At 59.1% G+C, this 49,657-nt stretch carries 41 protein-coding genes and 7 pseudogenes (2 of these 48 only partly in view); 20 read left to right on the plus strand and 28 right to left on the minus strand.

The features are described from left to right. Positions 1-105, minus strand: a pseudogene (locus tag JFV26_RS18935) (DUF1780 domain-containing protein); it reaches 520 nt to the left of the window's first position. Between the two features lie 190 nt (positions 106-295). On the opposite strand from JFV26_RS18935, the gene JFV26_RS18940 reads away from it, so the two are divergent. The 3 genes from JFV26_RS18940 (at position 296) to JFV26_RS18950 (ending at position 2,245) form a co-directional block, all read left to right on the plus strand. After that, on the plus strand, positions 296-1,117 hold the full coding sequence (locus JFV26_RS18940; protein ID WP_201194618.1) for a nitrilase-related carbon-nitrogen hydrolase: 822 nt from the start codon (positions 296-298) through the stop codon (positions 1,115-1,117). 159 nt (positions 1,118-1,276) lie between these two features. Beyond that, positions 1,277-1,966 carry an energy-coupling factor ABC transporter permease gene (locus JFV26_RS18945; RefSeq protein ID WP_201194619.1) on the plus strand — a complete coding sequence of 230 codons (690 nt, stop codon included), beginning with the start codon at positions 1,277-1,279 and terminating at the stop codon, positions 1,964-1,966. Between the two features lie 63 nt (positions 1,967-2,029). Continuing rightward, positions 2,030-2,245 (plus strand): hypothetical protein, encoded by a 216-nt coding sequence (locus JFV26_RS18950; protein WP_201194620.1) that lies wholly within the window; start codon positions 2,030-2,032, stop codon positions 2,243-2,245. 22 nt (positions 2,246-2,267) lie between these two features. Here JFV26_RS18950 and yacG read toward each other — a convergent pair whose 3' ends face one another. The 5 genes from yacG to pilB are packed head-to-tail and all read right to left on the minus strand — an operon-like array spanning position 2,268 to position 6,879. Continuing rightward, entirely contained in the window at positions 2,268-2,468 is a 201-nt protein-coding gene (gene yacG, locus JFV26_RS18955; protein ID WP_201194621.1) for a DNA gyrase inhibitor YacG, read from the minus strand. Further along, positions 2,465-3,088 carry a dephospho-CoA kinase gene (gene coaE / locus JFV26_RS18960; protein WP_201194622.1) on the minus strand — a complete coding sequence of 208 codons (624 nt, stop codon included), beginning with the start codon at positions 3,086-3,088 and terminating at the stop codon, positions 2,465-2,467. The genes yacG and coaE overlap by 4 nt, the downstream gene beginning before the upstream one ends. Beyond that, positions 3,085-3,957 (minus strand): prepilin peptidase, encoded by an 873-nt coding sequence (locus tag JFV26_RS18965; protein ID WP_201194623.1) that lies wholly within the window; start codon positions 3,955-3,957, stop codon positions 3,085-3,087. Before JFV26_RS18965 ends, coaE begins: the two co-directional genes overlap by 4 nt. 1 nt (position 3,958) lies before the next feature. After that, positions 3,959-5,176, minus strand: coding sequence for a type II secretion system F family protein (locus JFV26_RS18970; RefSeq protein ID WP_201194624.1), 1,218 nt, complete (start codon positions 5,174-5,176; stop codon positions 3,959-3,961). Positions 5,177-5,178: 2 nt separating this feature from the next. Next, positions 5,179-6,879: a type IV-A pilus assembly ATPase PilB gene (pilB, locus tag JFV26_RS18975; protein ID WP_201194625.1), complete on the minus strand. Its 1,701-nt coding sequence runs from the start codon at positions 6,877-6,879 to the stop codon at positions 5,179-5,181. 225 nt (positions 6,880-7,104) lie between these two features. Here pilB and JFV26_RS18980 point away from each other — a divergent pair, with 225 nt between their 5' ends. Then, entirely contained in the window at positions 7,105-7,524 is a 420-nt protein-coding gene (locus tag JFV26_RS18980; protein ID WP_201194627.1) for a pilin, read from the plus strand. 355 nt (positions 7,525-7,879) lie between these two features. Then, entirely contained in the window at positions 7,880-8,233 is a 354-nt protein-coding gene (locus JFV26_RS18985; protein WP_201194628.1) for a BON domain-containing protein, read from the plus strand. A gap of 282 nt (positions 8,234-8,515) precedes the next feature. On the opposite strand, the pseudogene JFV26_RS18990 reads toward JFV26_RS18985, so the two are convergent. The 16 genes and pseudogenes from JFV26_RS18990 to dksA all read right to left on the minus strand — a co-directional run bounded on the left by JFV26_RS18990 (position 8,516) and on the right by dksA (position 29,481). Beyond that, positions 8,516-8,811, minus strand: a pseudogene (locus JFV26_RS18990) (DUF2845 domain-containing protein). Next, positions 8,811-11,753, minus strand: a complete 2,943-nt coding sequence (locus tag JFV26_RS18995; RefSeq protein WP_201194629.1) for a DUF748 domain-containing protein — start codon at positions 11,751-11,753, stop codon at positions 8,811-8,813. The pseudogene JFV26_RS18990 and the gene JFV26_RS18995 overlap by 1 nt, the downstream one beginning before the upstream one ends. A 119-nt stretch (positions 11,754-11,872) precedes the next feature. Then, positions 11,873-12,889: a class I SAM-dependent rRNA methyltransferase gene (locus tag JFV26_RS19000; RefSeq protein WP_201194630.1), complete on the minus strand. Its 1,017-nt coding sequence runs from the start codon at positions 12,887-12,889 to the stop codon at positions 11,873-11,875. 139 nt (positions 12,890-13,028) lie between these two features. After that, positions 13,029-13,898, minus strand: a complete 870-nt coding sequence (locus JFV26_RS19005) for an oxygenase MpaB family protein (protein WP_201194631.1) — start codon at positions 13,896-13,898, stop codon at positions 13,029-13,031. Between the two features lie 149 nt (positions 13,899-14,047). After that, a pseudogene (gene acs / locus JFV26_RS19010) lies at positions 14,048-15,984 on the minus strand (acetate--CoA ligase). 159 nt (positions 15,985-16,143) lie between these two features. Beyond that, positions 16,144-17,808 carry a glucose-6-phosphate isomerase gene (gene pgi / locus JFV26_RS19015; RefSeq protein WP_201194632.1) on the minus strand — a complete coding sequence of 555 codons (1,665 nt, stop codon included), beginning with the start codon at positions 17,806-17,808 and terminating at the stop codon, positions 16,144-16,146. 246 nt (positions 17,809-18,054) lie between these two features. Continuing rightward, positions 18,055-18,435 (minus strand): aspartate 1-decarboxylase, encoded by a 381-nt coding sequence (panD, locus tag JFV26_RS19020; protein ID WP_201194633.1) that lies wholly within the window; start codon positions 18,433-18,435, stop codon positions 18,055-18,057. Positions 18,436-18,593: 158 nt separating this feature from the next. Further along, positions 18,594-19,454 carry a pantoate--beta-alanine ligase gene (gene panC, locus JFV26_RS19025; protein WP_201194635.1) on the minus strand — a complete coding sequence of 287 codons (861 nt, stop codon included), beginning with the start codon at positions 19,452-19,454 and terminating at the stop codon, positions 18,594-18,596. Continuing rightward, on the minus strand, positions 19,451-20,251 hold the full coding sequence (gene panB / locus JFV26_RS19030) for a 3-methyl-2-oxobutanoate hydroxymethyltransferase (RefSeq protein WP_201194637.1): 801 nt from the start codon (positions 20,249-20,251) through the stop codon (positions 19,451-19,453). The genes panC and panB overlap by 4 nt, the downstream gene beginning before the upstream one ends. Before the next feature lie 325 nt (positions 20,252-20,576). Next, positions 20,577-21,068, minus strand: coding sequence for a 2-amino-4-hydroxy-6-hydroxymethyldihydropteridine diphosphokinase (folK, locus tag JFV26_RS19035; RefSeq protein ID WP_201194639.1), 492 nt, complete (start codon positions 21,066-21,068; stop codon positions 20,577-20,579). A 3-nt stretch (positions 21,069-21,071) separates the two neighbouring features. After that, positions 21,072-22,472, minus strand: a complete 1,401-nt coding sequence (locus JFV26_RS19040) for a polynucleotide adenylyltransferase PcnB (protein WP_201194641.1) — start codon at positions 22,470-22,472, stop codon at positions 21,072-21,074. Positions 22,473-23,292: 820 nt separating this feature from the next. After that, positions 23,293-24,726: a sigma-54-dependent transcriptional regulator gene (locus JFV26_RS19045; protein ID WP_201194643.1), complete on the minus strand. Its 1,434-nt coding sequence runs from the start codon at positions 24,724-24,726 to the stop codon at positions 23,293-23,295. A 22-nt stretch (positions 24,727-24,748) separates the two neighbouring features. Further along, positions 24,749-27,701 (minus strand): annotated as a pseudogene (locus JFV26_RS19050) (sensor histidine kinase). Further along, the gene (locus JFV26_RS19055) at positions 27,685-27,861 is read right to left on the minus strand and encodes a hypothetical protein (protein ID WP_003176118.1); all 177 of its coding nucleotides are present in this window, start codon (positions 27,859-27,861) and stop codon (positions 27,685-27,687) included. The pseudogene JFV26_RS19050 and the gene JFV26_RS19055 overlap by 17 nt, the downstream one beginning before the upstream one ends. Before the next feature lie 77 nt (positions 27,862-27,938). Beyond that, positions 27,939-28,835, minus strand: a complete 897-nt coding sequence (gluQRS, locus tag JFV26_RS19060; protein WP_201194645.1) for a tRNA glutamyl-Q(34) synthetase GluQRS — start codon at positions 28,833-28,835, stop codon at positions 27,939-27,941. Between the two features lie 202 nt (positions 28,836-29,037). Beyond that, on the minus strand, positions 29,038-29,481 hold the full coding sequence (gene dksA, locus JFV26_RS19065) for an RNA polymerase-binding protein DksA (protein WP_008153293.1): 444 nt from the start codon (positions 29,479-29,481) through the stop codon (positions 29,038-29,040). Between the two features lie 383 nt (positions 29,482-29,864). On the opposite strand from dksA, the pseudogene JFV26_RS19070 reads away from it, so the two are divergent. Both JFV26_RS19070 and sfsA read left to right on the plus strand, forming a co-directional pair. Then, positions 29,865-30,985: pseudogene (locus JFV26_RS19070) on the plus strand (pyridoxal phosphate-dependent aminotransferase). Continuing rightward, complete coding sequence (gene sfsA / locus JFV26_RS19075; RefSeq protein ID WP_201194647.1) at positions 30,985-31,698, plus strand: DNA/RNA nuclease SfsA; 714 nt, start codon at positions 30,985-30,987, stop codon at positions 31,696-31,698. Before JFV26_RS19070 ends, sfsA begins: the two are co-directional and overlap by 1 nt. Here the strand turns inward: sfsA and JFV26_RS19080 are convergent. Continuing rightward, positions 31,695-32,012 carry a Rieske (2Fe-2S) protein gene (locus JFV26_RS19080; RefSeq protein WP_201194649.1) on the minus strand — a complete coding sequence of 106 codons (318 nt, stop codon included), beginning with the start codon at positions 32,010-32,012 and terminating at the stop codon, positions 31,695-31,697. The two genes, sfsA and JFV26_RS19080, sit on opposite strands and share 4 nt — an antisense overlap. Before the next feature lie 160 nt (positions 32,013-32,172). Here JFV26_RS19080 and JFV26_RS19085 point away from each other — a divergent pair, with 160 nt between their 5' ends. From JFV26_RS19085 to JFV26_RS19100, 4 genes are read left to right on the plus strand one after another with little or no spacing between them, the layout of a single operon-like run. Beyond that, entirely contained in the window at positions 32,173-33,045 is an 873-nt protein-coding gene (locus JFV26_RS19085) for a heme/hemin ABC transporter substrate-binding protein (RefSeq protein ID WP_201194652.1), read from the plus strand. 50 nt (positions 33,046-33,095) lie between these two features. Then, positions 33,096-34,079 (plus strand): FecCD family ABC transporter permease, encoded by a 984-nt coding sequence (locus JFV26_RS19090; protein WP_201194684.1) that lies wholly within the window; start codon positions 33,096-33,098, stop codon positions 34,077-34,079. Next, complete coding sequence (locus JFV26_RS19095) at positions 34,079-34,846, plus strand: heme ABC transporter ATP-binding protein (RefSeq protein ID WP_201194656.1); 768 nt, start codon at positions 34,079-34,081, stop codon at positions 34,844-34,846. The genes JFV26_RS19090 and JFV26_RS19095 overlap by 1 nt, the downstream gene beginning before the upstream one ends. Positions 34,847-34,867: 21 nt before the next feature. Continuing rightward, on the plus strand, positions 34,868-35,716 hold the full coding sequence (locus tag JFV26_RS19100; protein WP_201194659.1) for a ChaN family lipoprotein: 849 nt from the start codon (positions 34,868-34,870) through the stop codon (positions 35,714-35,716). Between the two features lie 225 nt (positions 35,717-35,941). Here JFV26_RS19100 and JFV26_RS19105 read toward each other — a convergent pair whose 3' ends face one another. From JFV26_RS19105 to JFV26_RS19120, 4 genes are all read right to left on the minus strand, one after another. Then, positions 35,942-36,742 (minus strand): Crp/Fnr family transcriptional regulator, encoded by an 801-nt coding sequence (locus tag JFV26_RS19105; RefSeq protein ID WP_201194660.1) that lies wholly within the window; start codon positions 36,740-36,742, stop codon positions 35,942-35,944. Positions 36,743-36,758: 16 nt separating this feature from the next. After that, complete coding sequence (locus tag JFV26_RS19110; protein ID WP_007971093.1) at positions 36,759-37,031, minus strand: TfoX/Sxy family protein; 273 nt, start codon at positions 37,029-37,031, stop codon at positions 36,759-36,761. A gap of 298 nt (positions 37,032-37,329) precedes the next feature. Next, a complete protein-coding gene (locus tag JFV26_RS19115) occupies positions 37,330-37,674 on the minus strand; it encodes a pentapeptide repeat-containing protein (RefSeq protein ID WP_201194661.1) in 345 nt (114 codons plus the stop codon). Positions 37,675-37,765: 91 nt separating this feature from the next. Continuing rightward, positions 37,766-39,322, minus strand: coding sequence for an AAA family ATPase (locus JFV26_RS19120; protein ID WP_201194662.1), 1,557 nt, complete (start codon positions 39,320-39,322; stop codon positions 37,766-37,768). A 117-nt stretch (positions 39,323-39,439) separates the two neighbouring features. On the opposite strand from JFV26_RS19120, the pseudogene mrcB reads away from it, so the two are divergent. From mrcB to JFV26_RS19135, 3 genes and pseudogenes are all read left to right on the plus strand, one after another. Continuing rightward, positions 39,440-41,762 (plus strand): annotated as a pseudogene (gene mrcB, locus JFV26_RS19125) (penicillin-binding protein 1B). 16 nt (positions 41,763-41,778) lie between these two features. Beyond that, positions 41,779-42,501 (plus strand): hypothetical protein, encoded by a 723-nt coding sequence (locus JFV26_RS19130; protein WP_201194663.1) that lies wholly within the window; start codon positions 41,779-41,781, stop codon positions 42,499-42,501. Further along, positions 42,501-42,836 carry a YqcC family protein gene (locus JFV26_RS19135; RefSeq protein WP_201194664.1) on the plus strand — a complete coding sequence of 112 codons (336 nt, stop codon included), beginning with the start codon at positions 42,501-42,503 and terminating at the stop codon, positions 42,834-42,836. Before JFV26_RS19130 ends, JFV26_RS19135 begins: the two co-directional genes overlap by 1 nt. A gap of 135 nt (positions 42,837-42,971) precedes the next feature. Here JFV26_RS19135 and JFV26_RS19140 read toward each other — a convergent pair whose 3' ends face one another. Next, positions 42,972-43,394 carry a DUF4124 domain-containing protein gene (locus JFV26_RS19140; protein WP_201194665.1) on the minus strand — a complete coding sequence of 141 codons (423 nt, stop codon included), beginning with the start codon at positions 43,392-43,394 and terminating at the stop codon, positions 42,972-42,974. 401 nt (positions 43,395-43,795) lie between these two features. On the opposite strand from JFV26_RS19140, the gene JFV26_RS19145 reads away from it, so the two are divergent. The 6 genes and pseudogenes from JFV26_RS19145 to msrQ all read left to right on the plus strand — a co-directional run. Continuing rightward, positions 43,796-45,520, plus strand: a complete 1,725-nt coding sequence (locus tag JFV26_RS19145; RefSeq protein WP_201194666.1) for an acetolactate synthase 3 large subunit — start codon at positions 43,796-43,798, stop codon at positions 45,518-45,520. Positions 45,521-45,522: 2 nt separating this feature from the next. After that, a complete protein-coding gene (gene ilvN / locus JFV26_RS19150) occupies positions 45,523-46,014 on the plus strand; it encodes an acetolactate synthase small subunit (RefSeq protein ID WP_048373333.1) in 492 nt (163 codons plus the stop codon). A 48-nt stretch (positions 46,015-46,062) separates the two neighbouring features. Next, positions 46,063-47,079: a ketol-acid reductoisomerase gene (ilvC, locus tag JFV26_RS19155; protein WP_201194668.1), complete on the plus strand. Its 1,017-nt coding sequence runs from the start codon at positions 46,063-46,065 to the stop codon at positions 47,077-47,079. Between the two features lie 145 nt (positions 47,080-47,224). After that, positions 47,225-48,079 carry a CDP-diacylglycerol--serine O-phosphatidyltransferase gene (pssA, locus tag JFV26_RS19160; RefSeq protein WP_201194670.1) on the plus strand — a complete coding sequence of 285 codons (855 nt, stop codon included), beginning with the start codon at positions 47,225-47,227 and terminating at the stop codon, positions 48,077-48,079. Between the two features lie 58 nt (positions 48,080-48,137). Next, entirely contained in the window at positions 48,138-49,151 is a 1,014-nt protein-coding gene (gene msrP / locus JFV26_RS19165) for a protein-methionine-sulfoxide reductase catalytic subunit MsrP (protein ID WP_201194672.1), read from the plus strand. Continuing rightward, positions 49,151-49,657: pseudogene (gene msrQ, locus JFV26_RS19170) on the plus strand (protein-methionine-sulfoxide reductase heme-binding subunit MsrQ); it runs 113 nt beyond the window's last position. The gene msrP and the pseudogene msrQ overlap by 1 nt, the downstream one beginning before the upstream one ends.

Below are 49,657 nucleotides of genomic sequence, written 5' to 3' on the forward strand. Positions count from 1 at the left end.
TTGGCAGACCCAACGCTCACGCTCCCATTTGCGGGCATTGGACAGGAACGCGTTGGCTTGCTCGGCCGCGATGGTCAGCAGGCGTAAATAATCTGAGTCATCCATAGGCCCAAGCTTAGCGTTCAAATGCGACAAGCAGAAAGCTTTGCATCGACAAAGGGTCGCAATGGTCGAGTAGCCTTCATTGGTGTCTGGCGCGTGAAGCTTTTTTTGACTTCGTCGCCTGATGTTTCCAGGTCGCTATCCGTTTGACCTTTTCTGTATCTTCTCCCAGGTGAATGGTCCTGGAGGCTTCATGAAAACAACAGAAACTACCGATATCATCGCGGGCTACCTGCAGTTTCCTGTGGCATTCAAAAGTCCCGACCTTAATCGCCAGACAATTGCCGACGCCGTAAGGGCGGCTTCTTTTGATCTGCTGGTTCTGCCTGAGATGTGTACGACGGGTTATCTTTTTGACTCTGAAGAAGAACTTCTCCCTTTTGCCGAGAACGCCGAAACGGGAGTCTTTGCCCGGTTTTTACAAGATTTGTCAGCGCAGAAACAGGCGACTTTGGTTGCCGGTATGGTCGAACGTGATGGCGACAATCTTTACAACACCGCGATTGTGGTCAGTCGAGGCAAGTGGCTGGGTAAACAACGTAAATGCCATCTCAGCGATCTGGAGAAGAAACTATTCGCGGAAGGTGATGATTGGCAGTGTTTTGATGATGGCAAGATTCGCTTCGGCGTCCTGATCTGTTTTGATCTCTGGGTTCCCGAAGCTGCTCGATTGCTCGCGCTGGACGGAGCGAAACTCCTTTGTTGCCCGGTCAACTACGGTGGTCCCTGGACGGGCGATATCATGCGCGTCCGAGCGATGGAAAATGGCGTGCCGCTTGTTTCCTGCAACAGGACAGGCGTCGAATCGGGGCTGCAAATGACGGCTCACTTTCGCGGTGAGAGCCAGGTCATAGACGTCACCGGAAACCGGCTAATTCAAGCCGGGCAAGAAGCCGGTCTAGATCTGACCCTGTTGTCTATCGGCTCCAAGGGGTCCATTCAAGGCAATGTCATGTGTAGCGACCTTTTGAAACACGCGCGACGATACTCGCTCTGCGGCCCCTTTAATCGGTAGCTTGCTTTGGGCCAGCGGACTGGGCATGCGAGGCGGCCGGTGTAGACTGGCAGTCGCTGCGTGTGCGCGCCTCAACTAAGGACATGACGTGAAATATTGGCCGGTGTTGCTGCTCAGTCTTCTGCCTCTTCTGGCCCAGGCGCTGGAGAAGATTCGGTCATGATCGGCGCCGAGCTGCTGTCACCGCAGAGCCTGACAGTCGGCTGGCTGATTTACGTGCCCGTGGTGATCTGGGCAATTTGCCGCGCACCGTGGGTCGAGTTGTTTACCGACAGACGTCGGCAGCATTTGCTGTTTGGCACGGTGTTCGCGTTGTTCATGCTGTGGTTGGTGCGACGGGATTTTGATACCGGTGTGTCGTATCATTTTATCGGCATGACGGCGGTGACGCTCTTGCTGGATTGGCCGCTGGCGATTGTCGGTGGATTGGCCGCGCAACTGGGGCTGGTGCTGCTAGGGCGACAGGATTTGGTGGCTGTCGGGGTGAATGGCTCGCTGCTGATTCTGCTTCCGGTTCTGGTCACCGAATGCTGTGCGATCCTGGTGGAGCGGGCGCAACCGCGTAATCCCTTTGTGTATATCTTCGTTTCCGGTTTCTTTGCGGCGGCGCTGTCGGCGTTGCTCTGTCTGTTGGTGGGGCTTTGGTTGCTGTGGTTCGACGAAATTTTTGCCATGCCGTACTGGCTGGAGGACTTTGTCGGTTACCTGTGGTTGATCATTTTTCCGGAAGCATTCATCAACGGCATGGTGATTAGCGCGCTGGTGGTGTTTTGCCCCGAATGGCTGGAGACGTTCAACCGTACCCGTTACCTTTCGGCGCCATGGAAAGACGACGACCCCAAGTCTTGATCCACATCAAATCCCTCGAACACTGACACTTCCATGCTTCGGGAAACCTTCAGGAGCATCGAAATGAGTGTCTACGAGTGGGCAAGGCAGGAGTTGCGTCACAGTCTGGATGTGGCGCAGGAAGTGGGGTTTGATCCGGGGTTGAGCCTGCGCGCCTTGCTCAGTGCGGTGGTGCAGCAGAGCAAAGCGGTGCGCAGTGTCGAGGATCTGGCCGATGAGTTGCAATTTCTCGCCGAGAACCTCGATGAAGGTCAGGATTACGGCTTTATGCGGCCCTGACTTTTGGGGATAAAGACTCGGTTCAGTGACGCGGCTCGAAGTCTTCGCTGAACAGGTCGTCCTCGGCATCCGGGCTGACCGGGATCTTGTGTTCTTCCGACGCCCAGGCACCCAGGTCAATCAGTTTGCAGCGGTCCGAACAGAAAGGCCGGAACGTGCTGGTGGCGCTCCATTCAACAGGGGCGCCGCAGGTTGGGCAAGTGACGACAGGGGGTTGGCTCATGACTGGCCTCCACGCAAAGTTAGGTAAAAGTGATGCAGGCGTTCGACCTCGCTGTGCAGCCAGGCGAGGTCGCGGTCATTGACCACCACATCGTCGGCATGGCTCACGCGATCCTGCCTGTTGGACTGGGCCTTGAGGATCGCCTGAACCTGTTGCTCGCTGGTCTGGTCACGCTGCAGCGTGCGTTCGATCTGCAGTTGTTCCGGGGCGTCGATCACCAGAACCCGTTGGGTCATGGCGTACTGCCCGGATTCGATCAACAGCGGCGACACCAGAATTGCGTAAGGCGATTGTGCCTTGGCCAGATGATTAGCGATTTCCTCGGCGATCAGCGGATGCAGCAGCGCTTCGAGCCAGCGGCGTTCTTCCGGGACTTCGAAGATCAGCTTGCGCAGGGCGCCGCGATCGAGTTGCCCGTCGGCTTGCAGCACGCCGGGGCCGAAGTGCTCGGCGATCTTCGCCAGTGCCGGGCGACCCGGTTCCACCACCCAGCGCGCGGCGTGATCGGCATCGATCACGTGCACGCCCAGGTCGATAAAGTGCTGGGCGGCCGCGCTTTTACCGCTGCCGATGCCGCCGGTCAGGCCGAGAATCCAGGGTTTTTCCACGGGGGTATTCATTTAAAACCGACAAACTGCCAATAGAAGTCGGTTATTTGACCACCCCAGAGCAAGGCAATCCAGCCGGCAATTGCCAGATAGGGACCAAAGGGGATCGGCGTCGAGGTTTTCGCGTCCCGCAGGCGCAACAAAATCACCCCGAGAATGGCGCCCACCAAGGACGACAACAGGATCGTCAGCGGCAGGATCTGCCAACCGCCCCAGGCCCCCAGCATCGCCAGCAACTTGAAGTCCCCGTGACCGATGCCGTCCTTGCCGGTGATCAGCTTGAACAGCCAGAACACCGACCACAGCGCCATGTAGCCGGCCACTGCGCCCCACAAGGCATCGTGCAGCGGCACAAACAGGTCGAAGCTGTTGACGATCAGCCCCAGCCACAACAGTGGCAGCACCAACACATCGGGCAACAGTTGATGCTCGGCATCGATCAGGCTCATGGCCAGCAGGCCCCACGTCAACACCAGCAGCAGACACGCCGGCCAGCCGAAACCGAAATGCCAGGCGATGAACGCCGAGAGCAGACCGCAGGCCAGTTCGGTCAGAGGGTAGCGCTTGCTGATGGGTGCGGCGCAGTTCGAGCAACGGCCGCGCAACAACAGATAACTGAGCACGGGGATGTTTTCCCATGCACGGATCCTGTGGGCGCAGTGCGGGCACTGAGAGTGGGGCAGCATCAGGTTGTAGGTCGGCAGGGGCGTTTCGCCGGGCAGGCCCAATACATCGTGGGCTTGCATTCGCCATTCCCGCTCAAGCATTTTCGGCAGGCGCCAGATCACCACGTTGAGAAAGCTGCCGATCACCAGGCCAAGTACCAGGGCGGTGATCACGAAGGCCGGCGGATAAAGAGTCAGGTATTCATTCAAAGGCATGTCAGACCGCTGAGCCGAGTTGGAAGATGGGCAGGTACATGGCAATCACCAGGCCGCCGACGATAACCCCCAGCAGCACCATGATGAACGGCTCCATCAGGCTGGTGAGGTTGTCGACCATGTTGTCCACTTCGTCCTCGTAAAAGCTGGCGACCTTGTCGAGCATGTCGTCCAGGGCGCCGGACTCTTCGCCAATGGCGGCCATCTGGATCGCCATGTTCGGGAAAACGCCGGAAGTGCGCATGGCGAAATTCAGCTGCATGCCGGTCGACACGTCCTGCTTGATGCGCAACACCGCGCGTTTGAACACGATATTGCCGGTCGCGCCAGCCACCGATTCCAGGGCATCTACCAGTGGCACACCGGCGGCGAACGTGGTCGACAGCGTGCGAGCGTAACGGGCTACGGCGGACTTGTACATCAGCGTGCCCACCAATGGCAGTTTCAACAGCCAAGTGTCCATCCGGTCGCGAAAAACCTGAGACTTTTTGAAAGCACGACGCAGGCCGTAGATCGCGACGATCAATGCGCCGAGGATCAGCCACCACCATTGCTGCATGAACTCCGACAGGCCGATCACCATCAAGGTGAAGGACGGCAGTTCGGCGCCAAACCCGGCGAACACCGTTTTGAATTGCGGCACCACTTTGACCAGCAGAATGCCGGTGACGATGATCGCGACGAACACCACGGCCAGTGGATAGGTCATGGCTTTCTTGATCTTGGCCTTGAGGCTTTCGCTTTTTTCCTTATAGGTGGCCACCCGGTCCAGCAATGTATCCAGGGCGCCGGCCTGTTCACCGGCGTCCACCAGGTTGCAGTACAACTCATCGAAATATTGCGGCTTCTTGCGTAGCGATGCCGCGAAGCTGTTGCCGGCCGCGACTTCCTGTTTCACCTCGTCCACCAGCTTGCGCATGGCCGGGTTGTCGAAGCCTTCGCCGATGATGTCGAAGGACTGCAGCAGCGGCACGCCGGCCTTCATCATGGTCGCCATCTGTCGGGTGAACAGTGAAATATCCTGGGCCTTGATGCGTTTGCCGAAATTGAAAATCGAGGCGGATTTTTTACGTACCTTGCCCGGGTTGATGCCTTGCTTGCGCAACTGCGCCTTGATCAGCGCCGGGTTCTGACCGCTCAGTTCACCGGTCATTTTCGTGCCTTTCTTGTCCGTGCCTTCCCAGGCGTACACGCTGATTTTTGCTGCCTTGACCGCCATGTTCAGTCCTTGGTGACCCGGTTGATTTCTTCCAGGCTGGTGATGCCTTGCATGGCCTTGATCAGGCCCGAAGTACGCAGGTCATTGAAGCCGTCCTTGCGCATCTGAATCTCGATTTCCAGGGAGTTGCCTTCGGCCATGATCAGCCGTTGCAGCTCTGGTGTGTTTTTCACCACTTCATAAATCCCGATCCGGCCTTTGTAGCCGTTGTTGCAGAGGTCACAACCGACCGGCTCATAGATCGTGAACGAGCCGATGCGTTCCTCGGGGAAGCCTTCCTTGAGCAGTGTCTCCCGGGGGATTTCGCTGGGGGTCTTGCAATGGCTGCACAGTTTGCGCGCCAGGCGCTGGGCGATGATCAGGCTGACCGAGGTCGCAATGTTGAAACCCGGAATGCCCATGTTATGCAGGCGGGTCAGGGTTTCCGCGGCGCTGTTGGTGTGCAGGGTCGACAGCACCAGGTGGCCGGTCTGGGCCGCCTTGATCGCTATTTCTGCAGTTTCCAGGTCGCGAATCTCGCCGACCATGATCACGTCCGGGTCCTGCCGCAGGAACGAGCGCAACGCCTGGGCGAAATCCAGTCCCTGCTTGGGATTGACGTTGACCTGGTTGATGCCTTCCATGTTGATCTCCACCGGGTCTTCGGCGGTGGAGATATTGATGTCGACGGTGTTGAGGATATTCAGCCCGGTGTAGAGCGACACGGTTTTGCCCGAGCCGGTGGGGCCGGTGACCAGGATCATCCCTTGGGGTTGCTTGAGCGCGGCCATGAACAGGGCTTTCTGGTCAGGTTCGTAGCCGAGCGCGTCGATGCCCATTTGGGCGCTGGACGGGTCGAGGATCCGGATCACCACTTTCTCGCCCCACAGGGTCGGCAGGGTATTGACCCGGAAGTCGATCGACTTGCTCTTGGACAGGCGCATCTTGATCCGTCCGTCCTGCGGGCGCCGGCGTTCGGAGATATCGAGGCTAGCCATGACTTTAAGGCGAGCGGCGATACGGCTGGCCAGTTGAATCGGTGGCTTGGCGACTTCGCGCAGAATGCCATCGGTGCGCATCCGCACCCGGTAGGTTTTTTCGTAGGGTTCGAAGTGCAAGTCGGAAGAGCCGCTCTTGATCGCGTCGAGCAGCATCTTGTGGACGAAGCGCACCACGGGCGCATCATCGGCATCCTGGCCGGCGATGGAGTCCTGATGCCTGTCGTCGATCGATTCGACCTCCACACCATCAAGGTCAACGTCGGCCATCTCTTCCAGGCCGGTGGTGTGGGTGTCGAAGAATTTCTCGATGGCGTCGCTGAGCTTGTCATCCTCGACCAGAATCGCTTCGGTGCTCAGCCCGGTGCTGAACTGGATGTCGTTGATCGCCTGGTGATTGGTGGGGTCGGAAATCCCCACGAACAGTTTATTGCCGCGTCGCCAGAGGGGCAGGGCATGGTGCTGGCGGACCAGTTTTTCACTGACCAGGCCTTTGGGCTGGGTTTCCTTGTCGAGGCAGTTGAGGTCCAGCAAGGCCATGCCGAAATGTTCCGAGGCGATCTCCGCCACTTGCCGGCTTCTCACCAGTTTGTTCTGGACCAGATAACTGACCAGGGAAATGCGATTGCGTTGGGCTTGCTGATACGCCTGTTGCGCGCTTTTGTCAGTGAGCAGTTCGGCCAGCACCAATTGCTTGGCCAGGCCGCTAAGGGCGATGTCGTTCATGGGGATACCGGACGCAGACAGTTCATGACTTATAGCCTAGTCAAGGGATGCAGCGAAACCAGCGGCGCTCAGGTGACAAAAAGTGTCAGATAGTGCGGTTGCCGGGGGACGGAGAGGGTGTTGTTGTCACGTCGTGCCCTGTGGGCGGGGCCCGGCAAGGTTGGCATGGAGCGTGCTGGGGCTTATTCAGATCATGAGATTCCGACTCATGCATGGAGCTTGTCTATGAACACTCAAAAAGGTTTTACCCTGATCGAGCTGTTGATCGTGGTGGCGATCATCGGGATTCTGGCGACGTTTGCGTTGCCGGCTTATAGCAAATACCAGGCCCGGGCCAAGGTGACCGCAGGGGTCGCTGAAGCTTCGGCGCTCAAAGTGAATTTCGAAGACTTGATGAATGGCGGGACGACGGACCCGACAGTGGCGCTCATTTCACCTGGCGGGACTGCTGCGACCCAGAACTGCACATGGGGCGTAACGGGAACTGCAGCCTCCGGTGCCGGGACCATCACGTGCACGCTGCTTAATGCGCCTTCACTGGTAACCGGCAAGGTCATTACGCTGACTCGCGTTCAAGCGGGTACGTGGGCTTGTGCGACCACTGCCTTGAAAGATTTGTCGCCCGCTGGCTGCCCTGGCGTTTGATGTTCAGTTAGCAGGATCAATACCCCGCCTCTAACAGCGGGGTATTTTTTTGTCTGCCGACCAGGCGACTACTTAAAAAGGAGGTAACGGGTTCAACTGTTGCCTCTGTCATTGCGTTAGAAGGGAAACTCTCGACAATTCATGGCTTTAGGCCTGCGACAAAACCGGCAAGTTGCATGTACAGAATCTCCGCTTCATGCATTTTGCATGATTGCGGGAGTTTGCTTATTTTATAACTTATTGATTTATAAGCATTTAATTTGTTTTTCGAAGTTGGCACAACGTTCGCAATATACCCAGTAACCCTGCTGAGAAGACATACAGCAGACTTTCTAGAAAAACAGGAGTTACTCGTATGAAGAAGTTCGCTATCGCTGCCGCTACTGCAACCGCGCTGACCCTGACCATGGCCAACGCTGCATTTGCACAGACCACCACCACCCAAGCCCCGATGACTCTGGCGGCCGGTGAAATGACCAAGGCTAAAGAAACAACTTCTGATACGTGGATCACGACCAAAGTTAAAAGCGACCTGGTCACCGAAAAAGGCATCCCAGGCACTGACATCAAAGTAGAAACCAACAAAGGTGTTGTATCGCTGTCGTCGACTGTAGCCGTTACCGAAGCGCAGAAGACCACGGCTGTTGCCATCACCAAGAAAATCAAAGGCGTCAAAGCGGTTTCCGCTGACGGCCTGAAAGCCGAGTAAGGCAAGACTTCTCGCCTGGACCGGGAGAAGGTGTGGCAGGCGGGCCGAGCAATACGCCTGCCGCTTCTTGAGAGTTCATGCGAACGGCCACAAGGATGTGGCCATTACAGGCCTCCAACATTCGTGTCGGGGGCCTGTTCTATTGTGAGTGCCGCAAAAGCAAAAGATCGTCCGAACGCGGCCCGAGCCTTCGGCAGCTCCCACATAGGAATGTGTACACCCTGTAGGAGCTGCCGAAGGCTGCGATCTTTTGATCTTTTGATCTTTTGATCTTCAGTTTCTTCAGTTACCGCGCTTGCTGCTGATCGCTCTCAATCGATTACCCTCAAACCGCAAGTACTGGTACATCCCGCCATTCGGCCCGTAGGTCCATTCCTCGACCTGAAACTCTTCCCGTCGGTTGGCGCTTTTTTGTAGCCCAGCAGATCGCGGCTGACCGGTTCACCACACTTTTGCAGCACCTCGCCGGACCTGTCCCCCACACTGACCAATTGACTGCCACAGCGCAGGGTATCGGCCGCTGATGCCTGGCCCGCCGCAAGTGCCAGTGCCAGGCTGAGCAGCCAGCGTACGCGCATCACTCGGCGTCCAGGTGCATTGGCGTAATCACCCGGCCGTCACTTTGCGCTTCGCCCAGGTTGGCGTCGATGAAGTACACGCGGTCGTCGGCCATTTGCGCCTTGTCCACCAGGAAATCCTTGATGCTGCTGGCCCGATCCTGGCCCAGTTGACGCAACAGCACGTCGCTGGAGGCCCAGAACTTGATCACGTCCGCACGCATTTTGGCGGTGCGTTCTTCTTTGCCCAAGTCTTTCCACTCGGCGGGCGGTTGGGTCTTCAGGCGGGTGCGGTAAATCCCTTCCAGCAGCGGACCTTTCTCGCCATCCGGCACTTGCAGCAAGGACGCCTGGGCCGGGACTTTGTCGCCGCGACGTTGGAGCATTTTGTAGTAGTTGTACTGGTATTCCCGCTCCAGCCGTTGCTCGGCGATCAACGGGCCATCGCTGCTTTGCGCGGCGGTGCCTTCGATTTCCAGGCGCAGGGTTGGACGTGCCTTTAGCGCGCCGGAGAGTTTCATCAGCGACGCTTGCGCGTCCTTGCTCAAGTCACTTGAGCCGGGAGCAAACGACACGGTGCCCAGATCTTCCGAACCACCACCACTGATCAACCCGCCGATCAGTTTGAACGGCGCGGCGGCCGCTTTCACGATCAGGTTGCGCAGGGTCTGCCAGACAATCGGCATCACGCTGAACTGAGGGTTGTTCAGGTCGCCGGTCACCGGCAACTCGATGGAGATCTTGCCGTCGACGTCCTTGAGCAAAGCGATCGCCAGTTTCAGCGGCAGGCTCGTGGCATCCGGGCTGTCGACCTTCTCGCCCAGTTGCAGTTGTTCGACCACGACCTTGTTTTCGGCCTTCAGTTGGCCCTTGGTGATCAGGTAATGCAGGTCGAGATTGAGTCGGCCCTTGCGGATGCGGTAGCCGGCGAACTTGCCGGAGTAGGGTGTCAGGGTGGTCAGTTCAACACGTTTGAAACTGGTGGCGATGTCAAGGCTGGCCATCGGGTCGAACGGGTTGACTGCGCCCTTGATGGTCACCGGTGCATAGCGGTCGACCTTGCCCTTGACGTCGACACTTGCTGGTTTCGCCTGACGGCTGTCGATGGTGCCGATTGCCCCGTTCAGCTCTTGAATAGCCGTGGCAAAGTTCGGGGTCAGGCTGAAGTCGGCGAAGTTCGCCGAGCCGTCATTGATGGCAATACCGCCTACATGAATGCCCATCGGTTTGTCTTTGCTGGCCGCCGGTTTGGCCGCAGCATTTTTTGTACCGGTATTGGCCGGTTGCGGAATCAGCAGGTCATCGATGTTGGTGGTGCGGTCATCGTTGATCATGAACCGCACATAGGGCTGGAACAGGTTGACCTTGTCGATCGACAGGCTGTTGCCGTGCTGATAGTTCAGGCCTTCGAGCACCAGTTGCTGCCACTTGAGGAAGTCGCGGGTCTTCAGGGTGTCGAGGGTGTGTAGTTGATCGACCTGGGCACGGCCGGTCACGCTGAACGCCAGCGGATCGGTGCTTTTCAGGTCCACTGCCAGGTCACTGCCGAGCATGCCGCTGCGCAGTTCGAGGCGAATAAACGGGGTGATGTAGGACTGGGCGACTCGCAGGTCGATGTCTTTGGTTTGCACTTTCAGCTTGGCACTGACCGGCGCCAGATTGACCTGGCCGTCGGCCGTGATCTTGCCTTGCTTGCCCACGCCAGTGTCGAGCTTGAGGTTGAAAGGCGAGCCATTGAGGCTGTCGAAGTTCTGTAAATCCAGGTTCAGCGGGCCGACTTCCAGCGCCACCGCCGGTTGTGCCTTGCGGTCGGCCAGATGCACTTGGTAGTCGCGCAGTTGCACGTCTTTGAGCAGCACCTGCCACGGTTTGCCCGGTGGCGCCGGTTCAGGTTTGGGTGAATCGGCTGCTGCTGGAGTGCTCGTCGGTTCGGCTTTGGCTTTTACCGCTGCCTTGGACGGCTGGCTGGCGAACAGTTTTTGCCAGTCCAGTTGGCCATCGGCTTCCAGGGCCGCCCAGGTTTCGAGTTTGTTGCTGCGGATCTTCCCGACGACGACTTGCTGCTTGGCCAGGTCGACAGTGGTGTCACTGACGTCCAGGCGTTCGAGTTTCACCAGCGGCCGACCGTCCGGCGTATTGATAGCAAAAGGCGCGACGCTGACCGCGACGTTGCTCAGCAGCAGTTCGGTTTGTTTGGCCAGATTGAGTTTGTAGTCGGTGCTCAGGTTCAGCACGCCGTTTTCCAGGGCCAGCGGCAGCGCGTCCCGTACGTACGGCCACCAGACTTTCATCTGGCCGTCGGTGACTTTCAATTTACCTTCGGAGGCGATCGGGATCAGGCTGAAATTGCCGGTCCAGTCGATTTGCCCGCCTTCCGGGCCGGCCGCGACCAGGGTCATGTCGGCGTTATCGTCGGGCAGGGTACTGAGGTTCTTCAGTTCGAATTCGAGTTTGTCGTAAAGGAATTCGATGGGCTCGCTAGGGCGCGCGTCCTGGAAGTGCACATAGCCGCCAGCCAGTTTGATCCGCTCGACCCGTAGCGGGAACGGTTTGGCGTTAGGGTCGGCGGGAGTCGGTTCGCTGGCCGGCAGCTTGAACAGGCCGAGCAGATTGAGTTTTCCGTCCTTGCCGAAGAGGATTTCGGTCTTGGGTTTGTCCAGTTCGATGTCGGACAAGTGCAGAGCCTTGGTCCAGAGACTGTCGATCTGCAGGTTGGCGTACAAACGTTCAAAGCCGACCTGTTCCTTGCCCGGTTCACCGATGACCAGGCCCCACAGAGTGACTTCAAGGCTGAAAGGGTTGAGTTCGATCCGCTGAATATGTGCGGGCGTCGTGGCGTAGTTGGCCAGTTGCTGGTTGGCGACCCGCAAGGCAATGCCCGGCAAAATCAGAAACCCCAGCAGGCTGTAGAGGGCCAGGGCAGTCAGCAAGGCGCCGATAGCGCGAATCAATCCTTTGGGCATGTGCGGCTTCATTTGTCTGATCGGAGTGCATTGGAGTATGGCACGCGTTTTCGGTTCAGAAGTACTTGCAGCTATTCAGGATTGTTCAGATTTCTTTGCAGGCACTTTTTCCTGAAGGATCAGAGTTGCAGGATCAGGGTTTTCAGCGGTGGCTGTTGATCCATCGACGGGAAGTCGCCGCCCGGTGTCATCACCGAGCACTCTCGCACCGGCCGCCCGGCTTTTTCCGCACAACGCAGGACCTGCTCGCGCCAGTCGTCCATGCTGACTTTCGCCAGGTTGTTGCAGCAGATCAGCACGCCGTTGTCGGCGGTGCTCAGCAGTGCCGGCTTGAGCAGGCTCTGATAGTCGCGCAGCAGGTCGACGGTGCCGAATGCGCTCTTGGCCCAGGCCGGAGGATCAAGCAGTACCAGATCGTACTGACGTTGTTCCAGGCGCTGATAGCCGGGCAGTTTCTGCCCGCGACGCTGACTGATCGGCAGGCCGGCCAATTGGCGGATTGCCGGGAAGTAATCGGACTGGATGAACTCCATGGTCGGTAACTGTGGGTTGAGCAGGCCGTTTTCGTGGCCTACGGCCAGGTTGCCCTCGGCAAAGTCCAGGTTGCAGACCTCGCTTGCGCCACCGGCCGCCGCACTCAGGCCGACGCCGCAGGTGTAGGCGAACAGGTTCAGTACGCTTTTGTTCTTGCTGTGCGCCTTGACCCAGCCGCGGGTGTTGCGCAGGTCGAGGAACAGCAGTGGGTCCTGCCCGGCGTGACGGCCGCGAACCCGGTAGTTCAGGCCCCATTCGTGGCCGACCAGGTCTTGCAGGGCGGCTTCGTCGGCGCGGTAGACGGTGTCTTCGCGGTCGATGCGCGAATTGCCCTGGGAGCGGTCGTTGTAGACCAGCAGTGTGTCGAGGCCCAGTTGTTGATTGATCGTTTCGTGCAGTTGCAGCAAGTCATTGCGTTCCAGCGACTGGTGAAAGCTTTGCACCAGCAGTTGCGGGCCGTAACGGTCGATGGTCAGGCCGCCGGCGCCTTCCTGGCTGCCATGGAACAAGCGATAGCAATCGGTGCCCTGCTGATGCAGTTCGGCAAGCAAGTCCTGGCGATGGTCGAGGGCGGCGCGCAGCGCCTGGATCAAGGAAGACATGCAGGGCGCCTTGCAGAAGGGAATTTGGCGCGGGAGTTTAACAGCTTAAGAACCTGTAGGAGCGAGGCTTGCCCGCGAAGAACGATAACGCGGTATATCAGTTAGACCGCGTAACCTTCTTCGCGGGCAAGCCTCGCTCCTACAACAACCCCATCCTGCGTTTGGCCCGCTGCACCGAGCCATTACGCATCGCCCAGCGCAGCATCGGCGCACTGCGTTTGACGCTGGCGCGGATCAACTTGCGTTGCCACGGGTTCTGGCTGACGCCGAGCATGTCACTGGCCCAGTCCGGCAGCAGGTCGATCCCGGCCTGCATCATCAAGCCGCCAAACGGTTTGGCCAGGCGGCTGGGGGAGGGCGCGTTCAACAGCAATCGCAGGACTTCACGACTGCGCTCATCGCACAGTAATTGTGGGCGGATTCGTTCAAGGTACTCGGCCATTTCCTTACGGCTGCGCGGCACGTCACGAGCACCGAGCCGTTCAGCAACCAGTGCGATTTCGCCGTAGTAACGGTCCTGATCCGCCAGCGACAGGTTCGGATTGCGGTAACGCAAATGCGCAGCAAGGAAGTTGCTGACCTCGGCCACGTGCACCCACGTCAGCAAGTCAGGGTCGCTGGCGGCGTAGGGCCGGCCATCCGGTGCGGTGCCGACCACTTGCAGGTGAATAGTCCGGACTTTCTCGATCAGCCAGTCGGCGTCGTTGCGTGAACCGAACGTCGTCCCGGCGATGAACTGACTGGTGCGGCGCAATCGGCCGATCATGTCTTCGCGAAAATTCGAGTGATCCCAGACCCCGGCCAGGGCCAGTGGATGCAGGGCTTGCAGCATCAGCGCACTGATGCCACCGATCAGCATGCTGCTGAAATCGCCGTGAACTTGCCAACTCACCGAGTCGGGGCCGAACAACCCGGGATCGCCCTTGGGGTTTTCCAGATCGAGCTTGCCCAAAGACAGACCGGTCAGGCTCATGAGCTGGGTTTCGATGCGGGTACGGATGAATTCCATGGCGACTCAGTGGTGGAAAAAAGGTGGACTTGGAATGCCCTGTAGGAGCTGCCGAAGGCTGCGATCTTTTGATCTTCGTTTTCAGGATCAAAAGATCAAAAGATCGCAGCCTTCGGCAGCTCCTACGCGAGGCATTCCAAGTCTGAGTGTTATTGATTCAGACGATTGTCGATCAACTCCTGCACCACGCTTGGGTCAGCGAGGGTCGAGGTGTCGCCCAGGCTGTCCAGTTCATTGCAGGCAATCTTGCGCAGAATCCGTCGCATGATCTTGCCCGAACGGGTTTTCGGCAAGGCTGGTGCCCATTGAATCAGGTCTGGCTTGGCGAAGCTGCCGATTTCCTTGCTGACGTGGGCCAGCAGGTCTTTCTTCAGCTCGTCGTTGGGCTCGACACCGTTCATGGGCGTGACAAAGGCGTAGATGCCCTGGCCCTTGAGGTCGTGGGGGTAACCGACCACCGCCGCCTCGGCGATGCTGTCGTGCAGCACCAGGGCGCTTTCGACTTCGGCGGTGCCGATACGATGCCCGGACACGTTGATCACATCATCGATACGCCCGGTGATCCAGTAGTCACCGTCCTCGTCGCGCCGCGCGCCGTCGCCGGTGAAGTAGTAGCCGGGGTAGGGCTTGAAGTAGGTTTCGACCATGCGTTTCGGGTCGCCATAGACGCTGCGGATCTGCGCCGGCCAACTCGATTTGATCGCCAGCACGCCGCTGCCGGCGCCTTTGATTTCCTTGCCATGCTCGTCGAGCAATACCGGTTGCACGCCGAACATCGGTTGGGTGGCGCAGCCGGGTTTGATTCGTTGGGCGCTGACCAGCGGGCTGAGCATGATGCCGCCGGTTTCGGTCTGCCACCAGGTGTCGACGATCGGGCAACGCTGCTCACCGACGATGTTGAAGTACCAATCCCAGGCTTCCGGGTTGATCGGCTCACCGACACTGCCGAGTAACCTGAGGCTCGCGCGCGATGTTTCCTTCAACGGTTCGGGGCCTTCACGCATCAGCGAACGCAGGGCGGTTGGCGCGGTGTAGAAGATGTTGACGTGGTGCTTGTCGATGACCTGCCAGAAGCGTGAGCTGCTTGGATAGCTGGGCACACCTTCGAAGATCAGCGTGGTCGCGCCGTTGGCCAGTGGCCCGTAGACGATGTAACTGTGGCCAGTGACCCAGCCGACATCGGCGGTGCACCAGAAGACTTCGCCGTCGCGGTAATCGAGCACGTACTTGAAGGTCATCGCCGCTTGCAGCAAGTAGCCGCCGGTGGTGTGCAGCACGCCCTTCGGTTTGCCGGTGCTGCCGGAGGTGTAGAGGATAAACAGCGGGTCCTCGGCGTCCATTGGCTCGGGCAGGCAATCGTCACTGACGTCGCGCAAGGCCTGGTGATACCAGAGGTCACGGCCTTCGACCCAGTTCACTTCACCCTGAGTGCGCTCGACCACGATCACGGTGCTGACATCCGGGCAACTTTGCAGGGCCTTGTCGACGTTCTGCTTGAGTGGCACAAATTTACCGCCACGTACGCCTTCGTCGGCGGTGATCACCGTGCGGCAGTCGGCATCGAGGATCCGGTCGCGCACGGAGTCGGGAGAAAAACCACCGAACACTACCGAATGCACGGCGCCAATGCGCGCGCAGGCGAGCATCGCGTAGGCCGCTTCGGGGATCATCGGCATGTAGATGCACACCCGGTCGCCTTTCTTCACGCCACGACTTTTCAGCACGTTGGCCAGGCGGCAGACGTTGTGATGGAGTTTTTGTAGGTGATCTGGGCGGATTCGACCGGATCGTCGCCTTCCCAAATGATTGCGACCTGATCGCCACGTTTTTCCAGGTGACGGTCGATGCAGTTGTAACTGACGTTTAACTGGCCGCCGGCGAACCAACTCGCCTCACCGGTTTTCAGGTCATAGCGCTGGACGGTTTGCCACGGTTTGCTCCAGTCGAGAAAGTGCGTGGCCTGTTCGGCCCAGAAGGTGCCGGGGTGTTCGATGGATTGTCGGTACAGGCGCTGGTAGTCGTCCTGACTCAATTGTGCAGCCCGGCGCACGGCATCGGCTTTGGGGAACGTGCTGATATCGAACATGACGGTTCCTTATTCTTGTTTTGCGACAAGAGGGGAGCTACACGACCCTCGTAGGAGCTGCCGAAGGTTGCGATCTTTTGATTTTGCTTTAGAAGATCAAAAGATCGCAGTCTTCGGCAGCTCCTACAAGGTTAGTACCCCCGCAGGAACGGCGTCAGGTTAACCGCGGTGACGGCCGCGGAAGTAGTTGATCAGGCCTTGGGTCGAAGCATCGTCAGCCGGGGTTTCTTCGCTGCCAACCAGGCGGTTGTAGACGCCTTTGCCCAGCTCTTTGCCCAGCTCCACGCCCCACTGGTCGAAGGCATTGATGCCCCAGACCACGCTTTGCACGAAGACTTTGTGTTCGTACAGCGCCACCAGTGCGCCGAGACGACGCGGGCTGATGCGCTCGACCACCAGGGTGTTGCTCGGACGATTGCCCGGGATCACCTTGTGCGGTGCAAGCTTCTGTACTTCGTCTTCGGCCATGCCCTTGTCACGCAACTCGGCTTCGGCCTCGGCGCGGGTCTTGCCGAGCATCAATGCCTGGCTTTGGGACAGGCAGTTGGCGTACAGCCACTGGTGGTGATCGGACACCGGGTTGAAGCTGACGATCGGAACGATGAAGTCAGCTGGAATCAGTTGGGTACCTTGGTGCAGCAACTGGTGATAAGCGTGCTGACCGTTGCAGCCGACGCCGCCCCAGATGACCGGGCCCGTATCGGTGGACACCGGGGTGCCGTCCTGACGCACGCTCTTGCCGTTGGATTCCATATCCAGCTGTTGCAAGTGCTTGGTGATGTTACGCAGGTAGTGGTCGTACGGCAGGATCGCGTGGCTTTGTGCGCCCCAGAAGTTGCCGTACCAGACACCAAGCAACGCCAGCAGTACCGGCATGTTCTGTTCGAACGGTGCGCTCTGGAAATGCTGGTCCATGGTGTAGGCACCGGACAGCAGTTCCTTGAAGTTCGACATGCCGATGGCCAGGGCAATCGGCAGACCGATGGCCGACCACAGCGAGTAACGCCCGCCGACCCAGTCCCACATCGGGAAGATGTTCTCTTCGCGGATACCGAAGGCCACGGCGGCGGCGTTGTTACTCGACACCGCAATGAAGTGGCGATACAGCTCGGCTTCCGAACCACCCTGAGCCAGGTACCAGGCGCGTGCGGCCTGGGCATTTTTCAGGGTTTCGAGGGTGTTGAAGGATTTCGACGAGACGATGAACAGCGTGGTCTCGGCGCGCAGCTTCATGGTCAGTTCGTGGAACTCACTGCCGTCGATGTTTGCCAGGTAGTGGCAACGCACGCCTTTCTGGGCATACGACAGCAGCGCTTCGGACACCAGCTCAGGGCCGAGGAACGAGCCACCGATGCCGATGTTCACCACGTCAGTGATCGGCTTCTCGGTGTAACCGCGCCACAGACCATCGTGGATGCGGCCCACAAGGTCGGTGATCTGGTTCAGCACTTTGTGCACTTCAGGCATCACGTTGACGCCGTTGACCGACAATTTGTCGCCCACCGGGCGGCGCAGGGCGGTGTGCAGCGCCGGTCGGCCTTCGGAGGAATTGACGATTTCGCCGTCGAACAGCGCTTTGATGGCGCCCTTGAGGTCGACTTCGTTGGCCAGGCCCACCAGCAGGTTGCGGGTCTGGGCGTTGATCAGGTTCTTCGAATAATCGAGAAACAGACCGCAGCTGCTGAGGGTGAATTGAGTAAAGCGCTGCGGGTCGGCATTGAAGGCCTCGCGCATGCTGAAATCCTGCATGGCTTGGCGGTGGTCTTTCAACGCTTGCCAGGCGGGCAGAGCGGTAACGTCGTGAGGAGTGCGGTAGTACGCCATCGCTGCGGTTTTCCTTTTACTTGAACTGCCTTTAAGACACTGAAGATCCCGGTATGTCCCGGCCACTGGGTGGGCAATGTCCGGTCAATCTGCCTGGAGACGATTAAATAGCGCAGGGCGGTAACAGTAAACCTCGCGTGTTGATCTGTCTTGGCTTTGTCTGCCCTGCGGCCGGTACTTTTTTATACCGGCATGGCAGGTCAGACAACAGGCGGGGGGTTCAGTGCAGAGAATAGCGGGTTCGGGTCAGGCGACCTGAACCGGAATGGCATTGCTGGTGTGGCTCAGTTCATTGCCCGGCGCCATGTAGAGCATGCGCGGTTTGAAGTTGAGCAATTCGGCCTCGCTGTAGTGAGCGTAAGCGCAAATGATGACCCGATCGCCAACCTTGGCCTTGTGTGCCGCAGCGCCGTTGACCGAAATCATGCCGGAACCTTCTTCACCACGAATCGCGTAGGTGGTGAAGCGTTCACCGTTGTCGATGTTGTAGATCTGGATCTGTTCGTATTCGCGGATGCCGGACAGATCCAGCCATTCGCCATCAATGGCGCAAGAGCCTTCGTAATCGAGAACAGCGTGGGTGACTTCGGCGCGGTGCAGCTTGGCCTTGAGCATGATGGCGTGCATGAGTGTTTTCCCAGGTCGGAATCGAACGGCGGGCAGTTTGCCCGAAGGCTTTGTGGGCGGCAATACAAGGCAAAAGATCGCAGCCTTCGGCAGCTCTTACAGGAGTACTCGATCCCATGTAGGAGCTGCCGAAGGCTGCGATCTTTTGATCTTGCTGTTTAAACCGTAGCGTCGAGGTTCAGGTGCAGATTGTCGATCAACCGCGTAGTGCCAAGGAACGCCGCCACCAGAATCACCAGGTCCCGGTCTTCTGCTGTGGCCGGACGCAAGGTCAGCGCATGGCGGATCTCCAGGTAATCGGCCCGCAAGCCAGCGGCTTCAAGCTGTTTAATCTGCGCGTCGATCAGCGCCGGGTAATCGCGATCACCTTGTTTGATAGCGTCGACCATCGACGACAGCGTGCGATACACCACTGGCGCTGTCGCTCGCTGTTCTTCATTGAGAAAGCCATTGCGCGACGACAGGGCCAGGCCATCGGCGGCCCTTACGGTCGGCTCGCCGATGATCTGGATCGGCATGTTCAGGTCGTGGACCAGCGCGCGAATCACCGCCAGTTGCTGGAAGTCTTTCTGGCCGAAGATCGCCAGGTCCGGCTGAACCATGTTGAACAGTTTGCTGACCACCGTCGCCACGCCTTCGAAGTGCCCGGGACGGCTGGCGCCGCACAAACCTTCGGACAGTTGCGCAACGCTGACACGAGTCTGGCCGGCCATGCCGTCGGGATACATTTCTTCGACGGTCGGGGCGAACAGCAGGTGGCAGCCGGCCTGGAGCAGTTTTTCCTGATCGGCCGTCAACGTACGCGGGTACTTGTCGAGGTCTTCGCCAGCGCCGAATTGCAGCGGGTTGACGAAAATGCTCGCGACCACGAAATCCGCCCGTTGGGAGGCTTTGGTAATCAGTGCGACATGACCGCTGTGCAGGTTGCCCATGGTCGGTACAAAGGCGATGCGCTTGCCTTCACCGCGGGCACGGGCCACGGCGGCCCGCAGTTCGCGGACGGTTTTTACGGTGTTCATGCAGAGAATCCATGTTCGATGCCGGGGAAAGTCGTCGCTTTGACTTCAGTGACGTAAGCGCTCAGCGCCGCTTGAATGCTGACTTGCCCGGCCATGAAGTTCTTTACGAACTTCGGCACGCGGCCAGTGATGGACAGGCCCAGGATGTCGTGCAGTACCAGGACCTGGCCATCGGTGGCGCTACCGGCGCCGATACCGATCACCGGAATACCCACGGCTTGGGTGATTTCCTGGGCCAGTTCGCTCGGTACGCATTCAAGCAACAGCATGGCGGCGCCGGCCTGTTCCAGGGCGATGGCGTCAGCGCGCATCTGCCGCGCCTGGTTCTCGCTGCGGCCCTGGACTTTGTAACCGCCCAGGATGTTCACCGCCTGCGGAGTCAGCCCCATGTGGGCGCACACCGGCACACCGCGTTCGGCGAGCAGGCGGATAGAGTCCGCCAGCCACAATGCGCCTTCGACCTTGATCATGTGCGCGCCGGCCTGCATCAGCGTGGCGCTGTTGATCATGGTTTGTTCAAGGGTGGCGTTGGCCATGAATGGCAGGTCCGCGAGGATCAGGGCGTCGGAGTTACCGCGTTTGACGGAGGCCACGTGGTAGGCCATTTCCGCAGTGGTCACCGGCAGGGTGCTGTCGTGACCTTGCAAAACCATGCCGAGGGAGTCGCCCACCAGCAGCACTTCAACACCAGCCTCGTTGCAGGCGTGGGCGAAGGTCGCGTCATAGCAGGTCAGCATGGTGATTTTTTCACCTTTCTGCTTGAGGCTCTGGAGTGTGGTCAGGGTGATGGCTGGCATGTAAAAAATCCTCGTTCAGGCGCTATGGAAACTACTGCGAGTAACGCGCGTGATTCTTCATTTACTCAGGCGCACGGTCTTTTGTCGTGCTTATAAGGCCTGGATTGCGCCCTTTAGCGCCGCGTTGGCGGCAGCGGGACGCCTATAGTCGTGAGGAGGACTCGGGAAGTCAATTGTGTGTGTTACCGCGTTGTTACGGTTGGGGTGTTACCGGGGTAAATAGACGCCTGTAGGAGCAAAGCTTGCTCGCGATGGCATTCGTTCAGTCAGCATTGGTGCTGCATGTGAGACCGTAATCGCGAGCAAGCTTTGCTCCTGCGAGGGATTAGCGTGAAGCTTGGGAGAGGCGTTCCAGCCCGACAAACGGGCACGCCGCCAGCAATTCGCTGAGCGTCCGGCCATCGGCCAACCGCAGATCCGCAGGCGCCAGTTCGGCCAGTGGATACAGGACGAAGGCTCGCTCTTGCAGGTGGTAATGGGGGACTTTGAGGCGAGGTTCGTCGATCAGGCGATCGCCGAACAGCACGATGTCGAGATCCAGCGTGCGAGGGCCCCAGCGTTCAAGACGTTCGCGGCCCTGGCCGTTCTCGATGGCTTGCAGCGCATCGAGCAGCTCCAGCGGTGCGAGCGTGCTGTGCAGCGCGGCAACCGCGTTGGTGTAACGCGGTTGGCCGGGCAGCAATGAGTCGCTTTGATAAAACGCGGAAACCCCGACCAGTTCGGTCTGCGGCAACTGCGCCAGCGCTTCGACGGCGCTGCGCAATTGTTCGGCGGGGTCAGCCAGATTGCTGCCCATGCCGATGTAGATGCGTTCCATGGATTATTCGCTTGTGGTGCTCGGAGCACCGGCCGCGCGTTTGCGCTTGGCGCCGCCACTGCGACGACGCTTGCGTGGCGCACCGGTACCGTCATCCTTGCCGCTCAGGTCGCGGATCATGTCGCGACGTTCGCTGTCGTTGGCGTCCTGATAGTCCGTCCACCATTCGCCCAGGCCATCGGTCTGCTCGCCGGCGCTTTCGCGCAGCAGCAGGAAGTCGTAACCGGCACGGAACCGCGGGTTGTCCAGCAACAGGTCGGCGCGCTTGCCGCTACGGCGTGGCAGACGCTCCTGCATGTCCCAGATCTCGCGGATCGGCATGGTGAAGCGTTTTGGGATCGCAATGCGCTGGCACTGTTCGGCAATCAGCTCGTGAGCGGCTTCCTGCATCGCCGGAATCGGCGGCATGCCGCGCTCTTGCAGGCGCAGTACACGGCCCGGCAGGGCCGGCCATAGCAGTGCAGCAAATAGGAACGCCGGGGTTACCGGTTTGTTCTGCTTGATCCGCAGGTCGGTGTTGATCAGTGCGTCACTGATCAGCGTGTGGGTGTACGTCGGGTTGTATTCCAGGGCTTCGGCGCTGGCCGGGAACAGTGGATCGAACAACTGCAGGTCGACCAGCATCTCAAAGGTGTCCGCGGCGTGGCCGGAGAGGAACAGCTTGAGTACTTCTTCGAACAGGCGGGCCGACGGAATCTCGCGCAGCATCGGTGCCAGATCGCGGATCGGCGCGGCGCTGTGTTTTTCGATACCGAAATTCAGCTTGGCGGCGAAACGCACGGCCCGCAGCATCCGTACCGGGTCTTCCTGGTAGCGTTGCTGTGGGTCGCCGATCAGGCGGATCAAGTGATTGCGGATGTCGTGTACGCCATTGGCGTAGTCGAGAATGCGTTCACTGACCGGATCGTAATACAGCGCGTTGATGGTGAAGTCGCGGCGTTGCGCGTCTTCTTCCAGGGTGCCGTAGACGTTGTCGCGCAGAATGCGCCCGCTCTCGTTGCGGGAGGACTGGTTGCTGTCTTCCTCTTCATCGTTTTGCGGGTGATTGGCGCGGAAGGTCGCGACTTCAATGATTTCGCGACCAAAGTGGATATGCACCAATTTGAAGCGACGACCGATGATTCGCGCATTGCGGAATTCGGCACGTACCTGTTCAGGGGTGGCGCTGGTGGCGACGTCGAAATCTTTTGGCGTGATGCCGAGCAACATGTCACGCACACAGCCGCCGACCAGGTAAGCCTGATAACCGGCGTTCTGCAGGCGTTCGACGATGTTCACCGCGTAACGGCTGAATTGTGCCTTCTGCAGCGAGTGTTGGCCGCTGTTGAGCACTTCAGGCGTACTACGGATGTGTTGCGTATGACGCTTGGGAGAACGGAATGACTGGAACAACTTCTTCAGCATGGGATGCACTGTTTGAAGGAATGTTCGGCCATAACGAAGAATGACCGCATGATGGGCCGGGATTCTAGCATTTAGTCAGGGGATGGTGTAGGAAGCTGCGCAAGCGCTTGAAGGAGGCTTCTGTTACGCACGATTTATGTGTAGGAGCTGCCGCAGGCTGCGATCTTTTGATCTTGCCCTTTTAAATCAACATCAAAAGATCGCAGCCTGCGGCAGCTCCTACACAGTCAAACGCAGGGCCGGCAAATCGCAGAAACCACAAGGGGAGCCGAAGCTCCCCAAGAAGTAGTTGCATGCTCTATTTTTATTATTGGTTTCGGGCTTTTTGTTTTTGTTAAGTGCCCTCGTCATGAAGATTTTCCTTCATGACCCTCCCAATCGGGAGCCAAGAGCAAACGGATTGCTTTGGTCGCTGTGTTGCAGTGATCTTGCGATCCAACCAGTTCAGGCTCTGTCTGAGGACAGTTTTTGTTGTTCTCGGCCTGGTCGTGGGGCACGCCCCAAATACAACGCCTCTCCAAAAGAATCAGTTAGCTGCGCCTCTCGCCGTCTTGTTTTTATTGTGCGTGAGTCGATTCGTCTTATTTTTATTGTCTTGTGCATTGCTTGTTATTGTTCTTGTACTAAACATATAGCAGGGGGCGTGCCAACTTTTGCGAAGCCTAGCAAAACAAGGGGTTAGGCTGCTTTAAGAGGTTTTTAAGGACCAAAAAAAACCGGGGCTTCGTTACCGTAAGCCCCGGCTTCTGTTACGTGAAAAAGCTGCGGTAACAGTTTTTTCACAATGTCACGTGTTACCCGCACACTTTACAGGTGACGTTCAGCTCTCGCTGGCCACCCCGGTCTTGCGCCGTGGAATGCCCAGGCGTTGGCGGCGTTCCCACAGGCACTTGCGGCTGACCCCGAGTTTGCGGGCCAGTTCGGTTTCGGTCATGTGGTCCTGATGCTCGAGGACGAAGTGCTGGAAGTAGTCTTCCAGTGACAGGTCTTCGGTTGGCTCGTGGCTGGCGTTGGCGGCGCTGCCCTGTTGCGGGGCCAGGCCGATGAAATCGTCGTCGTCCAGATCGCTCAGTTCGATGTCGATGCCCAGCAGCTCGGCGGAGATTTCCGGGCTCTCGCACAGAATCACCGCACGTTCGACAGCATTTTCCAGCTCGCGAACGTTACCCGGCCAGGTGTAATGACGAATCGCCTGCTCGGCATCCGGGGCAAACTTCAGATCGGTGCGGTTGACCCGCGCGCTCTGGCGAGCCAGGAAGGCATTGGCGATTTCGTTGACGTCGGCACCGCGCTCGCGCAGGGCCGGCAGTTTCAGGGCGATCACGTGGAGGCGGTAATAAAGGTCTTCACGGAATTGGCCGATCTTCGCCAGGCTCTTGAGGTCCCGGTGAGTGGCGGCGATCAGGCGTACGTCGACCTTCTGCGACTGCACCGAGCCGACCCGGCGAATCTCACCCTCCTGCAAGACACGCAGCAAGCGAGCCTGGGCTTCGAGTGGCAGTTCGCCGATTTCATCGAGGAACAGGGTGCCGCCGTCCGCCGCTTCGACCAGCCCGGCACGCCCGGCGCTGGCGCCAGTGAACGCGCCTTTTTCGTGGCCGAACAGCTCGGACTCGATCAGGCTTTCCGGAATGGCGGCGCAGTTCACCGAAATCATCGGTGCCTTGGCGCGTTTGGAGAGGTTGTGCAGGGCGCGGGCCACCAGTTCTTTACCAGTGCCGGACTCGCCCTGGATCAGGACATTGGAATCGGTGGGCGCGACTTTGCGGATCTTGCTGTACAGGTCCTGCATCGGTGGGCAGGAGCCGATGATGCCGATCTCGCCGTTACTGTTATCGACGCCCGGTTTCGCGGCACCGTTGGCGGCTTTGCCGACCACTGGTTCACCCGCGGCTGGCGCCGACTGGCGATCACGCAGGATGCGCGCAACGGCCTGGAGCATTTCGTCGTGATCGAAAGGCTTGGCGATGTAGTCCACCGCGCCCATTTTCATGGAATCGACGGCCGAACGCAGGCTGGCGTAACTGGTCATGATCAGCACCGGAGTGCCCTGACCCAGCTTGATCAGTTCAGTGCCCGGTGCGCCAGGCAGGCGCAGGTCACTGACGATCAGGTCAAACGAGGGAATGCTGAAACGCTCTTGTGCTTCCTGCACGGATCCGGCTTCGCTGACCTGGTACTGATTACGTTCCAGCAGGCGGCGCAAGGCGGAGCGGATAATTGTTTCGTCTTCGACGATCAAAATGTGCGGCATTGATTCGATACTCTCGACGGTCTCAGTTCACAGCGGACGTCGCTTCGACATGACGCGGCAAGGTCACCCGAATACGGGTGCCGCGTTGGCTTTGAACATCAGCCGGGCTGTCGATGGTGATTTGTCCATAATGCTCTTCAACGATGGAATAGACCAGTGCAAGGCCCAGACCGGTGCCTTCGCCAGGATCCTTGGTGGTGAAGAAGGGTTCGAACAATCTATCCATGATGTTCTTCGGAATTCCGCTGCCTTCGTCTTCCACGATCAGATCGACCGTGTGTTCGCCGGCTTCGCTTTTGACCCGTACCGCACTGTGCGGCGGCGAGGCGTCGCGGGCGTTGGAGAGCAGGTTGATCAATACCTGGGCGAGCCGCTGGGGATCGCCTTCGACCCAGTGATCGGGGTCGCACAGGTTGTAGAACTGGACTTCGAAATTGCGTCGGTTCAGGGCCAGCAGGCCGATGGCATCCTGGGCCACTTCCGCCAGACAGACGGGCTCGTCGCTGTGCTGATGGCTACCCGCGTGGGCGAAGCTCATCAACGACTGGACGATGCGTGACACGCGTTTGGTCTGCTCCAGAATCTGCCCGCTGATTTCCGTCAGCTCGGCGTCTTCTTCGCGCTCTTCCCGAAGGTTCTGAGCCAGGCAGGCGATACCGGTGATCGGGTTACCGATTTCATGGGCTACACCCGCCGCCAGTCGGCCAATACTTGCCAGCCGCTCTGAGTGCACCAGTTTGTCTTCGAGCATCTGGGTTTCGGTCAAATCTTCCACCAGCAGCACCAAGCCACTATTGCCCGGTGCCAACGGTTCATCAATCGCCGCTTTGTGCAGGTTCAGCCAGCGGGTCTGGCCATCGAGTGCCAGGTGCTGTTTGTGCAAGTGCTCGTCCGGCAGGTTGATGAAACCTTGCAGCAATTCTTTCCACGGATCGCCAATGGTGCTCAGGCGCGAACCCACCACGCGTTGCGCGGCAATCCCGGTCAATTCCTCCATGGCTTTGTTCCACATCAGGATCTCTTGATCCTTGGCCAGGGAGCAGACGCCCATCGGCAGTTCCTGCAAGGTCTGACGGTGGTAGCGGCGCAGGGCGTCGAGTTCAGCCGCCAGGCCGGTGAGGCGCGAGTGGTAATCCTCGAGACGGCTTTCGATGAAGTGGATGTCTTCGGTGACGTAGTTTTCGCCGCTGGCCTTATAAGGCAGGAAGGTTTCGACCATGTCCTGGGCGACGCTTGGCCCCATCAGGCCGGAAAGGTTGGCTTCGATCCGGTCACGCAAGCGGCGCAAGGCGTACGGCCGGCGTTCGTCGAACGGCAGGTAGAGATCGCGCAGGGCCTGTTCGACTTCTTTTTGTGCAGCCTTGGCGCCCAGGGGTTTGGCCAGTTGCGTGGCGAACTCTTGAGGCGAAGCCGCGTGCAGTTCGCGGCGTTGCGGGCGACGGACGTTGTCCACGGCGCAGGCTTCGGCGGCGCTGGCTTCTTCGGGACTGGCGTTGGTGAACAGCGAGATCAGCGTGAACATCAGCACGTTGGCGGCCAGCGAGGCAATCGCCGCCATGTGCCAACTGGTGTCGTCGAGCACGTAGATCATGTTCAGCAGCGGGATGTAGAAACCCTGCAGATTGCCTACCAGCGGCATCAACATGGTCACTATCCACACCAGGATCCCCGCCAGCAAACCGGCGATGAAACCGCGACGGTTGGCGGTCGGCCAGTACAGTACCGACAGCACGCCCGGCAGGAATTGCAGGGTGGCGACGAAGGCGACGATGCCGAGGTTGGCCAGGTCTTGCTCGGCGCCCAGCAGCAGGTAGAAACCGTAGCCGGCCATGATGATCGCGACAATCAGCGCCCGGCGAGTCCACTTCAGCCAACGGTAGATGTTGCCTTCGGCCGGCGGCTGATACAGCGGCAGCACCAAATGGTTGAGCGCCATCCCGGACAGCGCCAGGGTCGTCACAATGATCAGCCCGCTGGACGCCGATAAACCGCCGACATAGGCCAATAGCGCCAAGGCCTTGTTATTGGCGGCGATGCCGACGCCGAGGGTGAAATATTCCGGACTCGTTGTAGCGCCCAGTTTCAGCCCGGCCCAGAGAATCAGCGGCACGGCCAGGCTCATCAGCAGCAGGAACAGCGGCAAGCCCCAGCTCGCACTGACCAGCGAGCGTGGGTTGAGGTTTTCGGTAAACGTCATGTGATACATGTGCGGCATCACGATCGCCGACGCGAAGAACACCAAAAGCAGCGTACGCCAAGGGCCTTCCTGCAACGGCGTGTGCAGGGCGGCGAGGGCGGTCTGGTTTTGCAACAGCCACAGTTCGAGCTGTTGCGGACCGTCGAACACGCCGTACAGCGCATAGAGGCCAACGCCGCCGATGGCGATCAGCTTGATCACCGATTCGAAGGCAATCGCGAATACCAGGCCTTCGTGTTTCTCCGGGTCGCAATGTGGCGCGAGCCGAAGAAAATCGTGAACAGGGTAATCAGTGCGCAGAAACTCAGGGCTACACGGTGCTGCACCGGTTCGCGAGTCATAATGCCGATGGAGTCAGCCACCGCTTGAATCTGCAACGCCAGCAGCGGCAGTACGCCGATCAGCATGAAGATTGTCGTCAGCGCGCCGGCCCAGGTGCTGCGGAAGCGGAAGGCGAACAAGTCTGCCAGTGACGACAGTTGATAGGTGCGAGTGATCTTCAGGATCGGATACAGCAACACCGGCGCCAGCAAAAAGCGCCGGACACCCCGAGGTAGCTCGATAGAAAGCCGTAGCCGTACTGATAGGCCAGGCCGACCGTGCCATAGAACGCCCAGGCACTGGCGTAGACCCCCAGCGACAGCGTGTAGGTCAGCGGGTGGCGAATGATCGCCCGGGGGATCATGCCCCGTTCGCTGATCCAGGCGACGCCGAACAGCACCGCCAGGTACGCGGCGCTGATCAGGATCATCTGGGTCAGGCTAAAGCTCATCGGCATCTTTTTGGCTCTGCAGGATGAAGGTCACGACGATCAGGATCAGCCAGAGCAGATAAGGGCGATACCAGGCGCCAGTGGCGTCGATCCACCAATCCATGATGGCCGGGGAGAACAGGTAAATCCCCACTACCAAAAGCAGGACCAAGCGATAGATGTACATCCCGGCCTCTCTTTTTTAGGCGCGTGCCCGAAAACGTGCGGCGATGTTAACGGATGGCGGCGCTACTGCAAGTGCGATCACTGCAGTTGCGCTTCGGGCAGGGTCAGTGTGCGCGGGATCTGTGCGGCATCCCAGTGGCCGATGCCCCAATTGAGCACTTCCCGGGGTGTGGCGTAAGCCAGTTCGCTGCCCGGGTTTTGCCCCAGCGCCCGCAATGCCCGCAGTAACAGCGGTGTGGCCTGATCGTCGGTCAATGGCGGCGAACGGTAGGATTTGCCGAGTTTGTTACCGTCCGGCTGAGTAATCAGCGGCACGTGCAGGTAACGCGGTTGCCGCAGGCCGAGCAGTTCCTGCAGGTAGAGCTGGCGTGGCGTCGAGTCGAGCAAGTCGGCGCCGCGCACGATATCGGTGATGCCTTGCCAGGCGTCATCGAGCACCACGGCCAGTTGATAGGCGTAGAGCCCGTCGCGGCGGCGAATCACGAAATCGCCGACATCCCGGCCCAGGTGCTGGCGGAATTCGCCCTGCACTCGGTCGATGAAGTGGTATTCCAGCTCTGGCACGCGCAGGCGGATGGCCGCGTCTTCAGTGCCGTGCCCGGCATTGCGGCACAGGCCCGGATAAATGCCGTGATACGCCTCCAATTGCTTGCGCGAACAGGTACAAGCGTAGGCCAGGCCGTGACTGAACAGGCGATTGAGTACTTCGGCGTAAGCGTCGTGCCGATCACTTTGGCGGACCAGTTTGCCATCCCACTCGAAACCGTAGCGTTCCAGCGCGTTGAGGATTGCAGCCTGGGCGCCGGGTTCTTCCCGAGGCGGGTCGAGGTCTTCCATGCGCATCAACCAGCGGCCACCCACAGAACGGGCGTCGAGGTAGGAGGCCAGGGCGGCAACGAGCGAACCGAAGTGCAAGTGGCCACTGGGCGTGGGGGCGAAGCGACCGATGTAGGTGGGGGAGGCGATGGCAGTCATGGATTGATGGTACGTCGTCTGATCGTGCGCGATCCACCTGTGGGAGCGGGCTTGCTCGCGAATGCGGTGTGTCATTCAGCTTAAATGTTGCCTGACACACCGCATTCGCGAGCAAGCCCGCTCCCACAGGGTTCGGTGCTGTGCCGAATTTCAGAAACAAAAACGGAGCGTTCGCACGCTCCGCTTTTCGTTCAAGTCGAGATTACTTGCCGACTTGCTTTTCCTTGATTTCCGCCAGGGTCTTGCAGTCAACGCACATGTCGGCGGTAGGGCGGGCTTCCAGTCGCTTGACGCCAATTTCGACGCCGCAGGACTCGCACCAGCCATATTCTTCGTCTTCGATCAATTGCAGCGTTTTGTCGATCTTCTTGATCAACTTGCGCTCACGATCACGGGCACGCAACTCAAGGCTGAACTCTTCTTCCTGGCTGGCACGATCTGCCGGGTCAGGGAAGTTGGCCGCTTCGTCTTTCATGTGATCAACCGTACGGTCGACTTCCTGCATCAAGTCCTGTTTCCACTTATTCAGGATCTTGGTGAAGTGAGCGCGCATGGGCTTGCCCATGTACTCTTCGCCCTTTACTTCTTTGTAGGGTTCGAAGCCGCTGATCGACTGGTTTTGCTGTTGCTTTGCTTGGGTGGACATGAAATAGACCGCCTCTACTCTTGTAATCCATTGCGCAGGATTGCTCCATCACCGACACCTGCCGGCCCTGCGGCTGCAAGCGGGCGAACTTACCAGATCAAATCGGGCCGCGCTACTCCCGGATGTCGAGGGGATGACCCGCGGTGCTTGCAAATGATTGCAAAGCCTTGTCTGGTGGTGTTGGAGACCTGATCAAATATTGATTTTAGTCAAACCTGGCGCATACGCTTGAGTCGTTCAGGCCAGAGTTATAACGGCTCTGACCGCTTTAGGTTCTCGCTCGTTCCAGTGGTTGGGTAGAATCGATTTTTTTACCCGTTGAAGGAAGGCTAATGGCTCAGTCCTACAGTGCCCGCAGTCGTGCGATTGAACCGTTCCATGTCATGGCGCTGCTGGCGCGGGCCAATGAACTGCAGGCTGGCGGTCACGACGTGATTCACCTGGAAATCGGCGAGCCGGACTTCACCACTGCCGAGCCGATCATCCAGGCCGGCCACGCCGCGCTGACGGCGGGCAAAACCCGTTACACCGCAGCACGGGGCATTCCCGAACTGCGCGAGGCCATTTCGGGCTTTTATCAGCAGCGTTACGGGTTGAACATCGATCCGCAGCGAATTCTGGTGACGCCGGGCGGTTCCGGCGCGTTGCTGCTGGCCAGCGCTTTGCTGGTCGACCCAGGCAAGCACTGGCTGCTGGCGGACCCGGCTACCCGTGCAACCGGCATTTCCTGCGCCTGGTGGAAGGCGCGGCACAGCTTGTTCCTGTCGGTCCGGACGTGCGTTATCAACTGACCCCGGACCTGGTGGCGCGGCATTGGGACCACGACAGCGTCGGCGCCCTGGTGGCTTCGCCGGCCAATCCGACCGGGACCATCCTGACCCGCGATGAGCTGGCCGGGCTGTCGGCGGCGATCAAGCAGCGCCACGGCCATCTGGTGGTGGACGAGATCTACCACGGCCTGACCTACGGCACCGACGCGGCCAGTGTGCTGGAAGTCGATGACAGTGCGTTCGTCCTGAACAGTTTTTCCAAGTACTTCGGCATGACCGGCTGGCGCCTTGGTTGGCTGGTGGCGCCGCAAGCAGCGGTCGGCGAACTGGAAAAGCTCGCCCAGAACCTCTACATCAGCGCCCCGAGCATGGCCCAGTACGCCGCGTTGGCCTGCTTCGAACCGGCAACCATCAGCATTCTGGAAGAGCGCCGCGCCGAATTCGGTCGTCGTCGCGACTTCCTCTTGCCGGCCTTGCGTGAGCTCGGGTTTGGCATCGCCGTGGAGCCTGAGGGCGCGTTCTACTTGTACGCCGATATCAGCCAGTTCGGCGGTGATGCCTTCGCGTTCTGCCGACATTTCCTCGAAACCGAGCATGTGGCGATTACGCCGGGGCTGGACTTCGGGCGTTATCAGGCCGGGCATCACGTGCGTTTTGCCTACACTCAAAGCCTGCCGCGCTTGCAGGAAGCGGTGGCGCGGATCGCGCGTGGCTTGAAGAGCTGGCAAGGCTGATGCGTTTTCATCCTCCCCTCGAAGAAGGCCGTTTGATCCGTCGCTACAAGCGTTTTCTCGCCGATATCGAAACCGTTAGCGGCGAGTTACTGACGATTCACTGCCCGAACACCGGTTCGATGCTCAATTGCCAGGTCGAGGGCGGGCAGGTCTGGTTCAGTCGCTCCAACGACCCGAAGCGCAAGTTGCCCGGCACCTGGGAGATCGGTGAAACCCCGCAAGGACGCTTGTTTTGCGTGAACACCGGGCGAGCCAATGGCTTGATCGAAGAGGCGCTGCGGGCGGGGGTGATCACCGAGTTGAACGGCTTTACCGAATTGAAACGCGAAGTGGCCTACGGTCAGGAAAACAGCCGCATTGATTTGCGCCTCGATTACCCGAGCGGGCCGGCGTACGTGGAAGTCAAAAGTGTCACTTTGGGCTTTGACGGTACGCCAGTGGCGGCGTTTCCCGATGCGGTGACCCAGCGCGGGGCCAAGCATTTGCGGGAACTGGCGCAGTTGGCCCGGGACGGGATTCGCGCGGTGCAGTTGTATTGCGTCAATCTCAGCGGCATCGACGCCGTGCGTCCGGCAGAAGAAATCGATTCGGTCTACGCCGCCGCGTTGCGCGAAGCGGTGGCGTGCGGGGTCGAGGTGCTGGCTTATGGCGTGCGGATCAGCCACGAAGGGATGGTCGTTGATCGGCGTCTGGAGGTGTTGCTCAACGGTTAAAGGCTGATCCAGATCCCTTGCGTGTCCTCGCGGCAGGGGACGGCCGTCAGGGATTGTCCGGCGCAGGGGCCGGCGACGCATTCGCCGTCTTCGATCAGAAACAGTGCGCCGTGGGTGGCGCACTGGATCAGGCTGTTGCTGGGGTCCAGAAACTGGTCGGGTTTCCATTCAAGCCCCACCCCTCGGTGCGGGCAGCGGTTGATGTAGACGTAAACCTGACCACCCCGGCGCACGGCGAAGAGCTTCTGGCCATCGATGTCGAAACCGCGGCTGCTGGCATCGGCCAACTCCTGGCCAGGGCAAAGAAACTTCATGTCTATCCTCAAGTGTCGCGGTTCGTGACTGGATATGTCCGGGCTTGACGCGCAAATGCAAACAATTATCAAATGGCCGCCCCCATCAGGCGCTTGCCGGATGCCGAGGATACTTGGCCTGTCAGGTTGATGCCCGGAAAACCCTTTAAGGAAGCCGTTTATGCGCCTGAGTACCCCCGTTGTCGCCGTGTGTGTCGGACTCTTCGTCTGCCACCAGGCAGCAGCGGTCGAACTGCCGCAACGTTGGGTGAGTGCCGGTGGCGCCTTGTCGGAGTGGGTGAGTGCCTTGGGTGGCGAGTCAAAACTGGTGGGCGTCGATACCACCAGCCAGCATCCGGATTCTTTGACGGCTCTGCCGAGTATTGGCTACCAGCGGCAATTGTCGGCGGAAGGCCTCTTGAGCTTACGCCCGCAGATTCTCATCGGCACCGAAGAAATGGGTCCGCCGCCGGTGCTTTCGCAGATTCGCCGTGCCGGTGTTCAGGTCGAATTGTTCTCGGCTCAGCCGGATTTGCTTGCCTTGCAGGGCAACTTGCACCATCTGGGCAAGTTGCTCGGCGCTGAAGATCAGGCGACCCAGGCATTCCAGGCCTATCAACAGCAACTGGATCAGCAGAAGCTCCGGATCATCCAAGCGCAGAGCAAGCAGAAAGCGCCGGGCGTGTTGCTGCTGCTGGGGCACGCGGGCGGCAAGCCGATGATCGCCGGCAAGGACACCGCCGCCGATTGGTTATTGCAACAGGCCGGCAGCCACAATCTGGCGACGCATACCGGTTACAAACCGTTTTCCAACGAATCCCTGGCCAGCCTGGACCCTGAAGTATTGGTGTTCGCCGACCGTGCGCTGACCGGCGATGCGGCCCGTGCGGCCTTGTTCAAGGAAAACCCGATCCTGTCCTCGACTCGCGCGGCCAAGGATGGGCGAGTCTTGGAGCTTGATCCTACTTTGCTGGTGGGCGGGCTCGGACCGCGGTTGCCCGAGGCGCTGAAAAAGCTGTCTGACGGTTTCTATCCCGACGTGAGCGACCAATGACCACTTTGGTTAAACCCCGCGCACTATTTATTGGCTTGGGTCTGCTGTGTTTGCTGGCGATCTGGCTGTCGTTGGCGCTGGGGCCGGTGAGCTTGCCGCTGCTCGACACGTTGCGTGCGGCGCTGCGGTTGATCGGTGTGCCGATTGCCCCGGATGGTCTGGAGCAGGCTGAGCTGATTCTTGGGCAGATTCGCCTGCCGCGAACCCTGCTGGGTTTGGCGGTGGGCGGCGTGCTGGCCTTGTCTGGCGTGGCAATGCAGGGGCTGTTTCGCAACCCGTTGGCCGATCCGGGGTTGGTCGGCGTTTCCAGCGGTGCCGCACTGGGCGCAGCGATTGCGATTGTCGGTGGTTCGGCGTTTGGCGGCTTGCCCGAGTCCTTCGGGCCTTATCTTTTGTCGTTGTGCGCATTTCTCGGCGGGCTCGGCGTGACCGCGCTGGTGTATCGACTCGGCCGGAGTAACGGGCAAACCAACGTCGCGACCATGCTACTGGCCGGTATTGCGTTAACGGCGCTGGCCGGTTCTGCGGTGGGTTTGTTCACCTATCTGGCGGACGACGCGACCCTGCGTACGCTGACCTTCTGGAACCTGGGCAGCCTTAACGGCGCCAGTTATTCGCGACTCTGGCCGTTGCTGCTGGTCACCGCCGGTGTGGCGCTCTGGTTGCCGCGCCGGGCCAAGGCCTTGAACGCATTGTTGCTGGGCGAGTCGGAGGCCGGTCACCTGGGTATTGATGTCGAAGGGCTCAAGCGTGAACTGGTGTTCTGTACTGCGCTGGGGGTCGGCGCGGCGGTGGCGGCGGCAGGGATGATCGGGTTTGTCGGGCTGGTGGTGCCGCATCTGGTGCGGTTGCTGGCCGGTCCCGATCACCGGGTGCTGTTGCCGGCCTCGGTGCTGGCGGGGGCGAGTCTGTTGTTGTTCGCTGACCTGGTGGCGAGACTGGCCCTGGCGCCGGCCGAGTTGCCGATTGGTATCGTTACGGCGTTCATTGGCGCGCCGTTCTTTCTGATTCTGCTGCTCAGGAGGCGTGCCTGATGTTGCGCACGGAAAACCTGTTGATCCGTCGGGGCAGCAAAACCGTGCTGATGGACATCACACTGGCGCTCAAACCGGGTGAAGTCCTCGGAGTGCTGGGGCCGAACGGTGCCGGCAAAAGCACTTTGCTCGGTGCGTTGTGCGGTGAACTGCATCCGGATGAGGGGCGTGTCTGGCTCGATGAGCAAGAGTTGCGTCACTGCACCGGTCCCCAGCGGGCTCAACGTTTGGCCGTGTTGCCACAAGTGTCGACCCTGGACTTCGGCTTTCGTGTCGAGGAAGTGGTGGGCATGGGCCGCTTGCCCTATCAAAGCGGTCGGGTCCGTGATGATGAAATCGTTGCCGCCGCGTTGGCTGCTGCCGATGCCGGGCATCTGAGCGGTCGCAGTTATCTGGCGCTGTCCGGTGGTGAGCGTCAGCGGGTGCACTTGGCGCGGGTGTTGGCGCAGCTCTGGCCGGGCGAGGCAGGGCAGACATTACTGCTGGATGAGCCGACTTCGATGCTGGACCCTCTGCACCAGCACACCACCTTGCAAGCGGTACGTGAGTTTTCTGATCGCGGCGCCGCCGTATTGGTGATCCTGCATGATCTGAATCTGGCAGCGCGTTATTGTGATCGTCTGTTGCTGCTCGAAGGCGGGCGCCCGGTGGCGCTGGATACACCCGAGCACGTGCTGCGCCCGGAGCCGCTCAAAGCGGTATTCGGGCTGGAAGTATTGGTGCAGCAGCATCCGGAGCGTGGGCATCCGCTGATCATCGCCCGCTGAGTCATTCATCGAGGTGAGAGCATGCGTGGGATTTTGCTGCTGGCGGTACTTCTGCTGAGTGCTTGTCAGCATGTGTCGGCGCCGCCAGTCACTGGCCAGATTATCGACCTGCGCACGGGTCAGTCGCTGACGGCATCGGAACTGGTCGCGCGACTGGCCAAGCCTTCGCGGGTGATCGTCGGCGAACAGCATGACAACCGCGACCACCATGAACTGCAATTGTGGTTGCTGAAAGCGTTGGGGCAACGACGTCCCCAAGGCAGCCTGCTGCTGGAAATGCTCACGCCGGATCAGCAACTGCGCGTCGATGACGTGCGCCATACTTCGACTCCGCCCATCGATCTGCCTGGCGCTTTGGCGTGGCAACAAGGCTGGGACTGGGATTTGTATGGGCCGATTGTGCGTTTTGCGCTCGGGCAGCCTTATCCGCTGCTGGCCGCCAATCTGAGTAACGGCGAGGTCCGTGCTTTTTACACCGAGCCGCCGGCCCTGAGCGGTTCGCGCTCCAATGCTCCGTCGGTTAAACATGAGCTGCTGGAGCAAATCAGCGGTTCCCATTGTGGGCTGCTGCCAAAATCCAAAATGCCCGCCATGCTGGCGGTGCAGCAGCAACGTGACCGGCGGATGGCCGAGCGGTTGCGGGCGGCGCCTACACCGTCATTGCTGTTTGCCGGTGCCTACCATGCGCGCAAGGATGTCGGCGTGCCGCTTCATATTCTGGATTTGGGCGAACCCGAAGCGCCCACCGTGTTGATGCTGGCGCAGCAGGGAAGTGAGGTTGCGCCGGCGATGGCTGATTACGTCTGGTACACGCCTGCCACCCCCACACCGGATTATTGCGAAGAGATGCGTAAGCAGATGGGCAAGTAATCCAATTCACTTTTCCACAGGCAAAAAAAGACCCGGCAAGAGCCGGGTCAAATAACCGTGATTAGCCTGATGAGGAGATAATCTGAGAGTCCGAACCAAGGGCTTTTCAGAATATCGACCAGTCTCGCGACCAGTTGTGATAATCATAGCGATTCTCATTACCAAGTCAACAGCTGTTTTCCCATTAAATTAAAGTTCGCCTGTAGGCCCCGTAATCTCTGGGTTTCAACCTGATGTTTCAAGTGACTTCAGCTGGGTGATTTGCTTGTTCAGCAGGTCGATGCGCCGCGCCATGCTCTCGATCAGGCTGTGGGCGATCTTCGGATTGCTTTGCGTCAGGCTCAGAAATTGATCCTTGGGAATCAGCATCACCGTGCTCGGTTCGCTGGTGATCACGCTGGCGTTGCGCTTCTCGCCGGTGAACACCGCCATGGCGCCGAAAATCTCATCCTTGGGCACATCACCGACTTTATGCCCGTCGACAAAGGCTTCTGCGTGGCCTTCGATGATGATGAATACATGGTCTGCCTCATCGCCCTGCCGAATCAGTACTTCGCCGCTGGCCACGCGTTGAAAGCCATTGGTGCTGCGGTATTCAGGTTGTTTCAGGCGGGCGACCGCGTCGGACAGCAGCGCGGTCTGACCGACCAGGTATTGCAGGAACAACTCCGAGCGCTGCGGGTCGGCATGGATATGCTGAAAAACCTCGGATCGCAGGTAGGGAATCAAGGACAGCGGGCCATCGCTACGCAAGCGACAATGCGGCAGTTCGACACCCTGGCGCAAGCCGACCAGATCGCCTTCATGCAAATAGAACAAGGCTCGGTTATCGACGCAGCCGTGCAGCAGACCGTTGTCCAGCAAGAACAGCTGATTACCGGGCAATAGCGTGGCGAGGTCATCGACGGCCGAAAACTCCAGTGCCGGACCGCAGGGCGATAAACCGTTCAGTAACCGGGCAGGAATGTTCTGCAGTTGATTGATCAGTGTGTCGGCGTAAGCCGGTTGTTCCCCGAGCAAGTACATGGCGATGGGCGCCTGTTCAATTTTTGTGGCGTGAAGAAATGGCTTCCAGTTGTTTGTTCAGCGCTTCCTTGCGTTCAGCGGGGATGTCGTTCCAGTGCACATCCATCAGGGCGCCTTCAATCGCATACAGCAACACCTTGGACGCCCGGAACCCGCGCGTGCGCACGGCCCGATAAGCATCCACCGCCCCCAGGCGACGCAAGTCCGAGGCGCTGTGGATGCCCACGGCATGCAGCCACTGCGCTGACGTCTTGCCAAGATTCTTCAGGTGTTGCAGTTCATCATTCATCAAGCCTCCTTGCGACGGCCGAACGGTGCGTGGGCGAGCCTTTGAGGAGTGTAGCCATCAGTAGGAAAAGCGTGATTGTTTGGTCGGTTTCGACGCAAAAGCTTCTAAGAAGCAGATGTCTGGAGAGAGGGGAAATGTCTGCGAGTGCGGTGCAGGAGGGCGGTGCGATCTCTGTGGGAGCGAGCCTGCTCGTGAAAACGATGTGACATCCAACCCTTATGTCGACTGACACACCGCTTTCGCGAGCAGGCTCGCTCCCACAAGGGATTGCGTCGTGCCAGGGGAGGTGACGCGGGTATTAGCGGGTGCGATAACGCAGGCGCGTACCGAAATTCATCGACATCAGGATCTCGTCGGCACTCAGCTCCGGCGGGAAGTAGGCACCGGAGATTTGCGCATGGGCCAGGCTCGCGCCTTCCAGGGAAGCGTTGCGGAAATCAATGCCGCGCAGGTCGGCGGAACGGAAATACGCATCGGTAAAGTCGACGCCATCAGCATTCAGTTCACGCAGGTCCAGACCACGGAAATCGCCACCGACCATGTCGATCGTGCCGTCGTGAGGGCGCTCCTTGTTAAAGCCTGTGATGTCATCTTTGTGCAGCAAGGCATAAAGCGGGGTGTCGAGAAGTTTCGGCTGGCTCATGTCAGATCACCTGTTGGTTTTATGACGCCAGTATAGTGCCACTATTTAACAGCCGTGAAGCCAGCGCAGGCTCCACGGCTGAAATAGTTTCTTACAGGCCCGGCAGGCGTTGGCGGATCTGTGCGACGACAGCGTCCAGGGTCCCGCTTTCGTTAGTCTGAACGCGCTTGCTGCAGAGAATCTCTGCTGGCGTCAGCGCTTCGCGGGTGGCTTGTTGGTCGGCGATAACGCTCAGGTTAGCGTCGGACGGATCCTTTTTGTCTGCCTGACGCAGGGCCAGCCAGCTCTCGATCACGGCTTGCGGCGCGTTGCAGTCCAGAATCAGGAACGGTGCGCCGGTGGCTTCAGCAATTTTTGCCGCGCCATCACGCTGGTCGCGCTTGAGGTAGGTGGCATCGATCACCACCGGGAAACCGGCACGCAGGATTACCCCAGCGATTTCATGCAGGCGGGTGTAGGTCGCCGCGCTGGCGTCAGCGCTATAGATGCCGGCCTGTGGATCATTCGGCACGGTTTGCTCGCCGAACATGCGCTTGCGCTCTACGTCCGAACGCAGGCGAATCGCACCCAGGGCTTCAACCAGACGCATGGCCACACGGCTTTTGCCGACCGCGGAAACGCCGTGGGTAATGGCCATGAAGCGCGAAGGAATGGTGCTGTAGCTTTCCGCCAGGTTGGCGTAGTTGCGGTACTGGCGCAGGGTGGTGGCGCGCTGCACCGGATCGGCCTCGGCCGGCATGCTGAACAGGCTGACCTTGGCGCGAACCAGTGCACGGTAGGCTTTATAGAAGTTGAGCAGCTCAAGGCCCTGATAATCGCCGGTCAGTTCCAGGTACTGGCTGATGAAGCGGCGCGCCAGGCTCTTGAGGCCGCGGTCTTCCAGGTCCATCGCCAGGAAACCGGTGTCGGCGTAGACGTCGGTGAAGCGGAACGGCTCGTTGAACTCGATGCAGTCGAAGATCACGACCTTGCCGTCGATCACGGTGGCGTTGCCCAGGTGAATGTCACCGTGGCATTCGCGAATGAAACCGTCGGCCTTGCGTTGGGCAAACAGCGGCTTGAGGCGCTCGAAGCTGCTTTCGGCCCAGGCTTGCAGGGCTTCGAGTTGCAACAGATCAGCCTTGTCGCTGAGGAACGGGCGGATCTGTTCGAAGTTTTGGCGTACCGGTGCCATGACGCTGTCCGGGGTGCCCGCTTCGTGTTCCCCAGGTACTTTTGGCGCGGTGAGGTGGAACTGCGCAATTTGCGCGGCCATCTCGTCGATGTGCGCGGTGGTCAACTCGCCGTTGGCTTGCAGGGTGCTGAGCAATTGGCTTTGCGGAAACTGGCGCATTTTCAGCGCATATTCGATGACCGGGCCGTCACCACCCAGTTGCGGTGCTTCGACGCTGCCGGTGATCGGCAACACTTCAAGATACAAATCATTGGTCAGACGCTGGTTCAAGCGCAGTTCTTCACCGCAGAAGTGTTCGCGAGCGTCGAGGTTGGTGAAGTCGAGGAAGCCGAAGTTCACCGGTTTCTTCACTTTATAAGCAAAGGGACCTGTGAGGATGACCCAGGAGATATGGGTCTCGATAACCTGGAACCCGTCGACGGGATGCGGGTAGAGGGCCGGGTTTTGCAGGGCGGCGATCAGGGACTGGCTCACAGGCGATCCTTCAGAGTCGGGGGAAATTCAAGGTCGCCATTATGGCCGCAACTCCGCCGGACGCAAACCTCGGCGGGCTTCTGTTGAGTATGAATAAAGTGCGTATAATCCGCCGCCATGACTCGTACTCGATCCCCTCGCAGCAAAAAAACCACCGTCCAGCGGCCTGCGCCCCTGGCTGGGCTGGGCCCTTAAACTCAGCCTGGTCGGCCTTGTCGTGCTCGCCGGGTTCGCGGTTTATCTGGACGCCATCGTTCAGGAGAAGTTTTCCGGCAAGCGCTGGACCATTCCGGCCAAGGTGTATGCGCGCCCGCTGGAGCTGTTTACCGGCCAGAAGCTGAGCAAGGACGACTTCCTCACTGAGCTCGACGCCTTGGGCTACCGACGCGAAGCCGTGAGCAACGGCCCCGGCGCTGCGGCGGTCAACGGCAATACCGTCGACTTGAATACCCGTGGCTTCCAGTTCTATGAAGGCATGGAGAAGCCCCAGCCCGTGCGGGTGCGGTTCTCTGGCGACTATGTGGCTGAACTCTCGGCGACCAACGGTTCGAAGCTTTCTGTGGTGCGGCTGGAGCCGCTGATGATCGGCGGGATTTACCCGAAAAACCTCGAAGACCGCATTCTGATCAAGCTCGATCAGGTTCCGCCGTACCTGCTCGACACCCTGGTCGCGGTGGAAGATCGGGATTATTACAGCCACTGGGGTGTGTCTCCCAAATCGATTGCCCGAGCTATTTGGGTCAACACCTCTGGCGGCAAGATGACCCAGGGTGGCAGCACGCTGACCCAGCAGTTGGTCAAGAACTTCTACCTGACCAGCGAACGCAGCCTGACCCGCAAACTCACCGAAGCCATGATGGCGATGTTGCTTGAGTTGCATTACAGCAAACAGGACATTCTTGAGGCTTATCTCAACGAAGTGTTCGTCGGTCAGGATGGCCAGCGAGCAGTGCACGGTTTTGGCCTGGCCAGCCAGTTCTTCTTCGGGCAGCCGTTGTCCGAATTGAAACTGCATCAAGTCGCCTTGCTGGTGGGCATGGTCAAGGGACCGTCCTATTACAACCCGCGCCGTAACCCGGAGCGGGCGCTTGAGCGGCGCAATCTGGTGCTCGATGTACTTGAGCAACAGGGTGTCGCTACCGCCGAACAGGTCGCTGCGGCGAAGGCTATGCCACTGGGCGTGACGACTCGCGGCAAACTGGCCGACAGCTCGTTCCCGGGCTTTATCGATCTGGTTAAGCGTCAGTTGCGTGAAGACTATCGCGACGAAGACTTGACCGAGGAAGGCCTGCGGATTTTCACCAGTTTCGACCCGATCCTGCAGATGAAAGCCGAAGCCTCGGTCAACGACACCTTTAAACGACTGGCCGGACGCAAAGGTTCGGATGACGTCGAAGCGGCCATGGTCGTGACCAACCCGGAAACCGGCGAAGTCCAGGCCATGATCGGCAGCCGTCAGGCGAGTTTTGCCGGCTTTAACCGTGCGCTGGATGCGGTACGACCGATCGGCTCGTTGATCAAGCCGGCGGTGTACTTGACCGCCCTTGAGAAACCAAGCAAATACACCTTGACCAGTTGGCTGTCGGATGAATCCTTCTCGGTGAAAGGCGCGGACGGTCAGGTCTGGAAACCGCAGAATTATGACCGCCGCTCACACGGCACGGTGTTCCTGTACCAAGGGCTGGCGCATTCCTACAACCTGTCGACCGCGCGTCTCGGTTTGGAGCTGGGTGTACCGAATGTCCTCAAGACCCTGGCGCGCCTGGGTGTGAGTCGTGAGTTCCCAGCCTTCCCGTCGATGCTGTTGGGAGCGGGTGGCCTGACGCCGATGGAAGTGGCAACCATGTACCAGACCCTGGCCAACGGCGGTTTCAATACGCCGATGCGCGGGATTCGTAGCGTACTGACCGCAGAAGGCGAGCCACTTAAACGCTATCCGTTCCAGATCCAGCAGCGTTTCGATCCAGCGTCCATTTTTCTGATCCAGAGCGCGATGCAGCGCGTCATGCGTGAAGGTACGGGTAGCTCGGTTTATAACGTGCTGCCCAAGACCCTGACGCTGGCGGGCAAGACCGGTACCAGTAACGATTCGCGGGACAGCTGGTTCGCCGGTTTCAGTCAGGATCTGCTGGCGGTGGTCTGGCTGGGGCGCGACGATAACGGCAAGACACCGTTCACTGGTGCCACCGGTGCATTGCAGGTCTGGACCAGTTTCATGCGCAAGGCCGATCCGCTGCCGCTGGACATGCCGCAGCCGGATAATATCGTTCAGGCCTGGGTAGATTCGCGCACTGGGCAGGGCTCTGATGCCAACTGCCCAGGTGCGGTGCAGATGCCGTATATTCGCGGCAGTGAACCGCCTCCCGGCGCCGCTTGTGGTGGTCAAGCCCCTGCTTCCGGTGAAACGGTGATGGATTGGGTCAAGGGCTGGATGAATTAAGCAAAGAGGGTTTCAAGTGAATAAGTGGTTGATTCCAGCGGTTACCGCCGTGGCTTTGCTCAGCGGTTGTTCCACCGTACAGCGCGGTTCGATTCCGGTTGTGGACTCCGGCAGCGCTGTGTCCAACAGTGAGCGGATTCAGGCGAATGGCGGTTTTCGCAAGACGACAGTGAAACGTCCGGTGCAAGGTCAGCCCCAGGCCATCCCGCAAGGTGATAGCGGTGTGGTGGTGATGGTGCCTGGCGGTGGCGCCGTGACTTCGGCCCCGATCAGCACTTCGCCGATCACGCCGGGCCCGATTGATACGTCGCCGGTTCAGTCCGCGCCGATCAATCAGGGCAGCTACAGCATGCCGTCGACACCGAGCGGGATTCCGTCGGCAAGCGCCGGTGGCGGCTTGTCTGCCGACGAGCAACTGGATGGCCCGGTATTGGCATTGCTGACCACGGCTCAACAGCAACAGGCCGGTGGCGACCTTAACGGTGCGTCTTCCAGTCTGGAGCGCGCTCAGCGAGTGGCTCCGCGTGAGCCGCAAGTGCTTTATCGTCTGGCGCAGGTACGCATGGCTCAAGGCGATGCACCACAAGCCGAGCAATTCGCTCGTCGTGGTCTGACCTTCGCCAGTGGCCGTCCGGATCTGCAGGCCAACCTGTGGGAACTGATCGCTCAAGCTCGCGAGAAGCAGGGTGATGCCGCTGGCGCCGCACTGGCCCGTCAGAAGGCCAAGGTTGCGCTGTGATGGATGCACGCTTCCCTAAAATTGCCGAGCAGTTGCTGCTGATCGAGCGTGAGCTGCGGATTCAGGGCTGGTGGGACGAGGTCTCGCCAAGTGCTGAATCACTGTCCAGTGTTGAACCGTTCTCGGTCGACACCCTGGACTTTGAGCAATGGCTGCAATGGATCTTCTTGCCGCGCATGAAGGTGATCCTGGAGCAGGATCTGCCGTTGCCCAATGCGTCGGGTATTCAGGAAATGGCCGAGATGGTCTTTGCCGCCCGCAATGTCCAGGGCAAGGATCGGTATCTGCAGGTCCTGCTCAAAGAGTTCGATCAACTGATCGTTGCCTCTCGCTAACGCCGATCTTTCGTAGGGCTCGTAGGAGCTGTCGAGTGAAACGAGGCTGCGATCTTTTGATCTTGTTTTTGAAGGTAAAATCAAAAGATCGCAGCCTCGTTTCACTCGACAGCTCCTACAGGCTCCTACAGGTGTTTATTGGCAGTTCTGTGCAATCTGTTTCTGTGCTTCGGTGGTGCGCTCCTGACGTTGTTCGTCGGTCAGGCGGCGCATTTCTCCGTCGACATCCTCCCGTAGTCGCGGGTTGTTCTGCAGTTGAGCGAGGTTCGTTCGAGCCTGTTCGCAGAATGTCTTGAGCTGGGCTTGCTGCTCGGCGACCTGCTTTTTCACTGTCTTATCGATGGCCTGTTGGTCGCCAATGGCGCCACCGTGTGCGGGTGCGGTGGGTTTGCCGACCGGCGGAGCGGGCGTGACCACGGTGGTGGTTTGCTGTCCTTGAGGCGGCTGGGCATCGAAGTGGGTCACCCCTTGGGCGTCCACCCACTTGTAGATCTGAGCGGCCATGCACAAAGGGCTCAGGGTGATCAGCAGACTGGCGGTGAAGAAGAACGTACGCATGCCATTTCCTTGTCATAAGTTGCGCAATTGAAACTAACACACTTGCGGTTTACGGGTTTTTTCTTGCGTTCTCATGTGCTTACTCACAATAAAGCACACAGACGACTTGACTTGCAGAGGACGAAACAGAAGAATCCAAAGTCCGCTGTAGAGGGACTGCCAGAAGCAGACCCACTCGGTAGATCATGAGGCGCATACCCGCGCCGACCTGTTACACCCGCAACGCGTTACCTCGCGCTGGGTGGGAAAGGCCCGCAACACTTGGGACGATCCCAATACTTGCTCAGTCAGTGCTGACGTAGTCGGCGACCACCGTCGCTCATGCTCTGCCGAGAAGTAAACCTATTAAGACCCGTCCCCTTTTGTGTGGACGGTATTCTGGCGTTTTAGAGGTGAACAACGTGGAGCTTTTATCTGGCGGTGAGATGCTCGTCCGCTTTTTGCGTGACGAAGGCGTCAAATATATCTACGGGTACCCGGGCGGTGCTCTCCTTCATGTCTACGATGCCCTGTTCAAAGAACCGGAAGTGACCCACATCCTGGTTCGTCACGAACAGGCTGCGACCCATATGGCTGACGGTTATGCCCGTGCCACCGGTAAAGCCGGTGTGGTACTGGTGACTTCCGGCCCGGGCGCAACCAACGCCATCACCGGTATTGCCACGGCCTATATGGACTCCATTCCGATGGTGGTCATTTCCGGCCAGGTGCCTAGCAACATGGTAGGTACCGACGCGTTCCAGGAAACTGACATGATCGGTATCTCCCGGCCGATCGTGAAGCACAGCTTCATGATCAAGCACGCTTCGGAAATCCCGGAAGTCATGAAGAAGGCGTTCTACCTGGCGCAATCCGGTCGTCCTGGTCCGGTCGTTGTCGATATTCCGAAAGACATGACCAACCCGGCCGAGAAGTTCGAATACATCTTCCCGAAAAAAGCCAAGCTGCGTTCCTACAGCCCAGCTGTTCGCGGTCACTCCGGGCAAATTCGCAAGGCAGCAGAAATGCTCCTGGCGGCCAAGCGTCCGGTGATGTACGCCGGCGGCGGCGTGATCCTCGGTGGTGGCTCCGCGCCGCTGACCGAATTGGCGAAGATGCTCAACCTGCCAGTGACCAATACCCTGATGGGCCTGGGTGCCTATCCTGGCACTGATCGTCAGTTCATCGGCATGCTCGGCATGCACGGCAGCTACACCGCCAACCTGGCGATGCACCATGCCGACGTGATCCTGGCAGTCGGCGCGCGTTTCGATGACCGCGTGATCAACGGCCCGGCGAAGTTCTGCCCGAATGCCAAGATCATTCACATCGACATCGACCCGGCTTCGATCTCCAAGACCATCAAGGCTGACGTACCTATCGTTGGTCCGGTCGAGAGCGTCCTGAGCGAAATGGTCGCGATCCTCAAGGAAATCGGCGAGACCCCGAACAAGGAGTCCGTTGCCAGTTGGTGGAAGCAAGTTGACGAGTGGCGCGGTGACCGCGGCCTGTTCCCTTACGACAAGGGCGACGGCAGCATCATCAAGCCGCAAACCGTGGTCGAAACCCTGTGCGAAGTGACCAAGGGCGATGCCTTTGTCGCCTCCGACGTGGGCCAGCACCAAATGTTCGCGGCGCAGTACTACAAGTTCGACAAGCCTAACCGCTGGATCAACTCCGGCGGCCTGGGCACCATGGGCTTCGGTTTCCCGGCGGCCATGGGCATCAAGTTGAGCTTCCCGGATGCCGACGTCGTTTGCGTGACAGGCGAGGGCAGTATCCAGATGAACATTCAGGAACTGTCCACCTGCCTGCAATACGGGTTACCGGTAAAAATCGTCATCCTGAACAACGGTGTTCTGGGTATGGTTCGCCAGTGGCAAGACATGAGCTATGGCAGTCGTCACTCGCATTCCTACATGGAGTCGTTGCCTGACTTCGTCAAACTGGCAGAGGCCTATGGTCACGTCGGCATGCGCATCACCGACTCGAAAGAATTGAAGTCGAAGATGGAAGAAGCGTTCGCCATGAAAGATCGCCTGGTGGTGCTCGATATTTCGGTCGATACCAGCGAGCACGTCTACCCGATGCAGATCAAAGACGGCTCCATGCGCGATATGTGGCTGAGCAAGACGGAGCGTACATAATCATGCGGCACATTATTTCCCTGCTTCTGGAAAACGAACCGGGCGCTCTGTCTCGTGTAGTCGGCCTGTTCTCGCAGCGCAACTACAACATCGAAAGCCTGACCGTGGCACCTACCGAAGATCCGACCCTGTCGCGTCTGACGTTGACCACCGTCGGCCACGATGAGGTCATCGAGCAGATCACCAAGAACCTGAACAAGCTGATCGAAGTGGTCAAATTGGTCGACCTGTCGGAGAGTGCTCACATCGAGCGTGAACTGATGCTGGTCAAGGTCAAGGCCACCGGCGCCCAGCGCGCTGAGATCAAACGTACGACGGACATATTTCGTGGGCAAATTGTCGACGTGAGCAGCAGTGTCTACACCGTACAATTGACCGGCACCAGCGATAAGCTCGACAGCTTTATTCAGTCCATTGGTACCGCTTCGATCCTGGAAACCGTCCGTAGCGGCGTAACCGGTATTGCTCGCGGCGACAAAGTACTCAGCATCTAATCAAAATTAGTGAATGGCCTGAACGGCCTGGATATATAGGGGAATTTCATGAAAGTTTATTACGAAAAAGACTGCGACCTGTCGATCATCCAGGGCAAGAAAGTTGCCATCATCGGTTACGGTTCCCAGGGCCACGCTCAAGCGTGCAACCTGAAAGACTCCGGCGTTGACGTTACTGTCGGCCTGCGTAAAGGTTCGGCCACTGTTGCCAAAGCCGAAGCTCATGGCCTGAAAGTGACTGACGTTGCTTCCGCTGTTGCGGCTGCCGACCTGGTCATGATCCTGACCCCGGACGAGTTCCAGTCTGCCCTGTACAAGGATGAAATCGAGCCGAACATCAAGAAAGGCGCCACCCTGGCCTTCTCCCACGGCTTCGCGATCCACTACAACCAGGTTGTTCCGCGCTCCGACCTCGACGTGATCATGATCGCGCCGAAAGCACCGGGCCACACCGTACGTTCCGAGTTCGTAAAGGGCGGCGGTATTCCTGACCTGATCGCTATCTACCAGGATGCTTCGGGCAACGCCAAAAACGTTGCACTGTCCTACGCAGCTGGCGTTGGTGGCGGTCGTACCGGCATCATCGAAACCACCTTCAAGGACGAGACCGAAACCGACCTGTTCGGCGAACAAGCCGTTCTGTGCGGCGGTACCGTTGAACTGGTCAAGGCCGGTTTCGAAACCCTGGTTGAAGCTGGCTACGCGCCTGAAATGGCCTACTTCGAATGCTTGCACGAACTGAAGTTGATTGTTGACCTCATGTACGAAGGCGGTATCGCCAACATGAACTACTCGATCTCCAACAACGCTGAGTACGGCGAGTACGTGACGGGTCCGGAAGTCATCAACGCCGAATCTCGACAGGCTATGCGTAACGCCCTGAAACGTATTCAGGATGGCGAATACGCCAAGATGTTCATCAGCGAAGGCGCTACCGGCTATCCTTCGATGACCGCCAAGCGTCGTAACAACGCCGCTCACGGTATCGAAATCATCGGCGAGCAACTGCGCTCCATGATGCCGTGGATCGGTGCCAACAAGATCGTCGACAAAGCCAAAAACTAAGTCGCACGCTTGTACGAGAAACGCGGCCTAGGCCGCGTTTTTTCGTTTGGGTCACCGGTTCTGGTATAAAGCTGCATCGTTTGTGGCCGAACCGTCGTCCCAGACACCTGTCGAATACTTTCCATCCTGTTGCAAGGTAATGTCCATGAGCGAACGTCCCGAAGAGCCAAGCCAGGCTCCTGACGCCGAAAGTCTGCTGCCCATCGATGAGCACATCGAAGAAGGGCATGACGCTGAAGGTCGTAAAGTCCGGCATCGTGGTATCTATCTTCTGCCGAACCTGTTCACCACTGCGAACCTGTTCGCAGGGTTCTATTCCATCATCAACTCGATGAGTGCCCAGGCTGCCTTGAGCGCCGGCGACTCGGTCAGTGCCAGCAAGTATTTTGCGTTCGCCGCCATCGCGATTTTCGTCGCCATGGTGCTGGACGGTCTTGATGGTCGGGTTGCCCGCATGACCAACACCCAGAGCGCTTTCGGCGCCGAGTACGACTCGCTGTCGGATATGGTCGCTTTCGGCGTTGCACCGGCGTTGCTTGCGTTCGGCTGGGCCCTCGGCGATATGGGTAAGGTCGGCTGGATGGTTGCCTTCATCTATGTGGCGGGCGCGGCGTTGCGTCTGGCCCGGTTCAATACCCAGGTCGGTACGGCGGACAAGCGCTACTTCATTGGCCTGGCCAGTCCGGCGGCGGCGGGTGTCGTTGCTGGAATCGTCTGGGCATTCAGCGATTACGGCATCCAGGGTTCCAAGATGTCGTTCCTGGTGGCTTTGATGGTGGCGGCTGCCGGTATGCTGATGGTCAGCAATATCAAGTACAACAGCTTCAAGGAACTGGACTTGAAAGGGCGTGTACCTTTTGTGGCGATCCTTGCCGTGGTGTTGGTGTTCGCCGTCGTATTCAGTGATCCGCCACGCATTCTGCTGCTGGTGTTCCTTGGGTATGCAGCCTCTGGTCCGGTTCAGTATCTGTTACGTCTTCGTCGGAATAAACACGTGTAATTTCCCTCATACTCCGCAGTCTATTGGTGCATCTGTTCTCCAATGCTGCGGAGTTGCCATGCTGATCAAGTTCCCTAAAACGTCTGACTGCCATGAGTCGGACGTGACGCCTGAATCCCTCTACCTCTCTCGTCGTAATGTGCTCGGTGCTGCCGTGGCCGGCTTGGTCGTGAGCAGCCTTCCCCGATGGGCCAATGCTGACGATGCTGCACGTTATGCCGATGTCGAGCCTGGCAAGGCGCCGTCCTGGTTTGCCGAAAAGCTTCCTTCTACTCAGTGGGGGGCGGTAAATGTCAAGGACGAAGCGATCACACCGTTCAAGGATGCAACCCACTACAACAACTTCTATGAGTTAGGCACTGACAAAGGTGATCCGGCAGCCAATGCCGGCGCACTGAAGACCGAGCCATGGAGCGTCGTGGTAGATGGGGAGGTGGGCAAGCCCGGGCGGTACGCGCTGGAGGACTTCATGAAACCTTACCAGTTGGAGGAGCGGATCTATCGTCTTCGCTGTGTGGAGGCCTGGTCGATGGTCATTCCCTGGATCGGCTTTCCCATCTCGGCGTTACTCAAGGAAGTTGAGCCAACCTCCAAAGCCAAATACATTCGTTTCGAGACCCTGCAGGATCCCAAAAGCATGCCCGGGCAGCGTTCCGGTTTTGCCTTGATCGACTGGCCCTATATAGAAGGGTTGCGTCTGGATGAAGCAATGAACCCGTTGGCGATTCTTGCTGTAGGGATGTACGGGCGCGAACTGCCGAATCAGAACGGCGCGCCTCTGCGTTTGGTGGTGCCTTGGAAGTACGGCTTCAAGAGCATCAAATCCATCGTGCGGATCAGTCTGGTAAGCGAGCAGCCGAAAACCACCTGGCAAAGCATCGCCGCGGATGAGTATGGTTTTTATGCGAATGTGAACCCGACGGTCGATCACCCGCGCTGGACCCAAGCGCGGGAGCGGCGTTTGCCGAGTGGTCTGTTCAAGCCCAATGTGCGGGACACGCAAATGTTTAATGGTTACTCGGATGAGGTCGCCTCTTTATATACGGGTCTCGATCTTCGGAAGAACTACTGATGCGTTTCGCGGTTTGGCGAATTTTCGTCTTTATAGCTATCGCGGTCTGGCCGCTACTTTGGTTGTATCAGGCCTGGGCGGATGTTCTCGGGCCGGACCCGGCAAAGTGCTGGTTGATCGCCTGGGGCTGGGGACGCTTGTCCTGCTACTGATCACATTAAGTATGACGCCTTTGCAGAAACTGACCGGTTGGGCGGGGTGGATTGCTGTCCGGCGGCAGTTGGGGTTGTGGTGCTTTGCTTATGTCGTGCTGCATTTGAGTGGGTACACCGCGTTCATTCTCGGTTTCGACTGGTCGCAACTGGGCGTCGAGTTGCGCAAGCGGCCTTACATTATTGTCGGGACATTGGGGCTTCTCTGTTTGCTGGCGCTGGCCGTGACGTCCAATCGCTACAGCCAGCGGCGTTTGGGTTCCCGCTGGAAGAGGCTGCATCGACTGGTTTACGTGATTCTCGGGCTCGGCTTGCTGCATATGTTGTGGATTGTTCGTGCGGATCTGAAGGAGT

It is taken from the genome of Pseudomonas sp. TH31 (genome assembly GCF_016650815.1).
Lineage (GTDB): Bacteria > Pseudomonadota > Gammaproteobacteria > Pseudomonadales > Pseudomonadaceae > Aquipseudomonas.

Coding starts and splice junctions, on each gene's coding strand:
- JFV26_RS19040 (WP_201194641.1), bottom strand. CDS start 22,472: ATGCTGAAGAAGTTGTTCCAGTCATTCCGTTCTCCCAAGCGTCATACG.
- JFV26_RS19140 (WP_201194665.1), bottom strand. CDS start 43,394: ATGCGTACGTTCTTCTTCACCGCCAGTCTGCTGATCACCCTGAGCCCT.
- JFV26_RS18980 (WP_201194627.1), top strand. CDS start 7,105: ATGAACACTCAAAAAGGTTTTACCCTGATCGAGCTGTTGATCGTGGTG.
- JFV26_RS19115 (WP_201194661.1), bottom strand. CDS start 37,674: ATGAGCCAGCCGAAACTTCTCGACACCCCGCTTTATGCCTTGCTGCAC.
- folK (WP_201194639.1), bottom strand. CDS start 21,068: ATGGAACGCATCTACATCGGCATGGGCAGCAATCTGGCTGACCCCGCC.
- ilvN (WP_048373333.1), top strand. CDS start 45,523: ATGCGGCACATTATTTCCCTGCTTCTGGAAAACGAACCGGGCGCTCTG.
- JFV26_RS19110 (WP_007971093.1), bottom strand. CDS start 37,031: ATGAATGATGAACTGCAACACCTGAAGAATCTTGGCAAGACGTCAGCG.
- gluQRS (WP_201194645.1), bottom strand. CDS start 28,835: ATGACTGCCATCGCCTCCCCCACCTACATCGGTCGCTTCGCCCCCACG.
- panD (WP_201194633.1), bottom strand. CDS start 18,435: ATGCACGCCATCATGCTCAAGGCCAAGCTGCACCGCGCCGAAGTCACC.
- dksA (WP_008153293.1), bottom strand. CDS start 29,481: ATGTCCACCCAAGCAAAGCAACAGCAAAACCAGTCGATCAGCGGCTTC.
- JFV26_RS19045 (WP_201194643.1), bottom strand. CDS start 24,726: ATGCCGCACATTTTGATCGTCGAAGACGAAACAATTATCCGCTCCGCC.
- JFV26_RS19005 (WP_201194631.1), bottom strand. CDS start 13,898: ATGGAATTCATCCGTACCCGCATCGAAACCCAGCTCATGAGCCTGACC.
- JFV26_RS18940 (WP_201194618.1), top strand. CDS start 296: ATGAAAACAACAGAAACTACCGATATCATCGCGGGCTACCTGCAGTTT.
- JFV26_RS19000 (WP_201194630.1), bottom strand. CDS start 12,889: ATGTCTTCCTTGATCCAGGCGCTGCGCGCCGCCCTCGACCATCGCCAG.
- msrP (WP_201194672.1), top strand. CDS start 48,138: ATGCTGATCAAGTTCCCTAAAACGTCTGACTGCCATGAGTCGGACGTG.
- JFV26_RS18945 (WP_201194619.1), top strand. CDS start 1,277: ATGATCGGCGCCGAGCTGCTGTCACCGCAGAGCCTGACAGTCGGCTGG.
- JFV26_RS19080 (WP_201194649.1), bottom strand. CDS start 32,012: ATGAAGTTTCTTTGCCCTGGCCAGGAGTTGGCCGATGCCAGCAGCCGC.
- JFV26_RS19135 (WP_201194664.1), top strand. CDS start 42,501: ATGGATGCACGCTTCCCTAAAATTGCCGAGCAGTTGCTGCTGATCGAG.
- coaE (WP_201194622.1), bottom strand. CDS start 3,088: ATGAATACCCCCGTGGAAAAACCCTGGATTCTCGGCCTGACCGGCGGC.
- sfsA (WP_201194647.1), top strand. CDS start 30,985: ATGCGTTTTCATCCTCCCCTCGAAGAAGGCCGTTTGATCCGTCGCTAC.
- JFV26_RS19100 (WP_201194659.1), top strand. CDS start 34,868: ATGCGTGGGATTTTGCTGCTGGCGGTACTTCTGCTGAGTGCTTGTCAG.
- JFV26_RS19055 (WP_003176118.1), bottom strand. CDS start 27,861: ATGTACATCTATCGCTTGGTCCTGCTTTTGGTAGTGGGGATTTACCTG.
- panC (WP_201194635.1), bottom strand. CDS start 19,454: ATGAACACCGTAAAAACCGTCCGCGAACTGCGGGCCGCCGTGGCCCGT.
- JFV26_RS18965 (WP_201194623.1), bottom strand. CDS start 3,957: ATGCCTTTGAATGAATACCTGACTCTTTATCCGCCGGCCTTCGTGATC.
- pilB (WP_201194625.1), bottom strand. CDS start 6,879: ATGAACGACATCGCCCTTAGCGGCCTGGCCAAGCAATTGGTGCTGGCC.
- JFV26_RS18985 (WP_201194628.1), top strand. CDS start 7,880: ATGAAGAAGTTCGCTATCGCTGCCGCTACTGCAACCGCGCTGACCCTG.
- JFV26_RS18995 (WP_201194629.1), bottom strand. CDS start 11,753: ATGCCCAAAGGATTGATTCGCGCTATCGGCGCCTTGCTGACTGCCCTG.
- JFV26_RS18970 (WP_201194624.1), bottom strand. CDS start 5,176: ATGGCGGTCAAGGCAGCAAAAATCAGCGTGTACGCCTGGGAAGGCACG.
- JFV26_RS18950 (WP_201194620.1), top strand. CDS start 2,030: ATGAGTGTCTACGAGTGGGCAAGGCAGGAGTTGCGTCACAGTCTGGAT.
- ilvC (WP_201194668.1), top strand. CDS start 46,063: ATGAAAGTTTATTACGAAAAAGACTGCGACCTGTCGATCATCCAGGGC.
- panB (WP_201194637.1), bottom strand. CDS start 20,251: ATGCCAGCCATCACCCTGACCACACTCCAGAGCCTCAAGCAGAAAGGT.
- JFV26_RS19085 (WP_201194652.1), top strand. CDS start 32,173: ATGCGCCTGAGTACCCCCGTTGTCGCCGTGTGTGTCGGACTCTTCGTC.
- pgi (WP_201194632.1), bottom strand. CDS start 17,808: ATGGCGTACTACCGCACTCCTCACGACGTTACCGCTCTGCCCGCCTGG.
- JFV26_RS19105 (WP_201194660.1), bottom strand. CDS start 36,742: ATGTACTTGCTCGGGGAACAACCGGCTTACGCCGACACACTGATCAAT.
- yacG (WP_201194621.1), bottom strand. CDS start 2,468: ATGAGCCAACCCCCTGTCGTCACTTGCCCAACCTGCGGCGCCCCTGTT.
- pssA (WP_201194670.1), top strand. CDS start 47,225: ATGAGCGAACGTCCCGAAGAGCCAAGCCAGGCTCCTGACGCCGAAAGT.
- JFV26_RS19095 (WP_201194656.1), top strand. CDS start 34,079: ATGTTGCGCACGGAAAACCTGTTGATCCGTCGGGGCAGCAAAACCGTG.